The organism is Pseudomonas sp. LP_7_YM (assembly GCF_004364435.1).
GTDB lineage: Bacteria > Pseudomonadota > Gammaproteobacteria > Pseudomonadales > Pseudomonadaceae > Aquipseudomonas.
This window is the reverse complement of the sequence record NZ_SOCT01000009.1, coordinates 115,344-160,909: the sequence shown is the minus strand read 5'-3', so window position 1 is coordinate 160,909 and position 45,566 is coordinate 115,344. Positions and strand designations below refer to the sequence as shown.

The 45,566-nt window shown below is 58.8% G+C and carries 44 protein-coding genes (1 of these 44 only partly in view); 26 read left to right on the top strand and 18 right to left on the bottom strand.

Features of this window, described 5'->3' with window-relative positions:
• Positions 1–100 precede the first annotated feature (100 nt).
• Positions 101–1,300: a tyrosine--tRNA ligase gene (tyrS, locus tag EC915_RS19525; RefSeq protein WP_133752150.1), complete on the bottom strand. Its 1,200-nt coding sequence runs from the start codon at positions 1,298–1,300 to the stop codon at positions 101–103.
• Positions 1,301–1,512: 212 nt separating this feature from the next.
• Between tyrS and EC915_RS19515 the strand changes: the two genes are divergently transcribed.
• Together EC915_RS19515 and EC915_RS19510 are read left to right on the top strand one after the other, a co-directional pair.
• A complete protein-coding gene (locus EC915_RS19515) occupies positions 1,513–2,940 on the top strand; it encodes a peptidoglycan DD-metalloendopeptidase family protein (RefSeq protein WP_133752149.1) in 1,428 nt (475 codons plus the stop codon).
• Positions 2,941–2,943: 3 nt separating this feature from the next.
• Positions 2,944–4,035: an anhydro-N-acetylmuramic acid kinase gene (locus EC915_RS19510; protein WP_133752148.1), complete on the top strand. Its 1,092-nt coding sequence runs from the start codon at positions 2,944–2,946 to the stop codon at positions 4,033–4,035.
• 69 nt (positions 4,036–4,104) lie between these two features.
• On the opposite strand, the gene erpA is transcribed toward EC915_RS19510, so the two are convergent.
• The gene (gene erpA / locus EC915_RS19505) at positions 4,105–4,455 is read right to left on the bottom strand and encodes an iron-sulfur cluster insertion protein ErpA (RefSeq protein ID WP_110951636.1); all 351 of its coding nucleotides are present in this window, start codon (positions 4,453–4,455) and stop codon (positions 4,105–4,107) included.
• A gap of 151 nt (positions 4,456–4,606) precedes the next feature.
• Positions 4,607–5,641, bottom strand: a complete 1,035-nt coding sequence (gene argC / locus EC915_RS19500; RefSeq protein WP_133752156.1) for an N-acetyl-gamma-glutamyl-phosphate reductase — start codon at positions 5,639–5,641, stop codon at positions 4,607–4,609.
• A 135-nt stretch (positions 5,642–5,776) separates the two neighbouring features.
• Between argC and hemJ the strand changes: the two genes are divergently transcribed.
• The 5 genes from hemJ to coq7 all read left to right on the top strand — a co-directional run bounded on the left by hemJ (position 5,777) and on the right by coq7 (position 9,223).
• The gene (gene hemJ / locus EC915_RS19495; RefSeq protein ID WP_133752147.1) at positions 5,777–6,202 is read left to right on the top strand and encodes a protoporphyrinogen oxidase HemJ; all 426 of its coding nucleotides are present in this window, start codon (positions 5,777–5,779) and stop codon (positions 6,200–6,202) included.
• A gap of 46 nt (positions 6,203–6,248) precedes the next feature.
• The gene (locus tag EC915_RS19490) at positions 6,249–7,181 is read left to right on the top strand and encodes a DUF805 domain-containing protein (RefSeq protein ID WP_133752146.1); all 933 of its coding nucleotides are present in this window, start codon (positions 6,249–6,251) and stop codon (positions 7,179–7,181) included.
• A 57-nt stretch (positions 7,182–7,238) separates the two neighbouring features.
• A complete protein-coding gene (locus EC915_RS19485) occupies positions 7,239–8,018 on the top strand; it encodes an SDR family oxidoreductase (protein ID WP_133752145.1) in 780 nt (259 codons plus the stop codon).
• Positions 8,019–8,110: 92 nt separating this feature from the next.
• Positions 8,111–8,449 carry a histidine triad nucleotide-binding protein gene (locus EC915_RS19480; protein WP_133752144.1) on the top strand — a complete coding sequence of 113 codons (339 nt, stop codon included), beginning with the start codon at positions 8,111–8,113 and terminating at the stop codon, positions 8,447–8,449.
• Positions 8,450–8,575: 126 nt separating this feature from the next.
• Complete coding sequence (gene coq7, locus EC915_RS19475; protein WP_133752143.1) at positions 8,576–9,223, top strand: 2-polyprenyl-3-methyl-6-methoxy-1,4-benzoquinone monooxygenase; 648 nt, start codon at positions 8,576–8,578, stop codon at positions 9,221–9,223.
• 66 nt (positions 9,224–9,289) lie between these two features.
• Here the strand turns inward: coq7 and EC915_RS19470 are convergent, their stop codons facing one another.
• Positions 9,290–9,712 carry an OsmC family protein gene (locus tag EC915_RS19470; protein ID WP_133752142.1) on the bottom strand — a complete coding sequence of 141 codons (423 nt, stop codon included), beginning with the start codon at positions 9,710–9,712 and terminating at the stop codon, positions 9,290–9,292.
• Between the two features lie 207 nt (positions 9,713–9,919).
• Here EC915_RS19470 and crp point away from each other — a divergent pair, with 207 nt between their 5' ends.
• Entirely contained in the window at positions 9,920–10,564 is a 645-nt protein-coding gene (gene crp, locus EC915_RS19465; protein WP_133752141.1) for a cAMP-activated global transcriptional regulator CRP, read from the top strand.
• A 6-nt stretch (positions 10,565–10,570) separates the two neighbouring features.
• Here crp and EC915_RS19460 read toward each other — a convergent pair whose 3' ends face one another.
• The 4 genes from EC915_RS19460 to EC915_RS19445 form a co-directional block, all read right to left on the bottom strand.
• Positions 10,571–11,266, bottom strand: coding sequence for a lipoate--protein ligase family protein (locus EC915_RS19460; protein WP_133752140.1), 696 nt, complete (start codon positions 11,264–11,266; stop codon positions 10,571–10,573).
• Between the two features lie 97 nt (positions 11,267–11,363).
• On the bottom strand, positions 11,364–12,203 hold the full coding sequence (gene trpC, locus EC915_RS19455) for an indole-3-glycerol phosphate synthase TrpC (RefSeq protein ID WP_133752139.1): 840 nt from the start codon (positions 12,201–12,203) through the stop codon (positions 11,364–11,366).
• Positions 12,200–13,249 (bottom strand): anthranilate phosphoribosyltransferase, encoded by a 1,050-nt coding sequence (gene trpD / locus EC915_RS19450; RefSeq protein ID WP_133752155.1) that lies wholly within the window; start codon positions 13,247–13,249, stop codon positions 12,200–12,202. Before trpD ends, trpC begins: the two co-directional genes overlap by 4 nt.
• Positions 13,250–13,267: 18 nt before the next feature.
• Complete coding sequence (locus EC915_RS19445) at positions 13,268–13,867, bottom strand: aminodeoxychorismate/anthranilate synthase component II (RefSeq protein ID WP_133752138.1); 600 nt, start codon at positions 13,865–13,867, stop codon at positions 13,268–13,270.
• Positions 13,868–14,346: 479 nt separating this feature from the next.
• Here EC915_RS19445 and estP point away from each other — a divergent pair, with 479 nt between their 5' ends.
• Positions 14,347–16,284 carry an esterase EstP gene (estP, locus tag EC915_RS19440; RefSeq protein WP_133752137.1) on the top strand — a complete coding sequence of 646 codons (1,938 nt, stop codon included), beginning with the start codon at positions 14,347–14,349 and terminating at the stop codon, positions 16,282–16,284.
• Positions 16,285–16,452: 168 nt separating this feature from the next.
• On the opposite strand, the gene trpE is transcribed toward estP, so the two are convergent.
• The 3 genes from trpE to rpe all read right to left on the bottom strand — a co-directional run bounded on the left by trpE (position 16,453) and on the right by rpe (position 19,494).
• Positions 16,453–17,934 carry an anthranilate synthase component I gene (gene trpE / locus EC915_RS19435; protein WP_133752136.1) on the bottom strand — a complete coding sequence of 494 codons (1,482 nt, stop codon included), beginning with the start codon at positions 17,932–17,934 and terminating at the stop codon, positions 16,453–16,455.
• Positions 17,935–18,004: 70 nt separating this feature from the next.
• Entirely contained in the window at positions 18,005–18,823 is an 819-nt protein-coding gene (locus EC915_RS19430) for a phosphoglycolate phosphatase (protein ID WP_133752135.1), read from the bottom strand.
• Entirely contained in the window at positions 18,823–19,494 is a 672-nt protein-coding gene (gene rpe, locus EC915_RS19425; protein ID WP_133752134.1) for a ribulose-phosphate 3-epimerase, read from the bottom strand. Before rpe ends, EC915_RS19430 begins: the two co-directional genes overlap by 1 nt.
• Positions 19,495–19,780: 286 nt before the next feature.
• Here rpe and EC915_RS19420 point away from each other — a divergent pair, with 286 nt between their 5' ends.
• Positions 19,781–20,407, top strand: a complete 627-nt coding sequence (locus EC915_RS19420; RefSeq protein WP_133752133.1) for a TetR/AcrR family transcriptional regulator — start codon at positions 19,781–19,783, stop codon at positions 20,405–20,407.
• A gap of 121 nt (positions 20,408–20,528) precedes the next feature.
• On the opposite strand, the gene EC915_RS19415 is transcribed toward EC915_RS19420, so the two are convergent.
• The gene (locus tag EC915_RS19415; protein WP_133752132.1) at positions 20,529–23,264 is read right to left on the bottom strand and encodes a glycoside hydrolase family 3 protein; all 2,736 of its coding nucleotides are present in this window, start codon (positions 23,262–23,264) and stop codon (positions 20,529–20,531) included.
• Positions 23,265–23,730: 466 nt separating this feature from the next.
• On the opposite strand from EC915_RS19415, the gene EC915_RS19410 reads away from it, so the two are divergent.
• The 12 genes from EC915_RS19410 to gspD all read left to right on the top strand — a co-directional run bounded on the left by EC915_RS19410 (position 23,731) and on the right by gspD (position 34,032).
• Positions 23,731–23,958, top strand: coding sequence for a hypothetical protein (locus EC915_RS19410; RefSeq protein ID WP_133752131.1), 228 nt, complete (start codon positions 23,731–23,733; stop codon positions 23,956–23,958).
• Positions 23,959–24,039: 81 nt separating this feature from the next.
• Positions 24,040–25,758 (top strand): type II secretion system ATPase GspE, encoded by a 1,719-nt coding sequence (gspE, locus tag EC915_RS19405; protein WP_372237931.1) that lies wholly within the window; start codon positions 24,040–24,042, stop codon positions 25,756–25,758.
• A 2-nt stretch (positions 25,759–25,760) separates the two neighbouring features.
• Positions 25,761–26,963: a type II secretion system inner membrane protein GspF gene (gene gspF / locus EC915_RS19400; protein WP_133752129.1), complete on the top strand. Its 1,203-nt coding sequence runs from the start codon at positions 25,761–25,763 to the stop codon at positions 26,961–26,963.
• Positions 26,964–26,973: 10 nt separating this feature from the next.
• Positions 26,974–27,399: a type II secretion system major pseudopilin GspG gene (gene gspG / locus EC915_RS19395; RefSeq protein ID WP_133752128.1), complete on the top strand. Its 426-nt coding sequence runs from the start codon at positions 26,974–26,976 to the stop codon at positions 27,397–27,399.
• A gap of 2 nt (positions 27,400–27,401) precedes the next feature.
• Positions 27,402–27,839 (top strand): GspH/FimT family pseudopilin, encoded by a 438-nt coding sequence (locus EC915_RS19390; protein ID WP_133752127.1) that lies wholly within the window; start codon positions 27,402–27,404, stop codon positions 27,837–27,839.
• Positions 27,836–28,204, top strand: a complete 369-nt coding sequence (locus EC915_RS19385) for a prepilin-type N-terminal cleavage/methylation domain-containing protein (protein ID WP_133752126.1) — start codon at positions 27,836–27,838, stop codon at positions 28,202–28,204. The genes EC915_RS19390 and EC915_RS19385 overlap by 4 nt, the downstream gene beginning before the upstream one ends.
• Positions 28,201–28,812 (top strand): prepilin-type N-terminal cleavage/methylation domain-containing protein, encoded by a 612-nt coding sequence (locus EC915_RS19380; RefSeq protein WP_133752125.1) that lies wholly within the window; start codon positions 28,201–28,203, stop codon positions 28,810–28,812. The genes EC915_RS19385 and EC915_RS19380 overlap by 4 nt, the downstream gene beginning before the upstream one ends.
• Positions 28,809–29,531 (top strand): type II secretion system protein GspK, encoded by a 723-nt coding sequence (locus tag EC915_RS19375; protein ID WP_133752124.1) that lies wholly within the window; start codon positions 28,809–28,811, stop codon positions 29,529–29,531. The genes EC915_RS19380 and EC915_RS19375 overlap by 4 nt, the downstream gene beginning before the upstream one ends.
• Complete coding sequence (locus tag EC915_RS19370; RefSeq protein ID WP_133752123.1) at positions 29,528–30,559, top strand: general secretion pathway protein GspL; 1,032 nt, start codon at positions 29,528–29,530, stop codon at positions 30,557–30,559. Before EC915_RS19375 ends, EC915_RS19370 begins: the two co-directional genes overlap by 4 nt.
• Entirely contained in the window at positions 30,549–31,190 is a 642-nt protein-coding gene (gspM, locus tag EC915_RS19365) for a type II secretion system protein GspM (protein ID WP_133752122.1), read from the top strand. Before EC915_RS19370 ends, gspM begins: the two co-directional genes overlap by 11 nt.
• Entirely contained in the window at positions 31,187–31,702 is a 516-nt protein-coding gene (locus EC915_RS19360) for a general secretion pathway protein GspN (RefSeq protein ID WP_133752121.1), read from the top strand. The genes gspM and EC915_RS19360 overlap by 4 nt, the downstream gene beginning before the upstream one ends.
• Entirely contained in the window at positions 31,699–34,032 is a 2,334-nt protein-coding gene (gene gspD, locus EC915_RS19355) for a type II secretion system secretin GspD (protein WP_166651040.1), read from the top strand. Before EC915_RS19360 ends, gspD begins: the two co-directional genes overlap by 4 nt.
• 69 nt (positions 34,033–34,101) lie before the next feature.
• Here gspD and EC915_RS24895 read toward each other — a convergent pair whose 3' ends face one another.
• The 3 genes from EC915_RS24895 to EC915_RS25715 form a co-directional block, all read right to left on the bottom strand.
• The gene (locus EC915_RS24895) at positions 34,102–34,242 is read right to left on the bottom strand and encodes a hypothetical protein (protein ID WP_166651039.1); all 141 of its coding nucleotides are present in this window, start codon (positions 34,240–34,242) and stop codon (positions 34,102–34,104) included.
• Positions 34,243–34,516: 274 nt separating this feature from the next.
• Entirely contained in the window at positions 34,517–35,890 is a 1,374-nt protein-coding gene (locus tag EC915_RS19350) for an ABC transporter ATP-binding protein (protein WP_133752120.1), read from the bottom strand.
• A 250-nt stretch (positions 35,891–36,140) separates the two neighbouring features.
• The gene (locus EC915_RS25715) at positions 36,141–36,518 is read right to left on the bottom strand and encodes a DUF6875 domain-containing protein (protein WP_372237928.1); all 378 of its coding nucleotides are present in this window, start codon (positions 36,516–36,518) and stop codon (positions 36,141–36,143) included.
• A 716-nt stretch (positions 36,519–37,234) separates the two neighbouring features.
• Here EC915_RS25715 and EC915_RS19345 point away from each other — a divergent pair.
• Complete coding sequence (locus tag EC915_RS19345; RefSeq protein ID WP_133752119.1) at positions 37,235–38,221, top strand: alpha/beta hydrolase family protein; 987 nt, start codon at positions 37,235–37,237, stop codon at positions 38,219–38,221.
• 178 nt (positions 38,222–38,399) lie between these two features.
• On the opposite strand, the gene EC915_RS19340 is transcribed toward EC915_RS19345, so the two are convergent.
• Genes EC915_RS19340 through EC915_RS19330 form a run of 3 tightly spaced genes read right to left on the bottom strand, consistent with a single transcriptional unit; the run spans position 38,400 to position 40,919 of the window.
• Positions 38,400–39,170, bottom strand: a complete 771-nt coding sequence (locus tag EC915_RS19340; protein WP_133752118.1) for a DnaJ domain-containing protein — start codon at positions 39,168–39,170, stop codon at positions 38,400–38,402.
• Positions 39,171–39,854 carry an N-acetylmuramate alpha-1-phosphate uridylyltransferase MurU gene (murU, locus tag EC915_RS19335; RefSeq protein WP_133752117.1) on the bottom strand — a complete coding sequence of 228 codons (684 nt, stop codon included), beginning with the start codon at positions 39,852–39,854 and terminating at the stop codon, positions 39,171–39,173.
• Between the two features lie 36 nt (positions 39,855–39,890).
• Positions 39,891–40,919: an aminoglycoside phosphotransferase family protein gene (locus EC915_RS19330; protein ID WP_133752116.1), complete on the bottom strand. Its 1,029-nt coding sequence runs from the start codon at positions 40,917–40,919 to the stop codon at positions 39,891–39,893.
• Positions 40,920–41,048: 129 nt separating this feature from the next.
• Between EC915_RS19330 and EC915_RS19325 the strand changes: the two genes are divergently transcribed.
• The 3 genes in view from EC915_RS19325 to pdxA are tightly spaced (each overlapping or abutting the next) and all read left to right on the top strand, a layout consistent with a single transcriptional unit that may run on beyond the window.
• Complete coding sequence (locus EC915_RS19325) at positions 41,049–43,868, top strand: LPS-assembly protein LptD (protein ID WP_133752115.1); 2,820 nt, start codon at positions 41,049–41,051, stop codon at positions 43,866–43,868.
• Complete coding sequence (locus EC915_RS19320) at positions 43,849–45,171, top strand: peptidylprolyl isomerase (RefSeq protein ID WP_166651038.1); 1,323 nt, start codon at positions 43,849–43,851, stop codon at positions 45,169–45,171. Before EC915_RS19325 ends, EC915_RS19320 begins: the two co-directional genes overlap by 20 nt.
• On the top strand, positions 45,168–45,566 hold the 5' end (the start) of the coding sequence (gene pdxA / locus EC915_RS19315; protein ID WP_133752114.1) for a 4-hydroxythreonine-4-phosphate dehydrogenase PdxA. It continues 591 nt past the right edge of the window; 399 of the gene's 990 nt are visible here — the first part of the coding sequence; the start codon lies at positions 45,168–45,170; its stop codon lies beyond the right edge, outside the window. Before EC915_RS19320 ends, pdxA begins: the two co-directional genes overlap by 4 nt.

Below are 45,566 nucleotides of genomic sequence, written 5' to 3'. Positions count from 1 at the left end.
TCCAACTCTTTGATTATCAAGGAGTTTTCCGTTTCGTCTGCGCCGGAAGTGGGGCGAATTATAGACACATCCAGAGGGGCGTCAAGCACTTATTTGAACTTTATTCCAAATTCAATGTGACACGCCCGAAAGCCTTCTTCCCGGCCTGACAGACATGAGTCGCGCCCACCTTAAAGATGAAGCCACGGTCGATCACTTCACCATCTATACGAACACCGCCGGAAGCCAGCAGGTCACGCGCGATTGCAGAGTTCTTGACCAGACCGGCCTTGTTAAGGACGGCAGCGATAGGCATGTCCTCGGCACCGGATACGGATATCTCCGGCAGATCCTCTGGCAGCTCGCCCTCCTTCATACGGTTGCCCGCAGAACGATGCGCGCTCGCTGCCGCTTCTTCACCATGGAAACGCGCAACGATTTCTTCGGCCAGTTTGATCTTGATATCCCGCGGATTCGCTCCAGCCTCGCACTCGGCCTTGAAACCTGCGATCTCCTCTATGGAGCGGAAGCTCAGCAACTCAAAGTAACGCCACATCAGTGCATCAGGAATGGAAACCAGCTTGCTGTACATGATGCCCGGCGCTTCCTGGATACCCACGTAGTTACCCAATGACTTGGACATCTTCTTGACGCCGTCCAACCCCTCGAGCAACGGCATGGTCAGGACGCACTGAGCCTCCTGCCCATATGCGCGCTGCAACTCACGCCCCATCAGCAGGTTGAACTTCTGGTCGGTACCGCCCAGCTCGACATCGGCACGCAGCGCGACCGAATCGTAGCCCTGGACCAGAGGATAGAGAAACTCATGAATTGCGATCGACTGGTTCGACTTGTAACGCTTGTCGAAGTCATCGCGTTCCAGCATGCGCGCCACGGTGTACTGGGAGGACAGGCGAATGAAGTCAGCCGGACTCAACTGATCCATCCAGGTGGAGTTGAACGCCACCTCGGTCTTGGCTGGATCGAGAATCTTGAATACCTGAGCTTTATAGGTCTCTGCATAGTCGAGGACCTGCTCACGGGTCAGCGGTGGGCGTGTGGCGCTTTTACCACTCGGATCACCGATCATGCCGGTGAAGTCACCGATCAGGAAGATGACCTGATGGCCCAGCTCCTGAAATTGCCGCAGCTTATTAATGAGCACCGTGTGCCCCAGGTGCAGATCAGGCGCAGTTGGGTCGAAACCGGCCTTGATACGCAGCGGCTGACCACGCTTAAGCTTGGCGACCAATTCCGACTCGACCAGGAGTTCATCTGCGCCGCGCTTGATCAGCGCTAACTGCTCTTCAACCGACTTCATTTCAGCCCCGCAATGCCTTATTTCAAAGGGAAACAACCATACAAGATCAGCGCCCAAATACAAGTTCCGGCAGCACCAGGTCGACGAATCAGGAATCGACCCGCACGCAAGCTTGCCTCAGGCATGATTTGGTTATATTTTATACAGTTATTTCATCTTCATCATGTCATTCATCTTTTCCATTTCATCTTTTTTCAAAGTCAAAATTACCTATGAACGACACTCCGCCTAAAGCGCCTCCGCTTTATCCGAAGAGCCACCTGCTCGCTGCCAGCGGTATCGCAGCCCTTTTGAGCCTGGCCCTTCTGGTTTTTCCATCCAGTGATGTCGAAGCCAAAAAAACCAATCTCAGCCTCGAACTGGACACACCAGTCGATCAACTCAAGCAACAGGAAGACGCTCAAGAACAGATCCAGGCCACAGAGCCAGCTACAGATTCTCCGTTCGCACAAATCGACAACGCAGGCGAAGAACCGGAGCACACCGCTGAAACCGATCTCGCCCCTTCCAAAAAGGAAGTGGCTGCCGCCAAGATCTCGACTCACCGGGAAGTCGTCGTATCCAAAGGCGATACGCTGTCCACTCTGTTCGAAAAGGTCGGTCTTCCACCGGCAGCAGTCCATGAGGTAATCGCCAGCGACAAACAGGCCAAGCAATTCAGTCAGTTGAAGAACGGCCAGATTCTTCAGTTCGAGTTGTCCCCTGAGGGCCAGCTCAAGCAATTGCACAGCAAACTCAATGACCTGGAAAGCATCAGCCTCTCCAGAACCGACAAGGGTTACACCTTCACACGTGATGTCAGCAAGCCGAACGTTCGCACCGCCTATGTTCACGGCGTGATCAACAATTCCCTGTCGCAATCGGCACAGCGCGCCGGTCTCAGTCATAACATGACCATGGACATGGCCACCATCTTCGGTTACGACGTGGACTTCGCTCAGGACATCCGCAAGGGTGACGAATTCGACGTGATCTACGAGCAAAAAGTGGTAAACGGCAAGACCGTCGGCACTGGCAACATCCTGTCCGCCCGCTTCACCAACCGCGGCAAGACCTATACCGCAGTTCGCTACACCAACAAGCAAGGCAACACTAATTACTACACCGCAGACGGCAACAGCATGCGTAAAGCGTTCATTCGCACCCCGGTGGAATACGCGCGCATCAGTTCGTTGTTTTCGATGGGACGTAAACATCCGATCCTGAACAAGATCCGTGCTCATAAAGGCATCGACTATGCGGCACCTCGCGGTACACCGATCAAAGCAACCGGCGATGGCAAGGTCATTCTGGCAGGCCGTCGCGGCGGTTACGGCAATACCGTGATCATTCAGCATGGTGAGACTTACCGCACGCTCTACGGCCACATGCAAGGCTTTGCCAAAGACATTCAAAATGGATCGAGCGTTAAGCAAGGTCAGGTGATCGGTTATATTGGAACGACCGGCCTTTCTACAGGTCCGCATGTACATTACGAGTTTCAGGTTAATGGCGTTCACGTTGATCCATTGGGCCAGAAGCTGCCGATGGCTGATCCGATCGCCAAATCCGAAAAACAGCGGTTCATGCAGCAGAGCCAACCTTTGATGGCGCGCATGAACCAGGAAAAGGCCACCATGCTGGCCTCGGGTAAGCGCTGACCTATGACTTTATATGTAGGTGTAATGTCTGGAAGCAGCCTGGACGGGCTCGACTTCGCACTCGTAAAACACGATCACCGGCCACGGCTGCTCGGTACCCATTACATTCCTATGCCCGATGAACTACGCGCTGAACTGCTTGGCCTTTGCTCCAGCGGTCAGGACGAACTGACCCGCGCTGCCATCGTCGAACAGAAATGGGTGCGTCTTGCTGCGCAGGGTGTACAAGCCCTGCTGGATCAGCAAGAAGTGCAGTCTGTTGAGATTCGCGCCATCGGCAGCCATGGCCAGACGATCCGCCATGAGCCCGCTCGCGGCTTTACCATACAAATCGGCAATCCGGCACTGCTGGCGGAGTTGACCGGGATCACCGTGGTCAGCGACTTCCGCAAGCGAGATATTGCTGCCGGGGGTCAGGGCGCTCCGCTGGTACCTGCCTTTCATCAGGCGCTGTTCGACGATAACAAAGACTATCGTGCAGTCCTCAACATTGGCGGGTTCAGCAATCTCAGCCTGATAGAGATCGACAAGCCGGTATCCGGGTTCGACTCTGGTCCTGGCAATGTCTTGCTTGATGCCTGGATTCATGCCCAACGCGGCCTGAGCTACGACAAGGATGGCGTTTGGGGCGAGAGCGGTACGGTGAACGCAGAACTGCTCAAATCCATGCTCAGCGACCAGTTCTTCCAGACCAAAGGCCCGAAAAGTACGGGTCGCGAAATTTTCAACCTTGGTTGGGTACATCATCACTTGTTCCAGCTGCCGACGTTGAAGCCTGAAGATGTGCAGGCGACGTTGCTGGAAGTTACCGCATTGAGCATTACCGAGTCGTTGCAATCGGCCCAGGCGCAGACGAAGGAGTTGTTGGTGTGCGGCGGAGGTGTCCACAACAAGGCGCTTATGGCTCGTCTGGCGACATTGCTACCGAACACCAAGGTGTCAAGCACTGCCGAGTTCGGCGTCGACCCCGACTGGGTCGAGGCCATGGCTTTTGCTTGGCTCGCCCACTGTGCGCTGGAAGGCGTACCAGCCAATCGCCCTAGCGTTACGGGTGCGGCTGGCTTGCGTGTGTTGGGGGCCATCTACCCTGCATAACACCTGCAAGAATGAAAAACGCCGCGCATATGCGCGGCGTTTTCTTGTGAACAGGTTTAAACCAGCGCTTCAAATCGAGAATGAAGAACCGCAACCGCAAGTAGTGGCGGCATTCGGATTCTTGATGACGAAACGAGAACCCTCAAGACCCTCCTGATAATCCACCTCCGCGCCTGCCAGATACTGGAAGCTCATCGGATCGACCACCAGGCTGACGCCTTCGCGCTCGACGATGGTGTCATCATCGGCCACATCTTCATCGAAGGTGAAACCGTACTGGAAACCGGAACAGCCGCCGCCCGTGACAAACACCCTCAGTTTCAGGCGATCATTGCCCTCTTCGTCGACCAGAGTCTTCACTTTGTGCGCTGCACCTGGAGTGAATTCCAGAGCCGTAGGAGTAAAAGATTCAACGCTCATGCTCAAATATCTCCCGGCGATAAGCCGTCATAATGCGTAATGACGGGCATTATCCTCTTCTCCTAGAAAATCGGTCAACTATTCTCAAAGCAGCCACGCGCTGCGAGCGACAGTCTGCAAGTGAACAGCACGCGATCAGGCTTCGCTACCCTTATGGCAGCAGGGCAGCGTGGGACAGTCCCATACGCTCGTCGAGTTCAAACATGATGTTCATGTTCTGTACCGCCTGACCCGATGCGCCCTTGACCAGATTGTCGATGACAGACAACACCACCACCAGATCACCATCCTGTGGACGATGCACTGCGATGCGGCAGACGTTGGCGCCGCGCACGCTGCGGGTTTCGGGGTGACTGCCTGCAGGCATAACGTCGACAAAGGGCTCATTGGCGTAGCGTTTTTCGAACAGCGCCTGCAAATCAATCGACTTGTCGACCACGGTTGCATACAGGGTTGCATGTATGCCGCGAATCATCGGCGTCAAATGCGGCACGAACGTCAGACCGATGTCGCCACCCGCCGCACGCCGTAAGCCTTGGCTGATTTCTGGCAGGTGACGGTGGCCCTTCACGGCATATGCCTTGAAGCTCTCGCTGCTTTCGGAATACAGCGAGCCGACACTGGCGCCACGTCCGGCGCCGCTGACACCCGACTTGCAATCAGCGATCAACCGCGTCGGATCAGCCAGCCCGGCTTCCAGCAGCGGCAGAAAGCCCAGCTGTGTCGCGGTCGGATAGCAACCCGGGACGGCAATCAGGCGCGCGCCTTTGATGCTCTCGCGATTGACTTCCGGCAGACCGTAAACCGCTTCGTCCAGCAGCTGCGGGGCGCCGTGTGGCTGGTTGTACCATTTGGCCCACTCGACCGGGTCTTGCAGGCGAAAATCGGCAGACAGGTCGATGACCTTGGTGCCCGCAGCCAGCAGCTCGCCGGCCAATGCGTGAGCGACGCCGTGTGGCGTGGCAAAAAACACGACATCGCAGGCGCCCAGCACTTTGACGTCCGGCACGCTGAACGCCAGCCCGTCGTAGTGGCCACGTAGGTTCGGATACATGTCGGCCACTGGCAGGCCTGCTTCGGAGCGCGAAGTGATCGCAACCACTTCAGCCTCTGGATGCTGCGCCAGAAGACGCAGCAACTCGACGCCGGTGTAACCCGTGCCACCGACGATACCGACCTTGACCATAACCTGCCCCTCAACGAAACCACTGGAAAGCCGTTGATAATAGGAGCCCAGCGCCTGCGGGACAACCGTGAACGTGACGTATAGGCCCACAAGCCACTACTATTTGCGCCACCGTGACCCTGGAAAAAAACCAAAATGCTCTATCTATGGATAAAAGCGCTGCACATTGTTGCCATCGTCTGCTGGTTCGCCGGCCTGTTTTATCTCCCCCGACTGTTCGTGTACCACTCCATGAGTGAAGACGCCGCCAGTCGTGAGCGGTTCTGCGTCATGGAGCGCAAGCTTTATCGCGCAATCATGGGACCTGCGATGATCGCCACACTGGTGTTCGGCATCTGGCTGCTTACACTCACCCCCGGCTTTCTCCAGCAAGGCTGGATGCACGCGAAACTGACGCTGGTGGTCATATTGATCGGCTATCACCACATGTGCGGCGCGCAGGTCAAACGCTTCGCGCGTGGCGAAAATGGCCGCAGTCATGTGTTTTATCGCTGGTTCAACGAAGTTCCGGTACTGATCCTGTTAGCAATCGTCATCCTGGTAGTCGTCAAACCGTTCTGATCTCTGTGGCAAGAGACGCATTTAACCCAAGACAAGGAAGCCAAGCATGGCCGAACACTTCAAGATCGTTTTCGAAGGACAACTGCGAACGGGCGTAGACCCGCAAACTGCGCGTCTGAACCTGGCGCAGCTGTTCAAGAGCGATGTGTCCGGCATAGACCGGCTGTTCAGCGGTCAACCCGTGACTCTCAAACATAGCCTGACCTATGACGACGCCATGCGGTATCTGGACGCGCTGAACAACGCTGGCGTGGAGGGCCGGATCGAGCCAGAACTGCCAGTCAGCTGGTCGCTCGGAGAGATCGGGCAGGCTGCACCCGCCAGACCGGCATTTGAACCCGCTGCTTCGCCTTATGCACCTCCAAGGACCTCGGTTGCCGACGATTGGCCTGCTGAAGGGGGGCTTAAGGTGTTCACCGTTCAGGGGCGCATCGGGCGGCTACGTTATCTGGCCTGGAGCATGGTGCTGAGCTTCGTGGCGCTGTTACTCGCGGCGCTGTGTATCGGGGTCTTGAGCATGTCGCTGATTGCCGGCGGCCTGCTTGGGGCCATTATGGTTGTCGCGTTCATCGTGGTGAGTGTTCAAATCGGCTCACAGCGTGTGCATGACGCAGGCTGGTCCGCGTGGTTGCTGCTACTGAATCTGGTGCCAGTGGTTGGCAGCTTCTTCCCGCTGATGATGGTGCTGGTTCCCGGCAGTATCGGTCCTAATCGCTTCGGCCCACCGCCGCCGAAAAATAACCGGTCAGTGAAAGTCCTGGCTGTACTCTGGGTTGCGTTCATTACGCTGGTGTTCGTCGGTGCGATGGTGGGCGGATGGCAGAAGCTCAAACAGGAAATCGAAACGACGACTGGCGATTATGAGCAATCCTTGCCCTATGACGACGACTCCAATGAGGCCGCGCAACCCGATGTTCCTGCCGACCCGGCATACGCGCCCGAGGCAGACGACTCATCCGACAACACCGAAGATCAATAACAGCCTGGCAGCAAGGAAGCGGTCTCAACACCTGCAACACGCTCATTGGAGAACAGCATGACCCGTTACGCCCTGGTCACAGGCGCATCCAGCGGCATCGGCCTGGCCATTGCCGAAGCCCTCGCGCGCCGTGGTCGCAACCTGATTCTGGTTTCCCGTCATCGGGACATGCTGGAACGTATTGCGATCGAATTTACCCAACGCTTCGGCGTCGAGGTGCTGTTCCGGGCCTGTGACCTGGGAGAGCCCCTGCGACTGTCGGGTTTTTTGATCGAGATTGAAGAAGGCGACCGCCAGATCGACTTGCTGGTCAATTGCGCCGGCATTGGCAATAGCGGGCCGTTTCTCGCGCAGGAATGGGCGCAGGAGCAGGACTTGCTGGACCTCAATGTCCTGGCGTTGACCCGCCTGTGTCATACCGTGGGCAATCTCATGGCCGTGCAGGGCGGCGGTCAGATCCTCAATGTCGCTTCAATCATGGGTTTCCAGCCAGGGCCGTGGATGAGCACCTATGCGGCGAGCAAGGCATTCGTGCTGCATTTTTCGGAAGGCCTGCGCGAAGAGCTGAAAAAGACCGGCGTGAAGATTTCGGTATTGTGCCCCGGACCTACGCCAACATCGTTCTTCCGCACCGCGCAGCTCAATGCGGATAAATTCATCGACGACAAAACAATGAGCGCCGAAGAGATCGCGCTTTATACCGTGCGCGCACTCGACAGGAACCGTGCCGTGATCATCCCCGGCTGGCGAAACCGCTTCCTGTCCCGCCTTCCGCGTTTTGCAGGACGCTGGATGACCCGCAAGATCTGGGGCTCGATGCTCAAGTCACGCACTTGAGCCTAAGACACTGTCTGCAAATAAACGGCTGGGCGTGATTCGACACGCTCAGTACACTCGGCCCACCATCCCGAAAACGGAGCAACAAGGCTGTGGAGACTCTGTTCACCAAAATCATCAACCGGGAAATTCCGGCGAAGATCATCTACGAAGATGATCAAGTGCTGGCCTTTCACGATATTGCCCCTCAGGCGCCAGTCCACTTTCTGGTGATCCCGAAAAAACCGATTGCGACCCTCAACGATGTGACGGAGGAAGACAAAGGCTTGCTGGGTCATATTCTCTTCACCGCGCAGCGTCTGGCCAAAGAGCAAGGCTGCGAGGATGGCTTTCGCGTGGTCATGAATACCAATGAAAACGGCGGCCAGACCGTCTATCACATTCACATGCACGTGCTGGGTCAACGTCAGATGAACTGGCCCCCGGGCTGAGCCGGGCCTTCAATATTCAATTCAGCCGCCGAACGTCTACCACAGGCTTCGGCGGGCTGACGCAAGACAACCCTCACCGCAATGATTGAGGTAGACTGGCCGCCGTGGATTTACCCGGAGATGCCCATGGCTACCGAACGTCACTACTCCCCTATCGACCGCTTCCTTCTGCAGGCCGACGCCGCGATGAAAACGCTGCTGCCCGTCAGCGCGCACGCTCATCGTCCCTCGCCTGCCATCGTTAAACCCGATACCAAAATGAGCGAGACCGACACCCAACACGTCGCAGGTCTGATGCGCATCAATCATACTGGCGAAGTCTGTGCCCAGGCGCTGTATCAGGGACAGGCCCTGACAGCCAAGTTGCCCCACGTCCGCAAAGCCATGGAGCATGCCGCCGGAGAAGAAATCGACCATCTGGTGTGGTGTGAACAACGCATTCATCAGCTGGGTAGCCACACCAGCGTACTCAACCCACTGTTCTACGGCATGTCTTTCGGGATTGGCGCAGTGGCCGGCCTGATCAGCGACCGAGTCAGCCTGGGCTTCGTGGCGGCCACTGAAGATCAGGTCTGCAAGCACCTGAACGAGCATTTGGTTCAGCTTCCGGTCGAGGACGAGAAATCCCGGGCGATTCTGGAGCAGATGCGGACCGATGAAGAGCAGCACGCCGAGGGCGCCATTCAGGCAGGCGGCTTCCGTTTCCCGACCCCGGTCAAATTCGGCATGAGCATGTTGGCCAAGGTGATGACCAAGAGCACGTACCGGATCTAAGTAAATGTGCACCCACAAAAAAGGCGCCTCGACAGGCGCCTTTTTTGTTTATGGCTCGGCTGTTTATCAACCCAACTCGATGATTTCGTAATCGTGGGTGATTTCAACACCCGCGTTACCAAGCATGATCGACGCCGAGCAATATTTTTCAGCCGACAGCTCGATGGCACGCTTGACCTGAGTCTCCTTCAGCCCACGACCCTTGACCACGAAGTGCAGGTGAATTTTGGTGAATACCTTGGGGTCTTCGGTGGCGCGCTTGGCTTCAAGAAAAGCTTCGCAGCTTTCAACCGGCTGACGCGCTTTCTTCAAAATGCTGACGACATCGAAGTTGCTGCAACCGCCCAAGCCAAGCAGCAGCATTTCCATCGGGCGTACACCCAGGTTGCGACCGCCGCTCTCGGGGGGGCCGTCCATCACGACGACGTGACCGCTGCCCGACTCGCCGAGGAACATGGCTTCACCCGCCCATTGAATACGCGCTTTCATCCCCAGGACTCCAATGCTTGAAAAAAGGGACCAGCTTAGCACACGGTCGGGTGGTCGCTGAGTGAAGCGAAATAGCCAAGAAACGATAGAAAAGTAGGAAATTTCTGAAAAACTGGCGAATAGCCGCTGCCTAACTGTGACAAATCAGAAATACTGCCGATACCTCTAAGAATGCCCGAGGGCGCAGTTTTTTGACGGGACACCCCCATGGTTACCATGACTCCACCGAACACAGTAAAGCTGATCGATAAGCTTCTCCCCCATGCACAAAGAAAGCGTTGCGCCGCCAAGAGCAACATCATTTGTGCAGGCGAGCAATCCGAGTCGCTGTACCTGATCATCAAGGGTTCGGTGACGATTTTGATCGAAGACACCGATGGCCGCGAGATGATTGTCGCCTACCTCAATAGTGGTGACTTCTTTGGCGAACTGGGGCTCTTCCAGCAAACCAACTCCGACCCGCAGCGCAGCGCCTGGGTGCGTGCTAAGACCGAATGCGAAGTGGCCGAGATCAGCTATGCCAAATTCCGCGAGCTGAGTCAGCACGATCCCGAGCTGATGTATACGCTGGGTGGCCAGATCGCTGAGCGTCTGCGCAATACCACGCGCAAGGTGGGCGATCTGGCGTTTCTCGATGTGACCGGACGAGTCGCCCGTAGCCTGCTGGACCTGTGCAAGCAACCAGACGCCATGACGCACCCGGACGGTATGCAGATCAAGATCACGCGGCAGGAAATCGGCCGAATCGTGGGTTGCTCACGGGAAATGGTGGGACGTGTGCTCAAGTCGCTGGAAGAACAGAAGCTGGTTCACGTGCGCGGCAAGACCATGGTGGTGTTCGGCACACGCTAGCAACGACTACAGCTGAGCGAAAACGCAGGCGTAGCGTTCGGCCAACCGTTCGAGAAAGTCCGGTGCAGCGAACGATTCATGCAGCGCAATATGACTGTTCGCGTGGCAGCGCTGCTGCAGATCACACATCTGATTGAAGCGGTTAACGGCATTTACCATGTTGGCCCGCTCGTCCTCCAGCAACATCGCCCCATGGGCCAATACCACCGGCCTCTGTCCACCTTGACTCTGCCGCCAGCGCTGAGCGGTGCCGACCATCTTGCGGCCATCGAGATTGACGTTGAAGCGGCCGTCGCAGAACGCTCCTTCTACCGCCCCCAAAGACGCAACGCCGCCCAGTTCGCTCAACACATCGAGCATGGGCTGGCACAGACGCAGGTAGGCGTTTTCGATGCGGTCGCGGTCCGGATCCGTCTTGGGCTGAACGTAGACCAGCGCCACGTTTACAGTGGCTGGCGATTGCGGTACCGGCTCACCACCGCTTTCACGCAGCAGTACCGGCCACCCCATGTCGGCCAGCGCTTCACTGGCTTCGGTGAAGCCCGCAAGGCGACTGAGACGACGCGGCATGACCAGCGCATGATCGCGGGGTCGCCAGAACAGTAATCCGTAATCGGCATCCCCGGCGCAGACTGCGGCCAACACGTCCTGCTCGGCCTTGAGGCCCGCTTCAACGCAAATGTCGATTATCGGTGTGGTCATGCGCAATCCTCGTGGAGACTCATCTACAGGAATTGGCTTGCTGTCGACGCCGATGCGCAAACCTGCGCCAGCAAGCCGAGCTGCTAGCGCGGCCACATCAATCCAGCGTGCTGGCTTTGATCGCGGCCGGTCCCTTCTCCGGGAAGAACAGGCGCTGCAATTCCACGCCCGGTTTTTCGGCGCGCATGAACGCTTCGCCGACCAGGAACGAATACACTTCGCTGATTTCCATCAACTCGACATCGGCACGGTTGAGAATGCCGCTTTCGGTGATCACCAGACGATCGCTTGGAATACGTGGCAGCAGGTCCAGTGTGGTGTCCAGACTCACTTCAAAGGTGTGCAGGTTACGATTATTGATGCCCACCAGCGGCGTATCGAGGGTCTTGAGTGCACGCTCCAGTTCCTCGCCGTCGTGGACTTCGACCAGCACATCGAGCTTATTGGCTTTGGCGACGGCGGCCAGTTCGGCCATCTGCACGTCGTCCAGCGCCGAGACGATCAGCAAAATGCAATCGGCGCCCAGCGCGCGGGCCTCGATGACCTGATAGGGATCGATCATGAAGTCCTTGCGGATCACCGGCAATTTGCAAGCGCCACGGGCCTCTTTCAGATACGCGTCGGCACCCTGGAAGAAATCGATGTCGGTCAGCACGGACAGGCAGGTCGCCCCGCCCGCCTCATAACTCTTGGCAATCTCGGCAGGATGGAAGTTTTCGCGAATCACCCCCTTGCTGGGCGAGGCCTTCTTGATCTCGGCAATCACTGCCGGTTGCTTGCGCTTGGCCTGATTGATCAGTGCCAGCGCAAAACCGCGTGGCGTGTCGGCGGCGGCAACCAGGGCTTGAAGTTCGGACAAGCTGACGCTGGCGCGGCGCGCAGCGACCTCTTGGGCCTTACGGGCCAGAATCTTTTCCAGTACCGTCGGCACACTCATCCTTCATTCTCCTGTTTGAATACCGCCGTAAAGGCACCCAACTCTTCCAGCTTCTCGCGAGCCAGACCGGTATGCAGTGCATCGTGAGCCAGTTCCACGCCTTCTTTCAACGTCGAAGCGTGGTCAGCAGCATAGAGCGCGGCGCCGGCGTTGAGCACGATCATTTCGGCAGCCTTCTGACCGTTCTCGGTCTTGCGGCGACCCAGCGCGTCGCGAATCAACTCCAGGGATTGCTGCGGGCTGTCGACCACCAGACCGAACAGGCTCTGGCTCTTCATGCCCAGGTCTTCCGGCTGTACCCAATACTCGGTGACCTCGCCATTCTTCAGTTCCGCGACGAACGTTGGCGCGGCCAGGCTGAATTCGTCCAGACCGTCCTGGGAATGAACCACCAATACGTGTTTGCTGCCCAGACGCAGTAAGACCTCAGCCAGCGGACGGCACAGGGCCTGATTGAATACACCGACCACCTGGTGCTTCACGCCCGCCGGGTTGGTCAGCGGACCGAGCATATTGAACAGGGTGCGCAGCCCCAGATCCTTGCGCGGGCCTGCAGCGTGTTTCATGGCCTGATGGTGGGTCTGGGCAAACATAAAGCCGATGCCAACGCTGTCGATGCAGCGCGCCACCTGCACCGGCGTCAGGTTCAGATACACCCCCGCCGCTTCGAGCAGATCGGCACTGCCACTTTTGCCGGAAACCGCGCGGTTGCCGTGCTTGGCCACCGTGCAACCCGCCGCCGCGATGACCAACGAGGCCGCTGTGGATACGTTGAAGATGTTCGCGCCGTCGCCGCCGGTGCCGACGATGTCTACAACCCGGTCCAGGGTATTGAGTTCGACCTGATCGGCCAGCTCGCGCATGACCGACACAGCACCGACAATCTCGTCGATCGTCTCGCTCTTCATGCGCATGCCCATCAGGAACGCGCCAATCTGCGCCTGCGTGCATTGGCCGGTCATGATTTCACGCATGACGTCACGCATTTCGTCGGTGCTCAGGTCCAGTTGATTCACAACCCGGCCCAGCGCCGTCTTGATATCCATTGCCATATCGAAGTGCCCTTAACCCTGACGAGTGCCGCCGGTCTGCTTGAGGAAGTTGGCGAACAGCTCGTGGCCCTGCTCGGAGAGAATCGACTCGGGGTGAAATTGCACGCCCTCGACATTCAATGTCTTGTGACGCAGGCCCATGATTTCATCGACCGAGCCGTCTTCGAGCTGAGTCCATGCGGTCATTTCCAGGCAATCGGGCAACGTTTCGCGCTTGACCACCAGCGAGTGATAGCGGGTCACCGTCAACGGATGATTCAACCCTTCGAAAACGCCTTTGTCTTCATGGATCAGCTCGCTGGTCTTGCCGTGCATCACCTGGCGGGCGCGTACCACATCGCCACCGAACGCCTGGCCAATAGACTGATGGCCCAGGCACACGCCCAGCACCGGCAGCTTGCCAGCGAAATGCTTGATCACGTCGATGGACACACCGGCTTCGTTCGGCGTGCATGGCCCAGGGGAAACCACAATGCGCTCGGGTTTCAGGGCCTCGATTTCGGCGACGGTCATCTCATCGTTACGAATCACTTTGACGTCGGCGCCCAACTCGCCCAGGTACTGCACGACGTTGTAGGTGAAAGAGTCATAGTTATCGATCATCAGCAGCATTTTGTGCTTAACCTTTTGAATTACTGACTTCTAACGAGGCCTTCCGTTTCATGCCCACAATTGCGCCGATGGGTCGCAGGAGGGAGTCCGGCGAGACGGCGCTAAACCGTGGCTTGAGAAGGCATATCAATACAGGTCCGGCATGGCCGGCAGGGAAATAGTCAGGCGCGCCAACGCCAACGGGCGTGAGCCTTGATAACACGCATCAAGAAGCTGCTGACAATCGACACAGGGAAGGTCTCGTTCATACGTTGCCGCACAGTAGCGTACCGCCGCATGTGGCGCAATATCGTAGTGCCCGGGTGACCGCTGTGCGAGGGCATTTGGCGGCAGTTGGCGGCAGTTGGCGGGTGACAAGGTGCAGATCTACTCCGCCAGACCGGTACACAATGGCGCAGCCAATTGATCCGTGACATGCCGACGTGTATCGAGGCTGCTACCTTCCGGTACGGCAATACAAAACAAGAAAGGATCTCTCCATGCTCAAAGCAACTCTGTGCTGGCCGTTCGCAGTTGGCCTGCTCTCTTTCGCGTGCTCAACGGCTGCGGCGGCCGCTCCCTACTCGACCATGATCGTCTTCGGCGACAGCCTTGCCGATGCCGGCCAGTTTCCCGACGCGGGCGGGCCTGCCGGTGCGACGCTACGCTTCACCAACCGCACCGGCCCGACCTATCTGAACGGCAGCGGCGAGCTCTACGGCCTGAACTCATCGACATTGCTGGGCGGCATGCTCGGCGTCGCCCCCGCTGACTTGCAGGCCTCGACCTCGCCGGTGCATGCTGCCCAAGGCCTGGCCGACGGCAACAACTGGGCGGTCGGAGGGGATCGCACGGACCAGATCCTTGCGGCCATCACCACGCAGTCGCAAGTGGCGAACACCGACAGTGCCACAGGGGTCACGACTGTTTTGCGCACCCGACCAGGCTATCTGCTGGAAAACAATTTCCGCGCTGACCCGAACGCCTTGTACTACCTGACCGGTGGAGGAAACGACTTTCTGCAAGGCCGGGTGTTGAGCGCGCAGCAAGCGGTGGGCGCCGCCAACAACCTTGCAGCCGGCGCGCAGGCGCTGTCGCAGACCGGAGCGCGTTACATCATGGTCTGGTTGCTGCCCGACATTGGCCAAACGCCTGCTGTTTCCGGGACACCTCTGCAAATCCCGTCCACGCTGCTCAGCGGCGTGTTCAATCAACAACTGGTCAATCGGCTGGGGCAGATCGATGCTGAGGTCATTCCTTTGAACGTCCCAGGCCTTATTCATGACGTTCTCGATGATCCGGCGCGTTTCGGCCTCGCTGCCAATCAGAATCTCACAGGCACCTGCTTCAGCGGCAACAGCTGCACCGCCAACAGCGTGTATGGGATCAACGGCAGCACGCCCGACCCGACCAAATTGCTGTTCAACGATGGTGTGCACCCTACCGTCGCTGGTCAGCGCCTGATTGCCGACTATGGCTACTCGATTCTTTCCGCACCATGGGAAATCACCCTGCTGCCGGAGATGGCCAACGGCACCTTGCGCGCTCAGCAAGATGAGCTTCGTGGTCAGTGGCTTGCCGATTGGGGCAATTGGCAGAACATCGGAGAGTGGCGCGCCATCGTCGCGGGCGGCGGTCAGAAGATGGACTTCGATTCGCAAAGCAATTCCGCAAGCGCTGACGGTCATGGCTATAACCTGACCCTCGGTGGCAGCTACCGTTTCGCCGAAGACTGGCGTGCAGGGCTGGTGGCCGGGGCTTATCGACAAACGCTGGAAGCGGGACCACGAGATTCGGATTACAAACTCAACAGTTATATCGCAACGGCATTCGTGCAGTTTCATGCGAATCACTGGTGGGCCGATCTGGCGGTATCGGGTGGAAAGCTGGACTACGACAGCCTCAAGCGCAAGTTCGCTCTGGGCATCAGCGAAGGCGCAGAGAAAGGCAACACCGACGGCAATGTGTGGGCGCTCAGCGGTCGGTTGGGCTTCGATCTTGCCGAGCAAACCAACCGCTGGCATTTCTCGCCATTCATCAGCGCCGATTATTCCCGCGCCGAGGTCGATGGCTATTCGGAAAACAGCACCCGCTCCACCGCGCTGAACTATGAAGATCAGACCCGCAGGTCAAAACGGCTGGGCGCGGGCTTGCAGGGTAAATTCGCTATCACGCCGCAGACCCAACTGTTTGGTGAAGTAGCCCACGAGCGGGAGTTCGATACCGACCAGCAAGACGTAACCATCGCGCTGAACAGCGTGCCAGGGGTGGATTTCACTCTGCAGGGTTATGAGCCGCAACGCAGTTTGAATCGGGCGAGTGTGGGCTTGAGTCAAAAGCTGGCACCGGACCTGACTCTGCGGGCGGGTTACAACTGGCGCAAGAACGACGCAGTCACGCAGCAGGGGGTGAATCTGGCACTGAGTCTGGATTTCTAGCGCGAATATTGTGGATGACTCGGCCTGACGATGAATCCGTCGTCAGGCCGAGATCTCTCTGAGGAGTGAATTTATTCGCGATTGGCCGTCCAGCGATGCATCTTCATCGTCTGGTCCATCCTTCGCGAATGAACTCGCACCTACAGGGAACCAGCGCCACCTCCACGATCACGCCTCTGGCGCTTGCTCGGCCAAGGCCACGGCGCGGAACATGGCGCGGCGTTTATTCAGCGTTTCTTCCCACTCCAGCGCAGGAACAGAGTCGGCCACGATGCCGCCGCCCGCCTGGACGTGCAGTTCGCCGTTCTTGATCACTGCCGTGCGGATGGCAATCGCGGTGTCCATGTTGCCGTTCCACGCCAGATAACCCACCGCGCCGCCGTACACGCCGCGCTTGACCGGCTCCAACTCGTCGATGATTTCCATCGCTCGAATCTTCGGTGCGCCAGACAAAGTGCCCGCCGGGAGAATCGCCCGTAGCGCGTCCATTGCCGTCAGCCCGCTTTTGAGCTGGCCGGTGACGTTGGAGACGATGTGCATCACGTTGGAATAACGCTCGATCACCATCTTTTCGGTCAATTTCACCGAACCGATTTCCGAGACACGCCCCGTGTCATTGCGGCCCAGATCGATGAGCATCAAGTGCTCGGCGATTTCCTTGTCGTCGGACAGCAGATCGACTTCCAACGCACGGTCCGCTTCCTCGGTCGCGCCGCGAGGGCGAGTGCCGGCAATCGGGCGCACGGTAATCAGGTTGTCCTCAACCCGCACCAGCACTTCCGGCGAACTGCCGACGACGTGGAAGTCGCCGAAGTTGAAGAAGTACATGTAAGGCGTCGGGTTGAAGCAGCGCAGCGCGCGATACAGGTCGATGGGTGCGGCTTTGAAGTCGATGGACATGCGCTGCGACGGCACGACCTGCATGCAGTCGCCCGCCAGGATGTATTCCTTGATGGTGTCGACGGCTTTTTCGTAGTCGCTCTGGGTGAAGCTCGAGCGGAAGACCGGGTCGGCCGCCTGCGGTCGGGTCAGGTCCAGACCCGGACGCGGCGCGATCGGCTGACGCAGTTTTTTCATCAGGGCTTGCAGACGCGCCAGCCCGTTTTCGTAGGCTTGCGGCTGCGCGGGATCGACCAGCACGATAGCGTGCATCTTGCCCGCCAGATTGTCGAATACCACCACCGCGTCGGACACCATCAGCAGAATGTCCGGGACGCCCAATGGGTCAGGATTCGGGCACTTGCCAAGGCGCGGCTCTACGTAACGCACGCAGTCATACCCAAAATAACCGACCAGACCACCATTGAAGCGCGGCAGGCCGGCAACGGTCGGCACGTTGTAACGGGCCTTGAAAGCTTCAACGAAGGCCAGCGGATCTTCGGTCTCAAGGCGCTCCACCTCAACGCCGTCATGGGTCACGCTGACGGTGTGGTCATGCACACGCATCACGGTACGGCACGGAAGGCCGATGATCGAGTAACGGCCCCACTTCTCGCCGCCCTGTACCGACTCCAGCAGATAGGAATTGGGTTCGTCGGCCAGTTTCAGATAGATCGATAAGGGCGTGTCGAAGTCGGCAATGGTTTCGAGTGCAAGCGGAATGCGGTTATAGCCTTCAGCGGCCAGGCGCAGGAATTCTTCGCGGGTCATGATCAGCCTCGTGGTCTGAGGGTAAAACGGTCAGGTGTGCAAACGTGCCGCAGGTTCGGCCAGATTCAAGTCAGGCGCGCCAACGCCAGCGGGCCAGGGCCTTGATGACTTTCATCCAGAGTTTGCGAGTGACCACCACGATGGAATCTCTAAAGGAGGGGGGTTTGACGTCGGGCAACGTTATCTCAGCCCCAACATCTAAGCAACCGGGAATCAATTTGCGCAGATCGTCGATCACCAGCGCCGGAGATTCCTCGGCAATCGGACGTCCGTGGTTATAGCCGTAGCTCATTGCCACGCAAGCAACCCCGGCGGCTTTGGCGGCCAACACGTCATTGCGCGAATCGCCCACGAACAGCGATTGCGAGCCCGGCGCGCCGGCCATTTTCATCACGAAGAACAGTGCCGCGGGATCGGGCTTCTGCTGCGGCAAGGTGTCGCCCCCGACGATCCAGCGGAAGAACCGCCCCAGCTTCATTTCGTCTAGCAACGGCGCAACGAAGCGCTCCGGTTTGTTGGTGATCAGGGCCATTTCAACGCCGCGCTTCTGCAGCCATTTGAGGGTTTCACGCACGCCAGGATAAACCTTCGTCAGCGCGTGACGCTCGCTGTAGGCCTCCATGAAAATCGCCAGCGCCGCCTCGGTAGACGCTTCGTCGACAGCGCTGTGATCGAGGCTGTTGGCCAAGGCGCGCCGCACCAGCACACGCACGCCGTTGCCAACCCAATCGCGCACGGCGTCGATACCGGCGGGCGGGCGTCCGAGCTGAACCAGCGTTTTATCCACAGCTGCGGCCAGGTCCGGCACCGAGTCGACCAATGTCCCATCCAGATCGAACATGATCAGTTTGGGCAGGCGACCCGGGAACAGCTGTTCGAAGCCGCTCATCAACGAGCCAACGCCAGTTCTGCACGCATTTTTTCAATGACCTCTTGGTAATCGGGCGCATTGAAGATCGCCGAGCCTGCAACGAACGTGTCGGCGCCGGCAGCAGCAATTTCACGAATGTTGTTCACGTTGACGCCGCCGTCGATTTCCAGACGGATGTCACGACCCGAGGCGTCAATCAACGCACGGGCTTCGCGCAGCTTGTTGAGTGTGCCGGGGATGAATTTCTGACCGCCGAAGCCCGGGTTGACGCTCATGAGCAGGATCATGTCGACCTTGTCCATGACGTATTCGAGCAGGTTCAGCGGGGTGGCCGGGTTGAACACCAGGCCAGCCTTGCAGCCGCCTTCGCGGATCAGTTGCAGGGAGCGATCGATGTGCTGGGTCGCTTCCGGGTGGAAGGTGATGAAGGTCGCGCCCGCTTCGATGAAGTCGCCGATGATGCGATCCACGGGGCTGACCATCAGGTGCACGTCAATCGGCGCAGTGATGCCGTACTTGCGCAACGCCGCGCAGACCATCGGACCTATGGTTAGGTTGGGGACGTAGTGGTTGTCCATGACGTCGAAGTGGACGATGTCGGCTCCCGCGGCCAGAACATTGTCGACTTCCTGACCCAAACGGGCGAAATCGGCGGACAGAATCGACGGAGCAATAGCGAAGGGCTGCATGAGGCACCTTTTTGAGCGAAATCACGGTGGCGCGCATTGTACTCCAAGAGTCCGGAGCGTGGCTCGGGTGACGGATGAATGCCGTCGTTCCCCCCCCCAGATACGGGCATTGCCGGGTGATTTCCATGAGCCACTGAGGCCGAACCCTCAAATGCGCCCTTGCAACGCGGCGCAAGAGCATGCTCGACTTGTCCCGCACGGCAGCAGATGAGCTTAAGGCTCACAGAAGGATTCACTGTCGCTTTAAGACCGGTATTTCATGGAGGCGCCAGGCGCGAGCATCGCAATGACAGTTCATTCATCCACTACAGCTCCTCGTACCCGCCGCGCACCGAAAGGCGAAAAGCGTCGGGAGGAGCTGCTGGACGCAGCGCTTCAGCTGTTTTCCCTCGAAGGCTACACCGGGGCATCCATTGCCCGTATCGCGGATATCGTCGGCATATCGGTGGCCGGCGTGCTGCATCACTTCCCCAGCAAAGTGGCACTGCTGATGGGGGTCCTGGCGCGACGAGACGAGATCAACCACCGTATTGTCGATCAGTTGCAGAGCGAGCCGACACTGCGCAGCTTTCTGCACGGGCTGCAGGAGATAAACCGCTCGAACGCGACTGCGCCCGGAGTCATTCGCGCGTTTAGTATTCTCAATGCCGAAAGTCTGGTGCACAGCCATCCCGCCTGGGAATGGTTCCAGTCCCGCTACACGGCGATTCACGGTCGAATGCGTGAGCGACTGGAAATGCTGGTGGAAAAAGGGGAGGTGCGTGGGGACGTGGATCTGGATGCAACGATCCATCAACTGCTGGCGATGATGGACGGTCTGCAGCTGCAGTGGCTGCGGTTTCCCGGGACGGTGGATCTGGTAACGCGCTTTGACGGGTATGTGGCGCAAGTGGAAAGGGACATCCGCCCCTGACCACTGGCCACACTGTATCGGTACCTTCCTACCGGCGAAGCTGGAGCGCGGCCATCCGGCACATCAGGTCATGAATGCCCCTGATGCGCCCTCCTCTGGCGGCACCTGCCTCGTCGCTGGATCAGTAGTCGGTGTTGTCGTAATCGCTGCTGCCAGTGCTTTCGTCGACACTTTCGCTTTGATCGAACACACCGCCTGTCTTGACCGCTGGCAAGGTCACCTTGGTCGAGTTCAGCGCTGAACGCGGCAACGGGTTGCTTGTAGTGGTCGAGAGCTCCTGACGGAACGAGTTGACCAGTTTCGCGTTGAGTCGAATGTCATCCGACGCAGCACCCAGACTGATGTTGAAGGTGTCGGCGTCGATCACCCATTGCTTGCTCGCCTCGTCGAAATACGCCAACGAACGATCATTCAGTTCGATGGTGACGTGACGTGTTTCACCCGGCTGCAGGAAGACCTTCTTGTAGCCCTTGAGCTCCTTGACGGCACGTTCCACTGTCGGATTTTGCTGACCGACATATAGCTCGGCCACTTCGGAGCCGGCACGTTTGCCGCTGTTGGTCAGATCGAACGACACCTTGATGGGCGTGTTGCCCACCGCAACGCCAGGCGTGACGGAAATGTTGTTGTAGGTGAACTGGGTGTACGACAGGCCGTGACCGAAGGCGAACAGCGGCTTGGTGCCCTTCTTGTCGTAACCGCGATAGCCCAGCATCGTCAGGTCGTGCTTGTAGCTGATTTCCTTGAGCGTGCGGGTGTTGTCGAACTTAGGGAAGTCCGGATAGAGCGGGTTGTCTTCGACACTTCGCTCGATACTGATTGGCAGCTTGCCCGACGGGTTGACTTTGCCGAACAGAATCTCGGCAAGTGCCTGACCACCGTTCTGCCCTGGGTAGAAAGCGTGCAGTGCTGCTGGCACCTGATCGATCCAGTCGCTCATCTTCAGCGCAGTACCGCCGTGCATGGTCACCACGGTGTTCGGGTTGGCCTTGGCGATGTTCTGGATCAGCTCGTTCTGATATTCGGGCAGGTCGAAACTGTGGTCGAAACCTTCGCCTTCGTATTCATTGCTGTTACCCACAGCCACCACGACCGCGTCATAGGCCGACAGATCCTGCGGGGCAGTAAGCGATGCCCAGGCCATCTGTACACCCACCATGCCGCCCATGGTCGACAGGTAGCCGTCACGGCGCGAATACTCAAGCTTCACGTCGTACGCTTTGCCTGCTTCCAGCTTGATCTTGCCGGACACCGGGATGGTCGGAGGAATACTCTTGTTGGTGATGTTTTCGCCATCACCGTTGTCGATGATCTTCTCGCCGTTGACCCACACGCGAACCGCGCCATCGGCACGCACCTTGAACACCTGATCGCCGCTGGTGGTCGGGGTGACCTTGCCGCTCCAGCGGATCGAAGTGTTGGAGGTGTCGCCATTGCTCGGGATGTCATCGGTGGACCAATCCATATCAACGTGGCTGTCGATACGGGTGGCGGAAGGGTCGCCCGACCAGTTGGCATTGGTGAAGAACTCGGTCTTCATGCCGCTGACTTCGTTGCCCTTGCTGTCGGTGGTGGTCCACGGCGAGGCTGCCGGGTCAAGGGACAGGCCGTCGAGGAACTCGACCTTGGCATTCGGGGCCATTTGCGTCAGGCCACTGAGCTCGCTGATGTAGTGCGTAGCGTCAACATGGGCACTGCCGAAACCGGTTGGCGGTGCGTACTTGGCCAGGTTACCCACGACAGCGATGCGCTTGACCTTGGACTTGTCCAGCGGCAGCACGTCGTTCTGGTTCTTCAGCAACACGATGCCTTCGCGGGCGATGTTCAGCGCGACCTTGTTGCTGGTTGCGCTGTTCATGTTGTGCGTGGTCAGCGGCGCGAACTTGTCGAACTGGTACAGGTAGATGTTCTTGAGGATGCGGCGGACCTTGTCATCGATGGTCGCCATGTCCAGCTCACCGCTGTCCAGGTAAGGCTTCAACACCGAGCTGTTCATCTGGCCACCCATCATGTCCAGATCGGTACCCGCCTGCGCTGCTGGCAAGCCATGCACGACTGCGTTGTAGTCGCTCTGTACCAGCCCCTTGTAGCCCCATTCCTTTTTTAGGATCCCGTCGATCAGGTGCTTGTTTTCGCACGCATACTCGCCGTTCACTTTCTGGAACGAGCACATCATCATCGCTACGGTGCCGTTCTTGGTCGCCGACTCAAAAGGCGGCAGCGTCATTTCGCGCAGTACACGCTCGGGCATGACCTGATTGAGGATGAAGCGATTGGTTTCCTGATCGTTGCCCGCATAGTGCTTGGCTTCAGCCCACACGCGGCGCTGCTGGATGCCGTTGATCACTGCCGGACCCAGGCTGGCACCCAGGAATGGATCTTCACCGGACAGGTACTCGAATGCGCGGCCGCTCCACGGCATGCGGTACAGGTTCATGCCTGGCCCTGTGACGAACTGATAGCCGCCGGTGGCGGTGTCATAGCCCAGGGCGCGGCCGAAATCGATGGCGCGGCGCGGGTTGAAGGTGGCGGCCAGGTTAGGGCCGGACGGGTAAACCACGCCCGAATCGTTGCCCTGGCTGGTATAGCGAATGCCCGCGCCGCCATCGGCACCGTGAATCTGAGGAACGCCGTACTGACTCAGCGGCTTGACGTCCCAACCGCCGATCCCGCCGATGTAGGCCAGTTTTTCTTCCTGGGTCATCTTGGCCAGTGTCTTTTCGGCCGCCTTGTCGGCGCGTACTTCTTTGGCCGCCAGCAGCTCCTGCGTGGTGGCGTCGGCAGCATTGGCGTGACCAATTGCCAAGCTCAACAGGGCTAGAGCCGAATGGGCACCCAATGTTTTACGGTTTCGCATACACACATTCTCCAGATATCGCCCGCGCTGTTTTGTCACAGTTGACACGCTGAAACCGTTGATTTTGGGCAATAGTTTGCCTATACCGAAGTTTCTAACTAGCAACAACGGACGACGGAAGACAGCGGGCCGAACTAGCGACCAACTTTTGACGACACACTCTTAACTACTAAGGTTAATGGCAATAAGCCACTGATTAGCACGGGAATACCCGCTGCATTTAAATTAAGGCTTTTGTTTTCAGGCGAAGTCAAACAAAAAACAGACGACCGGTAAAACTTGTAATTTTTTGACACAACCACTGAACTACCGCTAAACCGACAGGTCTGTAGGTTTAGTGATTTTTCTGGATTCTGCCTGCAAACCTTGCAGGATGGGGTTTCCAGGCGGCAGAAGCGCCGCACCCAGCCCTTTTTCGGGGCCTGACACGTATTTCAAGCACGATATAAACACTGGAGACTACCCCATGAAAATGCCAATACTCGGCGCCCTTGCAGCAGTAACGATTGCGCTTTCCGGTGCGACTTTCGCTGCCGATTCCGATACACAGGAAAACGTTTCCGGCGCGTCTGACTCAACTGTAATGACTCAATCTCAAGATGCGAAAGTCGAGAAAAAACAGCATAAGCAAAATCAGGCTGATGAAAACAAACGCGGTCGCCCGGCAAATAAAACAGCACCTGCGTCAAACTAACGCATGCCCTTTATTCGCGCGTAACTCATCACCAAAGGGGGTCTCGAAAGAGGCCTCCGTTATTTGAAGCCCGCTGTGTCCATAACGTTGCCCCCCATCAATAGCCAAGACCTGACCGCACTTTCTGCCGAAGCGCTGTGTGGCTGGCTGCTGGCCCATGTAGGGCTCAAGACAGCTGACCTCGACCGCGCCCGACGGTTGGCGCAGGATGCCGACGGCAGCTCGCTGACCGAAATGTTGACGCGTCTGGGGCTGGTCTCGGAAATGGACCTGGCACGCGCCTGGGCATCGACCCTGAATGCACCGCTGCTCATGGCCGACGCCGTGCCGCTGCCCGCTGATGCCCTGCCAGCGCTCAGCGAGCGCTTCCTGCGGCACTATCGCCTATTGCCCATTGGCAAGCATGCCGATGGCGTTCATGTACTTGCGGCCAACCCCGGCAATGCCTATGCCTTCGACGCGCTGCGCTACGCCTGCCAGTTGCCGGTGTACGTCTCGGTGGGTGCCGCGAGCGAAGTGGACGGGCTGATCGAGCGCTTCTACGGCCAGGGTCGCTCGGCGATGGGCTCCTTGATCGAAACGCTGGATGAGCACAGTGGCGCCGAAGAGGACATTGAACATCTCAAGGACCTGGCGTCCGAGGCTCCGGTCATCCGCCTGGTCAACCTGATCCTGCAGCGCGCGGTCGAACAGCGCGCCTCCGACGTTCACATCGAACCCTTTGAAAGCCATCTCAAGGTGCGTTATCGCATCGACGGTGTGCTGCATGAAGCGGAAGCCCCACCGTCCAGTTCTTCGGCAGCGATCATTTCACGCCTCAAGATCATGGCCCGGCTGGATATTGCCGAACGGCGCCTGCCTCAGGATGGCCGCATCATGCTGCGCATTCAGGGCAAGGAGCTGGACTTGCGCGTCAGCACCGTGCCTACCAGTTTCGGCGAGTCGGTGGTCATGCGTCTGCTCGACCGCCAGACCGTGAGTTTTGACTTCCCAAGCCTGGGCATGGACGGCGAGCGTCTGCAGACTTTTCTCGACGTGCTGGAAAACCCCCACGGCATTCTGCTCGTTACCGGCCCCACCGGCTCCGGCAAAACCACCACGCTGTACACCGCGCTGTCGCGCCTGAATACCGCCGAACGCAAGATCATTACCGTAGAAGACCCGGTGGAATACCAGCTGGAAGGCATCAACCAGATTCAGGTGAAACCCGCCATCGGCCTGGACTTCGCCGGAGCCCTGCGCTCCATCGTGCGTCAGGACCCGGACGTGATCATGATCGGTGAGATGCGCGACCTGGAAACCTGCCGTATCGCGATCCAGTCCTCGCTGACCGGCCACCTGGTGCTTTCCACCCTGCACACCAACAGCGCTGCGGCGAGTATCACCCGGCTGCTGGACATGGGCGTCGAAAGCTACCTGATCGCCTCGACCGTCAAAGGCATTCTGGCCCAGCGTCTGGTGCGCAGGCTCGACCCTGTTACGCGAATCGCCTTTGAAGCGCCGCCACAGTTGGTGGCTGAACATGGTCTGGAACGTTTCACCGACCAGCGGCCGATTCTCCTCTATCGCCCGGCCAGCGAGTTGCCCGGCGGCGGCTATCACGGGCGCAGCGCAATCACCGAGTTGCTGGTGATGAACGAAGAGCTGCGTTCGCTACTGATGCGTCAGGCTGACGCCGCCACGCTGGAGCAAGCCGCCCGCCGCGGCGGGTTACGCACACTCTATGAAGAGGGTTTGCGCCAGGCTGTTGCAGGCGTCACTTCGCTTGAAGAGGTGCTGCGCGTTACGCGCGGCGACTGACCATGGCGCATTTCAAATACCGTGCACTGGATGCCGAAGGCGCCGTTCAGAAGGGTGCGCTGGAAGCCAGCGACCAAACAGCTGCGCTGACCACCCTGCAACAGCGTGGCCTGCTGGTATTGAGCCTGGACGCCAGTGCCGGTAGCGACTTGCGCGCCGTTATGCGTCGCAGTGCCATGAATGGCGCCGCGCTGGTCAGCTTCACCCAGCAACTGGCGACGCTGCTGGGCGCCGGTCAGCCGCTGGAGCGCGCGCTGGGCATTCTGCTCAGACAGACCCATGAGCCCAAACGCCAGGCATTGCTGGAGCGGGTGCGCGAACAGGTCAAGGCTGGCAAGCCGTTGAGTCAGGCGCTGGAAGAAGAACACGGCCAGTTTTCAGGCCTGTACATCAGCATGGTGCGTGCCGGTGAGGCCGGTGGGTCGCTGGAACACACGCTGCGTCAGCTCTCCGATTACCTTGAGCGCAGCCAGATGCTGCGCGGCGAAGTCATCAACGCGCTGATTTACCCGATCTTTCTGGTGGTCGGCGTGCTCGGCTCCCTGGCACTGCTGCTGGCTTACGTAGTGCCGCAGTTCGTACCGATTTTCCGCGACCTCGGCGTGCCCATCCCGCTGATCACCCAAGCCATTCTCTGGCTGGGCGAATTTCTCAGCGCCTATGGCCTGTTGTTGCTGGCAGCGATTGTGGTGTCGATCTGGAGCATCGCCATCATGCGTCGGGATCCGAAGCGACGTCAGCGTCACGACCGCCGCGTACTCCTGATCAAGGTCATCGGCCCGTTGCTGCAACGGGTGGAGGCCGCCCGACTGGCCCGCACCCTGGGCACCCTGCTGAGCAATGGCGTGGCGCTGTTGCAGGCGATGACCATCGTCCGTCAGGTGTGCGGCAACCACGCATTGCGCGCTCAGGTCGAGCACGCCACCGATTGGGTCAAGGGCGGCGGCACGCTGGCCCAGGCCTTCGGGGAACACCCGCTGCTGCCGGAACTGGCACTGCAAATGATCGAGGTCGGTGAGCAGGCCGGCAACCTGGACAGCATGTTGCTCAAGGTCGCCGACGTGTTCGACGTCGAGGCCAAGCGCGGCATAGACCGCCTGCTCGCGGCCCTTGTACCCACTCTGACCGTGGTCATGGCGGTGATGGTGGCGGTGATCATGCTCGCCATCATGCTGCCGCTGATGAGCCTTACCAGTAACATTTGAGGAAACACCCATGTCTCGTTTCAATCTTGCCCGCGGCCAGCGCCAGGGCGGTTTCACCCTGTTGGAAATGCTCGCCGTGATCGTGCTGCTGGGCATCGTCGCCACCATCGTCGTGCGCCAGGTCGGCGGTAATGTCGACAAAGGCAAATACGGTGCAGGCAAGGCGCAACTGGCCAGCCTGGGCATGAAGATCGAAAGTTATGGCCTGGATGTCGGCACCCCTCCGGCGAACTTGCAGCAACTGGTCAGCAAACCGGCGAACGCTCCAGGCTGGGCAGGTCCCTACGCCAAGCCATCGGACCTCAAGGACCCGTTCGGACATGCCTTCGGCTATCGCTACCCCGGCGAGCACGGCAGCTTTGACCTGATTTTCTATGGTCAGGACGGCCAGCCAGGCGGCGAAGGCTACAAGGCCGACATCGGTAACTGGGAATAAACATGCACGCCCTGCCCCGCGCCCGCGGCTTCACCCTGTTCGAACTGTTGGTGGTGATCGTGTTGATCGGCATCAGCGTCGCTCTGGTGGGCTATGGCGTGGGCAAAGGGTTGCAGGCCGCAGGTGAGCGCCGTGCGTTAAGCGCGACGGTTCAGGCGCTGCGCGCAGCCCGGGTGCAGGCCATTGTCACCGGGCAACCGGCACAGACTCGCTTTGACCTGCGTAACGGACGCTTTCAGGGTCCGCGACAAAAGGTTCAGCAGTTGCCGCGTGACATGCGGCTTACCTTGCAGACGGCCGATGGCCTGGGCTCGGCATTCGAGTTCTACCCCGATGGCGGCTCCAGCGGTGGTCACCTGCTGCTGTCACGCGGCGACAAACGTTGGCGCATCGACATCAACTGGCTGACGGGCAACGTTCAGTTGCGCACGCTCAATTGACCGCCCAGCGCGGCTTTACGTTGTTGGAAATGCTCGCTGCACTGGCTGTGCTGGCGCTGTGCAGCAGCGTGCTGGTGGTCGCATTCGGGCAAAGCGCGCGAGCGTTGCAGCAGGCGCAGCGCAGTGACCGATTGAGTCTGGCGGCGCGCTCATTGATGGATGAAGCCAGCGCCGGTCGCCTGGAATCAGGACGTACCGAAGGCCATTGGAGCGGCGTGAAGTGGCAACTGGATGTGAGCAGCCTGCCTGCCGGCAATGTCTCGGCACAGGCGTGGCGCCTGAACTTGTTAGTCAGTGATGGAGCCCGCCAGGCGCACTTCAGCAGTCTCCAAGTGCGCAGCGCGGGTTCGGGGGCCACTCGATGACACGCCGAATGCAGGGCTTCACGTTGCTCGAAGTACTGGTGGTGATCAGCCTGCTGGGCGTGCTGCTGACCCTGATCGGCGCCGCCATCACTGGTGCCAATCGCGCCATGGCCAAGGCTGAGCGCTACAGCACGCGTCTGGACGAAGTGCGCTCGACGCAGAATTTTCTGCATCGCGTAGTGGGTCAGGCGTTGCCCCTGGCAGCAGGTGCGCCGGGCGCTGAACAGTCCCCGATATTCACAGGCGATGCGCAGAGCATGACGTTCTACGCGCCGCTGCCGGCAACGCTGGGGGGAGGCTTGTATCGCTACAGCCTGGCGCTGGCCGCCGGCCACCGCTTGCAGGTCAGTCTGGAGCGCCTGCAAGGTCAGGCATTGCTGCCGATGGATGAACCGCAAGTGCTGCTGCATCAGGTGCAGAGCGTGCAGTTCAGCTACCGCGGCGTATCGCCCAAGGGTGAGGCCAGTGGCTGGCTGGACCAGTGGCCGTGGCCGGGGCGCCTGCCGCTTGGCGTGCGTATCAATGCTCAGCTTTCAGGTCCCGTGCCTTGGCCGATGCAGAGCATTGCCGTGCGCCTGGACTTGTCCGGCGAGGCCCATGCGCTATGAAGCGCCAACGCGGCGTCGCGCTGCTGCTGGTGCTGTGGGTACTGGCGCTGCTGAGCACCTTGCTGGCCGGATTGCTGGGCTGGGTGCACCTGCAGAACTGTCAGGCACTGTGGCAGCGGCAACAGACTCAGTCATTGCTGGCCGCTCAGGCGGGTATCGGCATGGCGGTGCTGGCGCAACTGGACCGCGATCCCGAGCGGCATTGGATTGCCGACGGTCAGGCCCATGAGTTGCGCTTTGACGATGCGCAACTGGCGGTCAGCCTGAACAGCGAGAAAGGCAAGCTGGATTTGAACACCGCCCCGGCCGAGGCGTTCGCGCATCTGGTAATGGCGTGCGGGGCAGCGCCGGAGCTGTCGCAGCGAATGGCGCAGTCACTGGAGCAACGTCGCGGTAGCGGGCGTGCGCCGTTGCGCATGATCGAAGAACTGCGCGAGCTGTCCGGCATGACCCAACCGCTGTATCAGTGCGCGGCCGACAACGTGACCCTATGGAGCGGCCAAACGATGCCGGATGCGCGCATGGCCTCGGCCTGGCTGCGCCGCGCGTTGAGCCTGCCGCAGGTCGCAGGCTTCACCCGGGATGCAGGTCCCGTGATCACCATCAGCAGTCAGGCGACATTGCCCGGCGGACACACCACGACGCTAAGCGTCACGCTCTTACTGAACCCATCGAAGGAGGGGACTCGACCTTACCGGGTCCTGCGCTGGCAAGAATGAAGCAATTACTTTTACAGCGTCTGACGCCCCTGCTCTCCCGGGTGCAGCGACATTGGCGCGACAGCCCGGCGCAACGTCTCTGGCAAGCCTGGCTGCGCGAACTGCAAGCGCTGCTGCCAGTGAGTGCGCGCGCCCGCTTGCTGCCGCAGGTTCGCGAACAGCAGGTCGGCTGGCCGCTGCCCGCCTCGTTTCATCCGCATGCAGGCGAACGCTTGGTTTTGCTGTTACCGGCCAGCATGGTTTTGGCGCAGCCACTGCAACTGCCGCTGGCTGCCCTGCGCGATCTGCACAGCGTGGTCGGCTTCGAACTGGACAAATACACCCCCTACCCGCGTGAGCAGATGCAGTACGTTGCGCGGGTGCTCGGCAAAGGCAAAACCCTGGCGCAGGTGCTACTGGTTGCCATCCTGCGTGAGCGTTTGCAGACGATTCTGGACAGCTGCGCAGAACAAGCGCTGGTCTTGCACCGCGTGGATTGCCGCAACGCCGACGGCCAGCCGCTGGGCATCGACTTATTGCCCGCCGGGCTCAAACCGCCACGCGTACGCAGTGCGCGTCTGCCACGTTATCTGGGCTGGGCCTGTGGCGTCTTGCTGCTGACCTGCATGGTGCTGTGGTTGGATGCTCGCTCGGCCATGGTTCTGAACATGCAGCACAGTGTCGAGCAACAGCGCACGCAGGTGCAGCAGGTACAGGAGTTGCGTCGTGAACTGAGCAATACGCAAGGTGCCGCGCGCTATCTGGCCCAGCAGAAGGCTGCCCAGCCGACGCTGAGCAGCGTGCTGGTGGACCTGACCGGCTGCCTGGGCGCCGACACGTGGGTGGAGCAGCTGGAAATATCGGACAGCGGCGCGGTTTCCATTACGGGTCAGAGCGCCGGAGCCAGCGCCTTGATCAGCCGCATGAAAGGCTGCAAGACCCTTCGCGACGTGCAGTTCCAGGGCATCATCCAGCCCGACGCGCAGACCGGGAAAGAACACTTTTCACTGCGCGCCCAATTACACCGGGAGGCCGCCGATGCGTCGTGATCTCAGCGCCCGCGAGCGACGCGGCGCCGCACTCATTGGCCTGGCCTTCGTGCTGGCAGCCGCATGGTGGCTGTTGGTGCAAAGCTGGTTCCTCGACCCCTTGCTGGCGTTAGAGGACCAGGCCGACACGCTGCGCGAACAGCAGCAGCGTTACGCCGGGGTCGTGGACCAACGCGAGACGCTGCAGCAGCAATTACAGGCAGCCCGCCGCGATCCTTCCAGCCGCAGCAGCCTGTTGCCCGGCGAAGACCCCAGCGCCGTGGCCGCCGAATTGATGCAGCGCACGCTGGACAAGGTCAAGGCCCATGCCAATGAAGGCCCTGGCTGCGAAGTGACGCAACGCATGCCGATCATGCCGGAGTCGGACAGTGCCGAGCCCTATCGACAGGTGAAGGTCAGCCTGACGCTGGAATGCGCCATGGAGCCGCTGACCAACCTGCTGCACGAACTGGAATACGCCCAGCCGTTTCTGTTCATCGACAACCTGAGCATTCGCCGCGCGACGACAGCACCGTCCAGAGGAGCTGCAGGCCGTCTACAAGTGCATCTGCTTTTACGCGGCTATCTGCAACAGGCCAAGGCTGCACAACCTCCGGCACCTTCATCTGCGCCCAAGGAGCCTGAAGCATGAAGCTCGACATCCTGACCCTCGGCCTGTTGGGCTCCGCCGCTTTGCTGGCGGGTGCAGCGGTGAGCCTGGCAAGCGGCGCAGGGCAGTCCGCGTCCTGGTTACCGCCCAGCCAGGCCCGCGAGACAGTCAACGTGGCGGCACCTGCGCCAATGGCAGACATGCCTGCGCAAGCGCTGGCACTGACGTGGCAGCAATCGATGTTCAGCCCTGATCGCCAGCCTGATCCGGTCAACGGCACTGCCGGCACCTCTTCGCTGGACGGCACGCGTCTGACCGGGGTGATCATCGACGGCCAGGCCCAGTGGGTGCTGCTGCAATTACCGGACAAACGCAACATAAAGCTTGCGGTCGGTAGCGCATTGGACAGTGGCTGGACCCTGACCGGCGTCACCCCGCAGCAAGCCACCTTTACCGGTCAAGGCCAGACTCGCCAACTGCGCCTGACCCTGCTTCGCCTTCCTCCGCCATCAAAAGCACATCCCATTACTCTTCCAAACGTACCCACACCATGAACAATCGCTACCCTGAGTTTTCCCGTTTGCGCAGCCCGCTGCTGTGCCTGGCCACCGCCGTGGCACTGGCCGGTTGCGCCTCTACCCCGGAGCGTTTCGACAACGACCCGGCCCTGATGCAGGAAGCACTCAATGGCACAGGTTCGCAGCGCGCCCCTGTGAGCGACGCACCCGTCGTCGCAGCGAACCCGGCGGCGGCGCCAGCCACCGCATCGGCCCGCCGGCAGATCATCCGCGGCAGCCAGACCTTCGTCCACGGCCCCGGCTCGGCCAAAGCCGTGCCCAATGCGCAAGGCACTGCCGATGCCAAGGCCGACATCGTTTTCAACTTCACCAATCAGCCCATCGAAGCCGTCATCAACAGCGTGATGGGTGACTTGCTGCATGAGAACTACAGCATCGCCCAAGGCGTGAAAGGCGACGTCAGCTTTTCCACCTCGCAGGCGGTCAACAAGCAACAGGCGCTATCGATTCTGGAGACCCTGCTGTCGTGGACCGACAATGCCATGATCCGCCAGGGTGATCGCTATGTGATCCTGCCAGCGAATCAGGCAGTGGCCGGTAAGCTGGTGCCCGAGATGCCGGTGTCCAGGCCCGCCAGCGGTTTGTCGGCGCGCCTCTACCCGCTGCGCTATATCTCGGCCACCGAGATGCAGAAGCTGCTCAAGCCCTTTGCCCGTGACAACGCGTTTCTGCTGGTCGATCCAGCGCGCAACGTGCTCAGCCTCGCAGGCACACCGGACGAGTTGGCCAATTATCAGGACACCATCGACACCTTCGACGTGGACTGGCTCAAAGGTATGTCGATCGGTGTGTACGGCTTGCAACGCGCCACCGTCGGCGAGCTGATGCCAGAGCTTCAGAAGATGTTCGGCCCTAACAGCGGCATGCCCCTGGCGGGCATGGTGCGTTTTCTGCCGATCGAACGGACCAATTCGGTGGTGGCCATTTCCGCGCAGCCCGCTTACCTGAGTGAAGTCGGCGACTGGATTCACACCATTGATGAAGGCGGCGGCAACGAGCCGCAAATGTACGTCTATGACGTGCGCAACATGAAGGCGTCCGATCTGGCCAAGTACTTGCGGCAGATCTACGGCAACGGGCAGATCAAGGACGATACGGCCGCCAAAGTGGCGCCGGGCCTGCGCACCCGCTCCTTGTCTTCACTTAACGGCAGCAGCACCAGCAGCGGCTCGGGCGTGGGCAGCATGAGCGGAACCGGCATGGGGGGAACGGGCCAAGGCCTGGGCTCGACCACGGGCAGCGGCAACAGTCAGGCCGGCCTGCAACAGGGCAGCGACGACTCGGACAACGACGACGCCGATGAAAGCGCCGACAGCAGCACCGCAGACCAGAGCACAGGCGGCACGGGCGGCACAGGCACTGCCGCCGCCAGCCAGCGTCTGGACGATAGCACGCGTATCACCGCCCAGAAGAGCAGCAATCAGTTGCTGGTTCGCACCCGTCCTGCGCAATGGGCAGAGATCGAAGCAGCCATCAAACGTCTGGATAACGCGCCGCTGCAGGTGCAGATCGAGACCCGCATTCTGGAAGTCAACCTCAGCGGTGAGCTGGACCTGGGCGTGCAGTGGTATCTGGGGCGTCTGGCGGGTAATTCCACCAGCACCACCGTTGCCAACACGACAGGCAGTCAAGGCGCGCTGGGCGGGGGCGGTGCCGGGTTGGGTACGACGGATTCGCTGTTCTATTCATTCGTCAGCAGCAATTTGCAGTTTGCCCTGCACGCCCTGGAAACCAGCGGGCGCACGCAAGTGCTGTCGGCGCCGTCGCTGGTGGTGATGAACAATCAGCAGGCGCAGATTCAGGTAGGCGACAACATTCCGATCAGCCAGACCACCGTCAACACCAGTACATCGGACACCACGCTGAGCAGCGTCGAATACGTGCAGACCGGGGTGATTCTGGATGTCGTGCCGCGCATCAACCCGGGTGGCCTTGTGTACATGGATATCCAGCAGCAGGTCAGCGATGCCGACAGCACCGCGACCACCGACACCAACGGCAACCCGCGCATCTCTACCCGGTCGGTGTCGACCCAGGTCGCGGTACAAAGTGGACAGACCGTGTTGCTGGGCGGGTTGATCAAGCAGGACAACAGCGACACGGTGTCGGCAGTGCCTTACCTGGGACGCGTACCTGGCCTGCGCTGGCTGTTCGGCAACACCAGCAAGACCAAGAAGCGCACGGAGTTGATCGTGCTGATCACGCCGCGAGTTGTCACCAGCAGCAGTCAAGCGCGACAAGTGACGGATGATTACCGCCAGCAGTTGCAATTGATCAGACCTGCGCAGAGCGTGCAGCCCATGTAAGCCTGGCAAGGCCTTGCGACACCTGAGCCCGGCTTGTGCCAGGCTCAGACCTCAAAGGGCCGGGCCGTATCAATCCACCAACGCGTCTTCCTTGAGGCGTTCGGCGTTGGCAACGGGCTTGGCATCGGGCGCTATCAAGTCTCTGGCAAAGGTGCCGTCCACTTCGCCCTTGAAGAAGTTCTTGCCGTAAATCAGCAGGCACAGCACCACGCCAATTCCGAAATATTCGAAGCCCTGCAGCCTTCGCGCAGTGTTTCCCGCGGTGGCCGGATGCTGATACTACCTCGCACGCAAGTCGTGATGGCGGCATATCTGCTCGGGCCCGAGCGGCGGAGCCTGTCATTGAACGTGTGAACCTGCTTCGCGCAGCAGGATGGCGCTCACAGCATTGCGCTGCTGAGGCGGAGTAAGGGGTCTATCGCGGACAACCACCAGCTGTCGTGTAGCGAGGATAGGGTCAAGACGACGCGGAAGTTTTGCATCGCTACGAGCTCAACGGGGTCTTCAACGCATAATGCTGGGGATCACCGTCATGTCTGACTTCAATGATCAGGAGGGTATTGGCTCTCTCGACAAGCAGCTTGTCTATTGCATTCCTGTGCCAGGGATCCAGATTGGCATCCCACTCATCCAAAAATAATACGTTCAAGTTTTGCTGCAGTGCCTGGGTAATCTGATATAGGCGTTGTTCCCCAGTGGACAACCCCTCCTCCCCCTCAAAAAGCGCAACATCAGACAGTAGCAGGATCGATTCCGGAAGCATGGACTTGATCGTTTTTAACAACGAGGTTTTACCCGATCCATTTCGTCCGACCACCAAAAATCGTCCAGACGATACTGTTGAACCACACAACTGACTAAGAAAAAGAGAAGGCTCGACAAGCTGATCCGTATGAAGATCCCTGATCAATAGCTCGTGATGTTTAATTTGCTCGCTAAACTGTTGCTGATCCAGAGATCCAAAAAAACCGGCCAGGTTGCTGATCTTTTTTCGGTACAGGATGAATTTACTCGCATAGAGACTCATCGAGTGCACACTACCGAACAGCTGTAGGGAGCGAGGCAGTATCGCAATGATTACCCCCCACTCTGACTCGCGCCCGGGAAAAACAATGACATAGCTTACAAGAGCGATTACTGCGATGAATATTGGTCCACACGCTACTGTCTGCTCAAGCCTGGCGTAGGCACTGCGCCCGAGCGCATAGTCATCCGCCCTTGTACGGAACGTCTCAGATGCTTCCAGCCGCATAGCTGAGTTTCCGTTCAAACTCTTGGACCAAAGAGCGTCAATCCCATTGACCACCTGAAGTCGCCGCCTTTGAATTTCCGTTGCCCAGCGTCCAATTCTTTCCTTGCCAACCCTGACAAAAACATAGGACACCAAAATGGTTGCAGCAATGAGCAGGGTGACAATCCCGCCGAGTAAAACGTGGAAAACATATAGCGTAAACACGACACTTGAAGTGACACTGATGAGGCCATAGTAAATCGAAATTGCGCCATCCATTGTGGCCGGCGCCTCACTGCCCAACCAACCTTGTATTACCATTCGATTTTTGGCAGATGAGTATGTTTGCTGGTTACCTACACTATTAATAACTGCACATGCGTAGTCGCGCCACAAGCAGGCTTTCAATCGCGCGGCAACCAACTCAATGAAAGCGCTTACCACATAGGCGGCAAGAGCGATCAAAAAAAAGGCAATTATTTTATCTTTCAGCAGATCCAGGTTATTCAGTGCCAAGGCTTTCCCCGCGCCACCAGTTGATAGGTGGATACAGCCCTTAACGCCTGCTGCACCAGGATCAATATCACACCGAATAAAAAGCTGGAGTTTTTCCAGATCATCACTCAACCTCTAAAACAGAAAAATATAATGCAACCTACTGCCAGCGCACAACATATGAGCTTTAATGCATGTCGCCATAGCTCCCACCTGCACCCATTTAGTTTTTTCCGAGCAAGCTTCACTTGAAGTAGTTCATGTTGGGATGCTGCCGGGATATAAAATCGTTTGATGAAAGACTTTAAAAATTTCATTCTGGCCAGTACGTTATAATGTGAGGGCTCAAGAAACATGAGATCACCCGCCGTAATTTCTCTAATCACAGCGTTGGGCTGGGCGTCCGGAGAGGAAAAAAATCCGCCGAATGCAAACTTTTAGCGTTACTTTCTTTATAAAGAGCGCCCAGCATAAGAAAAGACATTACACACTTAATCTTATTTCTTACATGTATATTCAGCAATGTTTCAATATCAAAATTTTCAGGCAGCAGGATAATGATTGCACGCCCATACTTGGTTTGATCGCTTCGGAGTGACTGCATGAAGGACACACATTGATCTATATGCGCACCCCACTCTAAATCACTGGCATGATTACCATAGCTAAAATAAATATTATTACTCCTTATTGCGCCTACGACAAACGGACAAACTGATCCATTCCTATGCGGCTGCTTATCCGTAAGAAATCCTGTCACATACGGTTTATTTTTTCAAATGCAGTGATAGCAAAGGTAAGCTTTGACATACCTTCGAACTTTGACATCTCCGCTATAGGTGTTGACATAAATAACTCCCAGGATCAGATTCCCCGGAATTTCCCGGGGAATGGTTTCAGTTTAAAGTTTCATTACCACTTCCAACCTTCACATCCCCCAGCCACAGATTCGGTACAAATGGAGGTTTGAAAAAATATGCGGGAAAGAAGACTACGCTTCCTCGTAGGAAATGCCAGATCATCTCTTTTGTGAGAAAACGCCTGAGAACTTGCTTGTGAAAAGTCGTTTGTCATTTTTTTTCTTCCTTAGTTAGGTAGGCTCCTAGACGATTGATAATCAGTGGGCTTAGGAGCCAGGCGGTGCCCATTTATTGCCGTCCTAATGATGTGCTGCTGGTTATCAATTTTTATAGTGGCTCTTTTGTTATATGCATATGCAATATTGGCCCAGGCATGGGACGGCGGCACAGGCTACGCAAACGAGACGAGTCACAAATTCGGTCAACGTTGCACGCACACAGCCGATACCCTGAAAACAACGGGTGCGCATGCTCGACCTGTGTTCTCTTCGCCCCTGAGGCAGGATCGGTTATTTGAAGCGCGCGATGCCTGGAAAACAGGCGCCCACATGCGGACTGACAAACAGTCATCAACCCATTAGGCTGCCGGAATTGTTTCCGGCCTTTGGAATATTCAATGCCCTACACCATTCGCGCACTATTTCCCGCGATTTGCCTGACGCTGATACTGCCGTGCTGGCAGGTCGCAATGGCAGCAGATCCTGCTCCAGACAAAGACGCCAAGGCCGCCGAGCCCCCGGTCGAGCGCGCAGCGTTACCATCTCGTAGCGAGGAAGACAAGCTGGTGCTGGAGCGTCAGGTGCCCAAAGCCGAGCAGCAGCAACTCCAGGCCGGTGAGGAGAACTATCTGGCCCTGTGGAAACCTGCAAACACCGACGACCCCAAAGGCGCGGTGGTGATCGTGCCGGGTGCCGATGAATCCCCGGACTGGCCGAATGCCGTTGGCCCGTTGCGACGCAAGTTGCCGGATGTGGGCTGGTCCAGCCTGAGCCTGAGCCTGCCGGATGCCTACGACGATGGTATTTTCGCTCGCGCAGCGGATACACCGGCTACAGCCGACAAAGCCGCTGCTGACAAAGACAAATCCAAGGACACACCCGCCAAAGCACCCGATCCGGCAGCCAGCGCCGAAGCCGATGCCGCAGCGGCCGCAGCGCAGGCGGCTGCCCAGGCTGAGTTGACCAAGGCCAACGCCGAGAAGATATTCGCGCGCATAGACAGCGCCATTGCCTTCGCTCAGCAGAACAAGGCCCATACCATCGCGTTGCTGGGGCATGGCACCGGCGCCTACTGGGTCGCGCGCTACATGAGCGAGCGCCCATCGCCCACCGTGCAGAAACTGGTGATGGTCACAGCGGCAGATACCGGCAAGGACACGCCGTCATTACTGGAAATAGTGCCGACATTGAAAGTTGCGACTGCGGACTTTGTCGACAGGGACAAGACAATACCCCGCCAGCAAGCACAGGATCGCCTGGACGCCAGCAAGCGCGTAAAAAACGCCCGCTTCACCCAGGTGGCATTGAGCGCGATTCCGGGCAATACCGCGATGGAACAGGATCAGCTGTTTCGCCGCGTACGGGGATGGCTGGAGGCGCAATAACAAAACCCGAATCCGTATGACACCCTGTGCAGCAAGCAAGCAAGCAAGCATGCTCGCGAATGCGGCGGCCAATCGATGCCTTTCTAGCTGGCACGACGCCTTCACGACACGCTCTCTACTACGGGTTATGAATGCCTGCCTGACGCCACGGGCGAAATTCAAACGGCAAAGGGATCAGTCACCGAAAGCCGCGCTTCTCTCGAATCACCGCATAGGCGGCATGCAATTCGCGGGTCCGTTCGGTGGCGTCCCGCACCTGCAGCTGACTGGCCCCGGAGCCTGCAACCTTGTCCGGGTGGTGCCGGCTCAATAGACGACGATACGCGCGCTTGATCTGCGCAGGTTCCGAGTCTGTCCGCACACCAAGCAGGCGTAGCGCGTCCGGGTATTGGTTCGCGCTGCTGGCGGGTGCGCGCATTCGGTGTTCGTCTTCGGTCGAAGACAGCGCTTCGACCCTTTCCGCCGTCCAGCCCAGCCACTTGCCCCACAGCACGATCAACTCGCGCTCGGCCCTCGACGCCTTGCCATCGGCCCACGCCATGCGCCAACAGGCACGTAACAGGCCTTCGGCAGCATGCGGCTGGGTTTTCAGGCGTTTGAGGTGCGCCCGCAGCTTGTCGCGGCCATCCTTGCCACGATTGAAAGCCGCAATTGCGCGACGCGTCGCCGGTTCGCTCAAATCCAGACGGCGCATCTCGACCCGGGCTTGCTGAATATGACCATCGAGCACCCGGCCATCCCGCTTGGCCAGGCGACCGAGCAGGATGAAAATCAGCTCGTCATCACGCGGCACCTTTTGTCCACCGAAGTGCTCGCGCAGTTCGGCAAGGCTCTGCACCTGCAGGCGTCGGTCCAGCGCCTGCCCGAGCAACGCCCCCAGCATCGCACCGGGTATGCTGGCAATCGCGTACCCGGCACCTGCGCCGACCAAAGTGAATGGCCAAAGCATTTAGGATTTCACCGCAAGGATCCGCTCGACTTCCGCCAACCGTTCGTGAGTGCCGACGTCCACCCAGCGCCCCTTGAAATGCTCACCGGTCACCTGCCCCTTGGCCATCGCATCGCGCAACACAGGTGCCAGCTTGAAGGCACCCTCGCTGCACGTGGCGAACAGCTGCGGGTGCAGAACAGCGATGCCGCTGTAGGTCAGACGCGGCAGGCTGGCGTCATCCCGCACTTCGCCATCCACCAATGCAAAATCGCCGGCGGGATGATGCAGCGGATTGTCCACCAGCACCAGATGCGCAAGCTCCTGGATCGGCGCGCCGCTTCTCGATGAGTTCAACGCCGTGAAATCGCAATCGGTCCAGATATCGCCGTTGACCACCAGAAACGGCTCATCACCCAGCAGCGAGAGGGCGCGGAAAATCCCGCCACCGGTTTCCAGCGGTTCGCCTTCGGGTGAGTAACGAATGCATAAACCCAGCTGCCGACCGTCGCCCAGAAAGTCCTCGATCTGCTGACCCAGCCAGGCGTGGTTGATCACGACCTCGGTAAACCCCGCAGTTTTCAGGGCACGCAGGTGATATTCGATCAATGCACTGCCACCGGCGCGGACCAGCGGCTTGGGCGTGTGCAGTGTCAAAGGACGCAGACGCTCGCCTTTGCCCGCCGCCAGAATCATCGCTTTCATGCATCCCTCTTCAAGACAGTCTTCACATCCATTCCTTTACACGGCGGCTTGTTGTTTTGGCCGACCCAGACTGGTCAGCAGGCTGCTCAACTCGACCAGTTCGGGCCGACGCCCCAGCACTGCGTCTATATAAGAGAAGAAGCGCGGCACATCAGCGATGTAACGCGGCTTGCCGTCACGGTGGCAGATCCGCGCAAAAATCCCGATGACTTTCAAATGACGCTGCACTCCCATCAGGTCACTGGCACGATGGAATTCTTCAAAATCATCCTGCACGACAATACCCAGTGCTCCGGCTTTCTCCCAATAAGCCCTGAGCCAGCTCGCAACACGCTCTTCCGGCCAACTCAGGAACGCGTCCTTGAACAGGCAGGTGATGTCATAAGTCACCGGACCATAGACCGCATCCTGGAAATCCAGCACGCCGGGGTTCGGCTCACTGATCATCAGGTTGCGTGGCATATAGTCGCGGTGCACCAGAACCTTGGGCTGCGCCATCGCGCTTTCGATCAGCAGATCGCTGACCCGCTGCCAATTGGCTTGCTGCGCCTGGTCAAACTCGATGCCCAGATGTTGCTTCACATACCACTCGGGAAACAGCTCCAGTTCACGACGCAAAAGGGCGACGTCATAGCTGGGCAGTGACGTATCCATCGGCAACTGCTGATAGGCCAGTAATGCTTCGATGGCATCGGCGAACAATTGATCTGCATTTTTTTCGTCGATGACATCCAGATAGGTTTTTCGACCCAGGTCATTGAGCAACAGAAAGCCCTGATTCAGGTCTTCGGCATAAATTTTCGGAACATTAATTCTCGATTTGCTCAATAAATGAGCAATGTCGACAAAGGGTTTACAGTTTTCTTGAGGGGGGGGAGCATCCATGACGATAAAAGTGCGACCCTCGCCTTCCCAGCGGAAGTAGCGACGGAAACTTGCGTCGCTACTGGCCGCAGTCAACGTGGCCGGGGGGACGGCGCCCCAGCCTTGAGCTATGAACAACTTTGGCAGCTGCTCATCGAGCCAAACTTTGAGGTGTTGCAGGCGTACATCTTGATCTGGCATTACAAGGGTCTCCGACGGCGCTAGCCGTCAAGCGGGTCATGCTTTATTATCCGACATCTTTTTCAGCCCATCGAGAGGCGTGCGGCCCCCCCGCGGGCAGATGGCGCGCAGGAAGCCCGGACTAATAAGATGGCATTGAAATCCCCCGCGTTTCGTAAAAAATTTCCGTTGCTCGTAACCGGCAGTTTGCTGGCGATGCAACCTCTGGCCACTCAGTACGTGGTTGCAGCTGAGCAGTATGACTGTTCGGTGTCTGCAACAGGTGCCTGGGATTGCTCCCCGAAAACCAATGCAGCCCAGTTGCCTCCGCGGCCGGTGCACGACGCCAACAGCGTGTCGTCCAACAGCAGCACGGCGAACGGGTCCACCACGATCACCGAGAACGGTGAAGTCGTGCCTAAAACGATGCTGGTCACCGAGGCCAAGGGCCGTGGCCTGAAATCGCGCAGCGCAGACTACAGCCACCTGGACTGGGTGCCACGCGAGAAGCTGACCGCTGCCCAACTGGCAGAGACCGGCCCTTACTGCTCAGGCGCCTATATCGAGCCGATTCGTCCAGGCATGGATGACAAGACCGCGAAAAGCGACGCCCCGACGTTCATCGGTGCCAAGGCTTCGCGGTATCAGCAGGAAGAGCAGATCGCGAGTCTGGCCGGTGATGTGGTACTGCGCCAAGGCTCCATGCAGGTCGAAGCCGACGAAGCCAGCCTGCATCAGGCCGAAAACCGTGGCGAGCTGAACGGCGATGTCCGTCTGCGCGACAACGGCGCCCTGATTGTCGGTGATCACGCCGAAGTGCAGCTGGACACCGGTGAGGCGAAAGTCGATAACGCCGAATACGTGCTGCACAAATCCAATGTGCGTGGTAACGCGCTGTATGCTCGCCGTGCAGAGAACGCGATCATCCGCCTCAAGGACGGTACGTACACCACGTGCGAGCCGAGCAGCAACGCCTGGACGGTCAAGGGCAACAATATCACCCTGAACCCGGCCACCGGTTTCGGTACCGCGACCAACGCAACATTGCGCGTACACGACATCCCGGTCCTGTACACGCCGTACATCTATTTCCCGATCGACGATCGGCGCCAGTCCGGCTTCCTGCCACCGAGCATCGGCGCCAGTACCGACACCGGCTTCTCGTTGCTTACGCCTTACTACTTCAACCTGGCGCCGAACTACGACGCCACGCTGTACCCGACCTACATGGCCAAGCGCGGCCTGTTGCTCGAAGGCGAATTCCGCTACCTGACCAAAAGCAGCGAAGGTCAGTTCGGCGCGGCTTACCTGAATGACCAGAACGACGATCGCAAGCAGCAGTCTGACTACAAAGACACCCGCTGGCTGATCAATTGGCAGAACCGCAGCGGCCTGGATGAACGCCTGACCGCGCACGTCGATTACACCAAGGTCAGCGACCCCTACTACTTCAAGGACCTGAAAAGCGGCCAGGAAGGCGTGAGCACTCACGACTACCTGAATCAGCAGGGCGATCTTACGTACCGTGGCGACAGTTATGTCGCGCGCATGAATGCCCAGCAGTACCAACTGACCACAATTACCGCGATCACGCCCTACGCACGCCTGCCTCAGTTAACGCTGAACGGCACGCTGCCCTTCAATCCGGGCGGGTTAAAGTTTGATTACGAGTCCGAATTGGTACGGTTCGATCGCGACCTGCGCACCGGTAACTATCTGGATGAAAACGGTGGCCCAATTAACTACAACGCGGACGGTACCTTGGCTGCGCCTGGTACGCCACGTCTGGACACCCATGTTGCCGGCCTTGCACGTGCTAACGGCGACAGGCTCAATCTGGCACCTTCCATCAGTTTGCCTTTGAGCACCAGCTACGGTTTCGTGACCCCGAAACTCAAGTACGTTTATACCAAGTACGATCTGGACCTGGATGCTGACGGTAAGCGGACCTTGCTGGCAGACGAAACGTACAACAGTTCGCAAGACCGCTCCGTACCGATCTTCAGTGTAGACAGCGGCCTTTACTTCGATCGCAACACCAACTGGTTCGGCAAAGACTACCGCCAGACCCTCGAACCGCGGCTGTACTACCTTTATGTGCCCTACAGGGATCAGAGCGACATCCCGGTCTTCGACTCGGGTGAGACGACCTTCAACTACGCCTCGCTGTTTCGCGACAACCGCTTCGTTGGCTCCGACCGTATCGGTGACGAGAACAAGCTGTCGCTGGGCGTGACCAACCGCTGGATCGAAGACAACGGTTTCGAACGCCAACGCGTGAGCGTCGGTCAGGCGGTTTACTTTGCTGATCGCAAGGTGCAGTTGCCAGGTATCAGCTATGAGGAACGCAAGGACGCCCAGTCCGACGTTTCCCCGTACGCACTCGAATATGAATACCGTTTCAACCGCGACTGGCGGGCCACGTCGGACTTCAACTGGGACCCGGACAGCCGCAGCACTCGCTCCGGCAGCGCAATGGTTCACTACCAGCCTGAAGACAACCCGGGCAAGATCATCAACGCCGGTTACCGTTACCGTAACGACCAGGTTCGTTACGACCAGACTACCGGCAAGTGGATGGTGGGCAATGGTAACGCGACCCTTCCCGATGGATCGATCATCAAGGACTACTACAAGATCCAGCAGCACGACTTCTCGGTCATCTGGCCCGTCGCGCCGCAATGGAGCGCCATCGGTCGCTGGCAGTATGACTACAACCGCAACCGTACCCTCGAAGCCTTTGGTGGCTTTGAGTACGACAACTGCTGCTGGAAGCTGCGTCTGATCAACCGGTACTGGGTTGACTACGACGAAAACTCCCAAGAGGTGGCGCAAAACGAAAAAGGCGACCGCGGCGTCTTCCTACAAATCGTGTTGAAGGGACTTGGTGGCGTTGTTGGCCAGAAAGTTGAAAGCTTCCTCGACCAAGGCATCCAAGGTTATCGTGAACGTGAAGACCAAGCTTTCTGATTGTCTGCGCCCGCTGATGCTGGGCGCGTTGCTCATCGGTACGGTGGCGCACGCTGAAGTGCGCACCATCGACAAGGTCGTGGCCATTGTCGACAACGACGTGGTCATGCAAAGCCAGCTCGACCAGCGCACCCGTGAAGTTCAACAAACCATTGCCAAGCGTGGCCAGGGTGTTCCGCCATCCAGTGCCCTGGAGTCTCAGGTCCTTGATCGTCTGATTCTGGAAAACCTGCAGCTGCAGATCGGTGACCGCTCCGGCATTCGCATCAGCGATGAAGAGTTGAACCAAGCGGTTGGCACCATTGCTCAACGTAACAACATGAGCATCGAACAGTTCAAGGCTGCGCTGACCCACGACGGTCTGTCGTACAACAGCGCCCGTGAACAGATTCGTCGGGAAATGATCATCAGCCGCGTGCGTCAGCGTCGCGTGGCCGAGCGCATACAGGTGTCGGAACAGGAAGTGAAAAACTTCCTGGCCTCGGATCTGGGCAAGGCGCAGTTCTCGGAAGAGTTCCACCTGGCCAACATCCTGGTTCCCACACCTGACAGTGCTACCTCGGACCAGATCCAGGCGGCAGCGGCCAAGGCAAAGGATATCTACGGCAAACTGCAGCAGGGTGCGAACTTCGAGCAGTTGGCGATCTCTGCCTCGGCCAGCGAAAGCGCCCTGGATGGCGGTGACATGGGCTGGCGTAAAGCCGCTCAGTTGCCACCCCCATTCGGCGACATGCTCAATTCGATGAGTCCGGGCCAGGTCACGCCTCCAGCCCTTACTCCAGGCGGCTTCATCATTCTCAAGCTGCTTGAAAAGCGCGGCGGCGAAAATCAAACCCAGATGCGCGACGAAGTCCATGTTCGTCACATCCTGATCAAGCCCAGTGAAATCCGCAGCGAAGCGGAAACCGAGAAGCTGGCCAAGCGTATTTACGACCGCATCCAGAACGGCGAGGATTTCGGCGAACTGGCGAAGAGCTTCTCCGAGGATCCGGGCTCCGCGCTCAACGGTGGCGACATGAACTGGGTCGACCCGCGTTCGCTGGTGCCGGAATTCCGCGATGTCATGAACGAGACTCCGCAAGGCGTGGTGTCCAAGCCCTTCAAGACTCAGTTCGGCTGGCACGTGCTGGAAGTCCTTGGCCGGCGTGCAACTGACAGCACCAGCCAGGCGCGCGAGCAACAGGCGATGACCGTATTGCGTAACCGCAAGTACGACGAAGAGCTGCAAACCTGGCTGCGTCAGATCCGCGACGAAGCCTATGTTGAAATCAAGCTCCCTGGCGCAGACCAGGCGGCCAAGTGAAACCCCGGCGTTTCGCCCTGACGCCCGGCGAGCCCGCTGGCATCGGCCCTGACCTTTGCCTGCTGCTCGCCGCGCAGTCCCAGCCCCATCCCCTGATCGCCATTACCAGTTGCGACCTGCTCAACGAGCGGGCAGCACAACTGGGCGTGGTCGTCAGCCTGATTCCTGTCCTGCCGCCCACATGGCCTGACATCCCTGCGCCGGCCGGAAGCCTGTATGTGTGGGACACCCCCCTCAATACTTCCGTGGTCACAGGGCAATTGAATGAAGCCAACGGCGCATTCGTCCTTGAAACACTTACCCGAGCGGGGCAAGGTTGCCTCGACGGCGATTTCGCCGGAATGATCACTGCCCCCGTACATAAGGGCGTGATCAACGAAAGCGGAATCGCCTTT

Excerpts from the sequence above, each read along its gene's own strand:
- tyrS (WP_133752150.1), bottom strand. The coding sequence starts at position 1,300 with ATGAAGTCGGTTGAAGAGCAGTTAGCGCTGATCAAGCGCGGCGCAGAT.
- EC915_RS19515 (WP_133752149.1), top strand. The coding sequence starts at position 1,513 with ATGAACGACACTCCGCCTAAAGCGCCTCCGCTTTATCCGAAGAGCCAC.
- EC915_RS19510 (WP_133752148.1), top strand. The coding sequence starts at position 2,944 with ATGACTTTATATGTAGGTGTAATGTCTGGAAGCAGCCTGGACGGGCTC.
- erpA (WP_110951636.1), bottom strand. The coding sequence starts at position 4,455 with ATGAGCGTTGAATCTTTTACTCCTACGGCTCTGGAATTCACTCCAGGT.
- argC (WP_133752156.1), bottom strand. The coding sequence starts at position 5,641 with ATGGTCAAGGTCGGTATCGTCGGTGGCACGGGTTACACCGGCGTCGAG.
- hemJ (WP_133752147.1), top strand. The coding sequence starts at position 5,777 with ATGCTCTATCTATGGATAAAAGCGCTGCACATTGTTGCCATCGTCTGC.
- EC915_RS19490 (WP_133752146.1), top strand. The coding sequence starts at position 6,249 with ATGGCCGAACACTTCAAGATCGTTTTCGAAGGACAACTGCGAACGGGC.
- EC915_RS19485 (WP_133752145.1), top strand. The coding sequence starts at position 7,239 with ATGACCCGTTACGCCCTGGTCACAGGCGCATCCAGCGGCATCGGCCTG.
- coq7 (WP_133752143.1), top strand. The coding sequence starts at position 8,576 with ATGGCTACCGAACGTCACTACTCCCCTATCGACCGCTTCCTTCTGCAG.
- EC915_RS19470 (WP_133752142.1), bottom strand. The coding sequence starts at position 9,712 with ATGAAAGCGCGTATTCAATGGGCGGGTGAAGCCATGTTCCTCGGCGAG.
- crp (WP_133752141.1), top strand. The coding sequence starts at position 9,920 with ATGGTTACCATGACTCCACCGAACACAGTAAAGCTGATCGATAAGCTT.
- EC915_RS19460 (WP_133752140.1), bottom strand. The coding sequence starts at position 11,266 with ATGACCACACCGATAATCGACATTTGCGTTGAAGCGGGCCTCAAGGCC.
- trpC (WP_133752139.1), bottom strand. The coding sequence starts at position 12,203 with ATGAGTGTGCCGACGGTACTGGAAAAGATTCTGGCCCGTAAGGCCCAA.
- trpD (WP_133752155.1), bottom strand. The coding sequence starts at position 13,249 with ATGGATATCAAGACGGCGCTGGGCCGGGTTGTGAATCAACTGGACCTG.
- EC915_RS19445 (WP_133752138.1), bottom strand. The coding sequence starts at position 13,867 with ATGCTGCTGATGATCGATAACTATGACTCTTTCACCTACAACGTCGTG.
- estP (WP_133752137.1), top strand. The coding sequence starts at position 14,347 with ATGCTCAAAGCAACTCTGTGCTGGCCGTTCGCAGTTGGCCTGCTCTCT.
- trpE (WP_133752136.1), bottom strand. The coding sequence starts at position 17,934 with ATGACCCGCGAAGAATTCCTGCGCCTGGCCGCTGAAGGCTATAACCGC.
- EC915_RS19430 (WP_133752135.1), bottom strand. The coding sequence starts at position 18,823 with ATGAGCGGCTTCGAACAGCTGTTCCCGGGTCGCCTGCCCAAACTGATC.
- rpe (WP_133752134.1), bottom strand. The coding sequence starts at position 19,494 with ATGCAGCCCTTCGCTATTGCTCCGTCGATTCTGTCCGCCGATTTCGCC.
- EC915_RS19420 (WP_133752133.1), top strand. The coding sequence starts at position 19,781 with ATGACAGTTCATTCATCCACTACAGCTCCTCGTACCCGCCGCGCACCG.
- EC915_RS19415 (WP_133752132.1), bottom strand. The coding sequence starts at position 23,264 with ATGCGAAACCGTAAAACATTGGGTGCCCATTCGGCTCTAGCCCTGTTG.
- EC915_RS19410 (WP_133752131.1), top strand. The coding sequence starts at position 23,731 with ATGAAAATGCCAATACTCGGCGCCCTTGCAGCAGTAACGATTGCGCTT.
- gspF (WP_133752129.1), top strand. The coding sequence starts at position 25,761 with ATGGCGCATTTCAAATACCGTGCACTGGATGCCGAAGGCGCCGTTCAG.
- gspG (WP_133752128.1), top strand. The coding sequence starts at position 26,974 with ATGTCTCGTTTCAATCTTGCCCGCGGCCAGCGCCAGGGCGGTTTCACC.
- EC915_RS19390 (WP_133752127.1), top strand. The coding sequence starts at position 27,402 with ATGCACGCCCTGCCCCGCGCCCGCGGCTTCACCCTGTTCGAACTGTTG.
- EC915_RS19380 (WP_133752125.1), top strand. The coding sequence starts at position 28,201 with ATGACACGCCGAATGCAGGGCTTCACGTTGCTCGAAGTACTGGTGGTG.
- EC915_RS19375 (WP_133752124.1), top strand. The coding sequence starts at position 28,809 with ATGAAGCGCCAACGCGGCGTCGCGCTGCTGCTGGTGCTGTGGGTACTG.
- EC915_RS19370 (WP_133752123.1), top strand. The coding sequence starts at position 29,528 with ATGAAGCAATTACTTTTACAGCGTCTGACGCCCCTGCTCTCCCGGGTG.
- gspM (WP_133752122.1), top strand. The coding sequence starts at position 30,549 with ATGCGTCGTGATCTCAGCGCCCGCGAGCGACGCGGCGCCGCACTCATT.
- EC915_RS19360 (WP_133752121.1), top strand. The coding sequence starts at position 31,187 with ATGAAGCTCGACATCCTGACCCTCGGCCTGTTGGGCTCCGCCGCTTTG.
- gspD (WP_166651040.1), top strand. The coding sequence starts at position 31,699 with ATGAACAATCGCTACCCTGAGTTTTCCCGTTTGCGCAGCCCGCTGCTG.
- EC915_RS19345 (WP_133752119.1), top strand. The coding sequence starts at position 37,235 with ATGCCCTACACCATTCGCGCACTATTTCCCGCGATTTGCCTGACGCTG.
- EC915_RS19340 (WP_133752118.1), bottom strand. The coding sequence starts at position 39,170 with ATGCTTTGGCCATTCACTTTGGTCGGCGCAGGTGCCGGGTACGCGATT.
- murU (WP_133752117.1), bottom strand. The coding sequence starts at position 39,854 with ATGAAAGCGATGATTCTGGCGGCGGGCAAAGGCGAGCGTCTGCGTCCT.
- EC915_RS19330 (WP_133752116.1), bottom strand. The coding sequence starts at position 40,919 with ATGCCAGATCAAGATGTACGCCTGCAACACCTCAAAGTTTGGCTCGAT.
- EC915_RS19325 (WP_133752115.1), top strand. The coding sequence starts at position 41,049 with ATGGCATTGAAATCCCCCGCGTTTCGTAAAAAATTTCCGTTGCTCGTA.